We start from the raw sequence: 57,042 nt of genomic DNA on the forward strand, positions 1-57,042 counted from the left end.
ATGAGGGAGGCACACCCAATCACCCTTTCTACTTTCGACGAGCGCCGGCCAGTCACGGCTTCACCACGTCCAGCAAGGTAATAGGCAGCGCCGCACGCCAGGTGTCGAAGGCGCCCAGCGGCTGGGCCTGGGCTACCTGCAGGCGGGTCAGGTCGCCGCCGTGGCGTTCGCGAAAGGCTACCAGGGCGGCCTCGGTCTGCAGGGTCACGGCATTGGCGACCAGGCGACCGCCGGGACGCAAGGCGTCCCAGCAGGCGTCCAGCACCCCCGGCGCGGTGAGGCCGCCGCCGATGAAGATGGCGTCCGGGGTGGCCAGACCGGCCAGGGCCTCGGGCGCCTGGCCGGCCACCAGGTGCAGGGCCGGGGCGCCGAGGTGGTCGCGGTTGTGGAGGATATGGGCCTGGCGACCGGCGTCGGCCTCGATGGCCAGCACCCGGCAGCCGGGATGGCTGCGCGCCCATTCGATGCCGATGGAGCCGCAACCGGCGCCCACGTCCCACAGCAGTTCGCCGGGGCGCGGTGCCAGGCGGGCCAGGGTTACGGCGCGTACGTCTCGCTTGGTCAACTGGCCGTCGTGGCGATAGGCGCTGTCCGGCAGACCCGGGGTGAGCGGCAGACCCGTCTCCCCAGTCTCGCTCAGGACCTCGATGGCCACCAGGTTGAGCGCCGCCGCTTCCGCCAGCGGCCAGTCCCGGGCGCGACCGGCGATCTGGCGCTCCAGAGGGCCGCCCAGGTGCTCCAGCACCTGCAGCTGGCTGGCGCCGAAGCCCTGGTCCACCAGCAGCGCGGCCAGGGCCGCAGGGCTGTGGCCGTCGTTGCTCAATACCAGCAGGCGGGCGCCTGGGTGCAGATGGCGCACCACGGCGGCCAGGGGGCGGGCCACCACCGACAGCAGGGTGACGTCCTGCAGCGGCCAGCCGAGGCGAGCCGCGGCCAGGGAATAGGAGGAGGGCGCCGGTAGCACCTGCAGCTCGTCGGCCGACAGCTGGCGCGCCAGGCTCGCGCCGACGCCGAACAGCATGGGATCGCCGCTGGCCAGCACGCAGACCTGGGTGCCGCGCCGGTCCAGGACCGGGGCCAGGGCGAAGGGCTGCGGCCAGGGCTCGCGGCTGGCGCGGATGCAGGGTGGCAGCAGCGCCAGCTGGCGTGGACCGCCAATGACGACCGCCGCCTCCAGCAGGGCGCGGCGGGCCTGCTTGCCGAGGCCGGGGTAGCCGTCTTCGCCGATACCCACCACGGTCAGCCAGGGGATCATGAACACACCTCATCGAACGTCAGCCGACCGGGCGTTTTCAAGGGGTCGGGGTCGGGTGGCCCCGGAGTCATTATCTGACCCGGGGCCCCCTAAGAACCGTGCTTGCGACTTTCGCAGCACACGGCTCAAGCTTACGAAAAACCAGCCATAGGTTGGCCGGCAACTGTGACGTGCGATCCTAACATCATAGACCGCTATATCTCAGGGTTACCTGTTGCCGCTGGCTATGCACCAGCGAGTGGCAGTTAGGGTGTATGAGCACGCGATTTTTCAGGGTGTCCTTGCCGCCGTCCACCCGTCGAATGACGTGATGGTCGTCCCAGCCAGTTTCCTTATTTACCGCGTGACCACATAAGGCGCAGAGTCCTTTCTGCCGCGTGAAGAGATACAGGATTTGTTTTCTGAAATGCAGTTTGTGCTGCATTCGTCGAACTCTTAGTTTTTCCCATTTCTCTTCGTGTTTCGCATCGTATGGATGGTACCCACCCGATAGCCGCGGTTGTCGCCTTATCTCAGTGTCCGCTAGCTGGTATAGCTGGCAGAACTTGCGTTCACCCTTCTTACCTCTGTAGGGATGCGCAAAAACCCAATTTCGCTTGCCTATGGAGTGGAAGTATCTATTCCGGCACCAATTAGCTTGCTTCTTCGGATGACGGCGCTTCGCCCACCTTCGCAGCAACCAGACGATCAAGCTGTCTAACCGGCTGAAGGCTTTCTTTGCTACGGCTGGAGAGTGGTATTGAGCCCACCCTTTCAGCACCGGATTCAGGCGTCCGATTAGCTCTTCCTGAGTCAATGCCCCGCTGGTTTTTACTATTTCTCTAACCTTGCGATAGAACGTTGAGATGTTCTTTTTCGAGGGTTTGATGAATAGCTTGGTCCGGCGGTAAGGCGACTTCGGGACGTACTTCCTGAAATTCCACCCTAGGAAATCGAAGCCCTGAAGGATGTGGGTTATCTGCGTTTTCTCTTCGGACAAGCTCACCCCTCGTACTGACAGGAATTGCTCGACCCAAGGTATGACCTCGTCAGTCAACAGCTCTTTGGTAGCCGCTGTGATGATGAAGTCGTCCGCGTATCGCACCACATGCACTCTGGGCGTATCGGCGTCGGTACCCGCTAGCTTTCTGGCCAGATGGCCTTTGAGCTGCATCTCCAAGCCGTTAAGGGTGGCGTTAGCCAAACAGGGCGAAATAATCCCGCCTTGTGGCGTCCCGGCCTCCGTAGCCATGAAGTGTCGCCGGTCAATTACCCCGGCCTTCAACCACAGCCGCAGTACCTTCTTGTCCATAGGGACGTTCTGGCACAGCCACTCGTGATTGATGTTGTCGAAGAACCCCTTGATGTCACCTTCCAGAACCCACATAGGTGAGTCGTCTCTCGACATTAGCTGAAAGATTTCAACCATCGCATCAGCGGTCGAGCGATCCGGTCGGAAGCCGAAACTTTTCGGGTCGCTGGTGCTTTCGATGACGGGTTCCAGGGCTGACAGGTAGAGCGCTTGCATGGCCCGATCAAACATCGTCGGTATACCTAGCGGGCGCTTTTCCTTCTTCCCTGGCTTCGGTATCCAAACCCTCTTTAGCGGTTTGGGCCGATAGCCTCGTTTCTCCAATAGACGCTTCGCGGCGTAGAGCTTGGCTGGAGGCGTCCCCCAGGTTTCTCCATCAACGCCCGGAGTCTTGCGACCCCGGTTTTCAGTCACCCGTCTTACAGCCAAACAGCGACCATAAAACGAATGGGTCAGTAACCGTTGTAGGCGTTTAACCCTACGCCAGTCACCGGCCATTGTTGCCTGCGCAATCTTCAACTGCGTTTTCCGAACGGAGATTTGGATCTTGGCCCAATCGAGATCGTGCCAGCCCTTCACGCCGTCAGGAGACGCAGACGAAACCGATGTTGCTGGTTGCGTATTCATACAGTCCTCCTCAGGTCAGTAACCTTCGGGACGGACTTCTCCCCCTAGGGGTTGAAGTCACCCCTAGGGTCGTTTCGCTGGAAATCAGCACTAGATCATGCGCCCGTAAACCAGGTGCACGTCAGCCAGGGTTGCCCCTGTCGATGATGTTTCAACCGATATGCCGCCCATTACAGACAGCCATTCGCTTTTTGCACCCTCCCATTCCCCACACCCAACAGCTTTCCTTGCGGATTGCCTGCCTTCCGATGTTGCTGGTTAGGCGGGTGGTCGGGATTGCCACGTTCCCCGCTGTGCATCGATTCCCCGGTTAGGTTCCGTCTCTCCCCCGACAGTCGTAGTGGTACCGCGTCGTTAGCTTTGACAACGAGCGCCAGACTGCTTTGCCGATTTTGGCCAGGGCCTATTAACTGCCGTAGGCCCAGTTATGCTTACGAGGGGTCTAGCAACGGTTCACATGCGTTAACCATACGGGTTGGGTCACTAGCCCTAAGCTTCCGTGCAGTTCGGAAGCTTCACGAAGCTGTTGCCAGTCAAGCGTGTCCCTTACGGGATAGGACATTGTCGATCGGGCTTCACACCCCAGGGTTGGCCCCCGACGCATGCCGATGTAGTGAACTGGCAGGTACATGCCAGGCTCGGTACTTCCTATGTCAGCGAAGTTGAGCAATGCACAGCGGAGCGGTTGCTCCGTGCTTGGACGAGATACCCTAACGTCTCACGACGTTGGCATGGGCCAAATGAGACCAAGGCATCCCAAAGATGGATTGACCCCTTGCGGGGTCAAATCACCCGCAGGGAGTCTTGTTACATTTAGATACAATTTCCTTGGCGGAAACTGCTCTCTGTTACGTCTGATTGATCAATTTATAGCCAAAAATGGCCAAATTTGAGACGTACTTACCCTGGCAAGCAGGGATCGCATTGTCCCCACAAGTGGGTCGAATCAGGCGCGGCAGAGCCGGCTCTCGTGCTTTATTTAGGCTTCAAACCCCTGTAGAACAAGGGTTTCGGCGCCAAGACTAAGCTGGTCGACCAAGCACAACACGAGCATACGTGTCGCACCAAAGCGGGCATAATAACGTCTTTCCCCGTTCAGCCCGACCTTCCGCCGTGAATCCTCCGTCTCCTTCCGCCCTCGTCCCGCGGCCTTCGGCCTGTCCGGGGCTGCTGCGCATCGTGCCCGCGCGCGATGGCGGCCTGTGCCGGGTGAAGTTGCCGGGGGGCCGGCTGACGGCAGCCCAGGCGCGGGCCATCGCCGCCGCCAGCGCGCGCTGGGCGAGCGGGGTTCTGGAGCTGACCAACAGAGCCAACCTGCAATTGCGTGGTGTACGCGCGGACGGTGCCGCTGCCCTGGTGGCCGAGCTGCAGGCCGCCGGTCTGGGGCCGGCCGATCCCGCCGCCGATGACGTGCGCAATCTGCTGCTCAGCCCGTCTGCCGGCCGGGATCCGCAGCAGCTGCGCGACGTTCGTCCCCTGGCCGCCGAATTGCTCGCCCTGCTGGAAGGCGACCGCCGCCTGCATGGGCTGTCGGCCAAGTTTGCCCTGCAACTGGACGGTGGCGAAGCCCTGGCCCGGCTCGACCATCCCCATGATGTCTGGCTGTCGGCGCGCGCCGAGGGCTATGTCCTTGGGCTGGCTGGCACCCCAGCGGATGCGCCCCTGGGCCTGATCCCCGCGGGACGCGAGGTGGCCACGGTGGCGACCCTGCTGCATCGCTTCCTTGACCTGGCTGACCCTGAACAGAGCCGCATGAGACAGCTGCTTGCGCAACGGCCGGTCGAGGAGCTGCTGGCCGGTCTTGGTCTGCTGCCGACTAAGAGCCACCCACGTGCGCCAGCGGAAATCGCAGGACGCCTCGGTAGCCATCCTCAGCGGCAATCCGGCCTGTTTTGGGTCGGCGCCCAGCCCGCCCTGGGGCGACTGCCTGCGAAAAGCCTGGCCACCGTCGCCGATTTGGCCGAGCACCACGGCAATGGCGACCTGCACCTCACCCCCTGGCAGGGCCTGCTGCTGCCCGATGTACCGGTCGACCAGGCCGCCAAGCTGCTCGCCGCTCTGGCCACCCTGGAGCTGATCACCGATCCCGCCGCGCCCCTGGCCCGGCTGGTCGCCTGTACCGGCAGCCAGGGCTGCGCCAAGGGCCAGGCCGACACCAAGGGCGATGCCCTGCGCCTGGCCGAGCGGCTGCCGGCCGGCGTCGAGGTGCACCTCTCCGGTTGCCCGCGCAGCTGCGCCCTGGCCGGACAGGCACCCCACACCCTGCTGGCGATGGCCCCCGGTCGCTATGACCTCTTCGTGCGCGACGCCACCCAGCCCGGTCCGGGCCGGCGGCGCGCCACCCATTTGTCCCTCGACGAGGCCGCCGCCTGGCTGGCCCGGAGTCCCAGTGATGCTTGAATACGAACGCGACGGCCAGGCGATCTATCGCCAATCCTTCGCCACCATCCGCGCCGAGGCCGATCTCTCGGCCATCCCCGCCGACCTGGAAAAGCTCGCCGTGCGGGTGATCCATGCCTGCGGCATGGTCGACGTGGTCCAGGACCTGGCCTTTTCCCCGGGCGCCGGGGCGGCCGGTCGCGCGGCCCTGGCGGCCGGCGCGCCCATCCTCTGTGATGCACGCATGGTCGCCGAGGGCGTCACCCGTACCCGCTTGCCGGCCAACAATCAGGTGATCTGCACCCTGCACGACGAGGGCATCCGCGAGCTGGCCGTGGCCCAGGGCAACACCCGCTCGGCGGTGGCCCTGGAGCGCTGGCGGCCGCATCTGGCCGGCAGCGTGGTGGTGATCGGCAATGCCCCCACCGCGCTGTTCTATCTGCTGGAAATGCTCGACGCCGGGGCGCCCAGGCCGGCGCTGATCCTCGGCATGCCGGTGGGCTTCGTCGGGGCGATGGAGTCCAAGGACGCCCTGGCCGCCGACAGCCGCGGCGTGCCCTATGTCATCGTCCGCGGTCGGCGGGGCGGCAGTGCCATGGCCGCCGCGGCGGTCAACGCCCTGGCCACGGAGGTGGAGTGATGGCGGGCCGCCTGCTCGGCCTGGGCGTCGGCCCCGGCGATCCGGAACTCATCACCCTCAAGGCGCTGCGCCTGCTGCAGGGCGCGCCGGTGGTGGCCTATTTCGTCGCCAAGGCCAAGGCCAACGCGGGCCAGGGCGGCAATGCCTATGGCGTCATCGAGGGCTATCTGCTGGACGGCCAGCAGCGCCTGCCGCTGGTCTATCCGGTGACCACCGAGAAGCTGGCGCCGCCGCTGTCCTACGAGACGGTGATCGCCGACTTCTACGACACCGCCGCCGCCCAGGTGGCCGACCATCTGGACGCCGGCCGCGACGTGGCGGTGATCTGCGAGGGCGATCCCTTCTTCTACGGTTCCTACATGTACCTGCACGACCGCCTGGCCGAGCGCTACGAGGCCCAGGTGGTGCCGGGGGTCTGCTCCATGCTCGGCGGCGTGGCCATGCTCGGCCTGCCGCTGGTCTATCGCAACCAGACCCTCACGGTGCTCTCCGGGGTGCTCTCCGCGGAAGAGCTCAAGGCGCGCCTGGCCAGCGCCGACGCCGCCGTGGTGATGAAGCTCGGCCGCAATTTCGAGAAGGTGCGCCAGGTGCTGCGTGAGCTGGGTCTGGACGACCGCGCCCGCTACATCGAGCGCGCCACCATGGACAATCAGCGCATCGTCGCGCTGGACGCCGTCGACCCCATGGCCTCGCCGTATTTCTCGCTGGTGGTGGTGCCGGGGGTGAAATGGAAGGGTTGAGCCCGGCCATCGTCATCCTCGGTCCCGGCGCCCTGGCCACCGCCCGCCGCTTGCAGGCCGGCCTGCCGGGCAGTCTGGTGCACGGCCTGGCCGGGCGGGTCGAGGGCGACGTCAGCTACAGCGCCTTCGGCGATCACCTGCGCGAGCTCTATCGGCAGCAGCGGCCGCTGCTGGTGCTCTGCGCCGCCGGCATCGTCATCCGCAGCCTGGCGTCCTTGCTGGACGACAAGACCGCCGAGCCGCCGGTGCTGGCCGTGGCCGAAGACGGCAGCGCCGTGGTGCCGCTGCTGGGCGGCCTGGCCGGCGCCAATCGCCTGGCCCGTCAGCTCGGTACGCTGCTGAACGTGGCCCCGGCCATCACCACCAGTGGCGAACTGAGATTCGGCACCTGCCTGCTCGATCCGCCGGCCGGCTATGCCCTGGCCGATGTCGACGTGGCCAAGCATCGGGTGGCCGATCTGCTGGCCGGCGCCCCGGTACGCATCGAGGGCGAGGCGCCCTGGCTGGATGAGGTGCCCCTGGCCCGCGATCCCGCGGCGCGGCAGCGTATCCTGGTCTCGCCACTGGCCAGCGCTGACGATCACACCCTGCTGATCCATCCCCGCGCCGTGCTGGTGGCGGCACGCGCCGATGCCACCGCCGCCGCCGTCACCGCGCTGCTCGCCAGCGCCGGCTATGCGCCGGGCGCCGTGGCGCTGCTGCTGGCGCGGGCGGAAGACATGGCCGCGCCCGGCCTCGCCGAGCTGAGCCAGACGCTGGCCGTACCCCTGAGATTCGTCGACGCCCGCACCCCGGACTTCGCCCGGGCGTCGGTGGCGCGGGCCCAGGCCCAGGGTCTCGCCCTGCACCTGCATGACCGGCCGCTGGACGCCGATGACCTCGGCCAGCGCCGTGGGCGCCTCAGCGTGGTGGGTCTCGGCCCCGGCGCGGCGGAGCTCATGGCACCGGTGGTGCGCCGCGCCCTGGACCAGGCCCAGGACGTGCTCGGCTACGCCACCTACGTGCAGATGGCCGGTCCCTTGCGCCCGGATCAGTTGGCCCATGCCAGCGACAACCGCGAAGAATTGCAGCGCGCCCGCCACGCCTTCGAACTGGCCGCCAGCGGTCGCCAGGTGGTCATGGTGTCGTCCGGCGATCCGGGCGTCTTCGCCATGGCCGCCGCGGTGCTCGAGGTGCTGGAAGGCGCCGACGATCCGCGCTGGGCGGCGGTGGAGCTGGAGATCCTCCCGGGCATCACCGCGGCCATGGCCAGCGCCGCCCTGGCCGGCGCGCCCCTGGGCCACGACTTCTGCCTGATCTCCCTGTCCGACAACCTCAAGCCCTGGGCGGTGATCGAGCAGCGCCTGCGCCAGGCCGCCGCGGCGGACCTGGCCATGGCCTTCTACAACCCCATCTCCAAGGCCCGGCCGCATCAGCTGGAGCGGGCGCTGGACGTCCTGCGCAGCTGCCGTCCGGCGAACACCCCGGTGATCCTCGGCCGCGACGTCGGGCGTCCCGGTGGCGGTCTCGAATACACCAGCCTCGGCGCGCTGCGCAGCGACATGGTGGATTCACGCACCCTGGTGATCCTCGGCTCCAGCCATACCCGGCGTTTCCCGCGGGCCGATGGCGGCGAGTGGGTCTATACGCCACGCTGGTACGATCCGGAATTGTTATAAAGTAACATTTAGTGCTTGAATCCTGGTCGCCGCTGGCTCACCCTCGGCGACCTTCCTGTTCCCTGGCGGGAAGCCGGTGCAACTCCGGTGCGGTCGCGCCACTGTGAGCTTCGCGAGAAGCGAGCCAGACCTTGCCAGGGGCTACCCAACATCCACAAGGGACGCGTCATCCCAAGGAGAGTCCATGTTTCGCCGTCTTCTGCCGCTGCTCGCCGCCGGCCTGTTGTCCGTTGCCTCTCTCACCACCCAGGCGGCCACCGCCTATCCGCTGACCGTGCACAACTGCGGTCGTGAGCTGGTCTTCGAGCGCGCGCCCCAGCGGCTGGTCAGCCTCGGTCAGGCCAGCACCGAGTTGCTCTTGCGCCTGGGCGTGGGCGCGCGGCTGGTGGGCACCGGCGTCTGGTTCGGCGGCTTGCCCGCGGACCTGCAGGCGGCGGGCAAGGGCATTCCGCGGCTGGCCGACAACGCCCCCAGCTTCGAGGCCGTGGTCGGCACCCGGCCGGACCTGGTGGCGGCCCAGTACACCTATCACGTCGGCCCCGGTGGCGAGGTGGCGGACTTCCCGCGCTTCGCCAAGCTGGGCATCGCCGCCTATGTGGCGCCCAGCGATTGCGAGGGCAAGGCGGTGACCGCCGATTCCAACAGCGATGGCAGCCGCAGCGCGCCCTTCGACATGCAGCTGGTGACCCGCGAAGCCCGCGAGCTGGCGGCCATCCTCGATGTGCAGCCGGCCGGCGAGCGTCTGGTCGCCGACCTGGACCGCCGTATCGCCGTCGCGGGCGAGCAGGCCAAAGCCGCCGGGGTGCAGGGCCGCTCGGTGCTGTTCTGGTTTTCCAGTCCGCGGCTGGAAGGGGATCCCTGGGTCGCCGGCAACCTCGGTGCGCCGGCCTGGATCGCCCGGGCCCTGGGGCTGCGCAACGTGGTCGACAGCGCCGAGGAATGGCCGGCGGTGAGCTGGGAGCGCATCGCCAGCCTGGACCCTGACTATATCGTCGTGGCGCGCATGGACCGGCGTCTCTACCCGGCCGATGACGTGGACAAGAAGCTGGCCTTCCTGCGCAGCGATCCCCTGACCCGCGAATTGCGCGCGGTACGCGAGAATCATCTGCTGGTGGTGGATGCCCCGACCCTCAATCCCTCGCTGCGGGTGGTGGACAGCGTCGAGACCCTGGCCGCCGACCTGGCCAAGCCGCAACCATGAGTCTGCCCCTCGCGGCCGAAGGCGCCCGGCCCTGGCGCTGGCTGCTGGGCCTGGCCGCGGTGCTGGCGCTGGCGGCGAGCGTGGTGCTGGCGGCGTCCTTCGGCGAGATGCCCATCGCGCCCCTGACCAGTCTGCAGGCCATCGCCAACGGCCTCGGCCTGGGGCCCTATCCGGTGGAGCGCATCGTCCAGGGCATCGTCTGGGAATACCGCCTCAGTCGCGCCCTGGTGGCCGCCTGCTGCGGTGCGGGCCTGGCGGTCTCCGGCGCCATCCTTCAGGCGCTGCTGCGCAACGCCCTGGCCGAGCCCTATGTGCTCGGCCTATCGGCCGGCGCCTCCACCGGCGCGGTGCTGGTGATGCTGCTGGGCGTCGGTGGCGGGGTGCTCGGCGTGTCCCTGGGTGCCTTTCTCGGCGCGGTGCTGGCCTTCGCCGTGGTGCTGCCCTTTCTCGGCAGCGGCGGCAGTACCCGCATCATCCTCGCCGGGGTGGCGGCTTCCCAGCTGTTCAATGCTCTGACCGCCTATATCGTCGCCACCGCGGCCAATGCCGAGCAGGCGCGCAGCGTGATGTTCTGGCTGCTCGGCAGCCTGGCCGGGGTGCGCTGGCCGGATGTCTGGCTGGCCGCCGGGGTGGTGCTCGCCGGGCTGCTGGTGTGCCTGGCCTGCGCCCGGGCGCTGGACGCCTTCGCCTTTGGCGAAGACGCCGCTGCCAGCCTCGGGGTGGCGGTGGGACCGCTGCGCCTGCTGCTGCTGGCCGTCACCGGCCTGATCACCGCCTGCCTGGTCAGCCTGGTGGGCGCGGTGGGCTTCGTCGGCCTGGTGATCCCCCATGTGGCGCGTTTCCTGGTGGGTCCGGGGCATGGCCGGCTGCTGCCCACCTGCGCCCTGATCGGCGCGCTGTTCATGGTGCTGGCCGACATCGTCGCCCGCACCCTGGTGGCCAAGCAGACCCTGCCCATTGGCGTGGTCACCGCCCTGGTGGGCGCCCCGGCCTTTGCCTTCATCCTCTATCGCGCACGGGAGGTCCGATGAGCCTCGCTGCGCGCGACGTGGCCTGGAGCGCCGGCGGGCAGCCAATCCTCGCCGGGGTAACCCTCGCGGTGCCGCCGGGCGGGGTGCTCGGACTGCTCGGCCCCAATGGCTCGGGCAAGTCCAGTCTGCTGCGGCTGCTGGCCGGGCTGCGGCGGCCGGAGGAGGGTAGGGTCAGTCTCGACGGGACGCCGCTGGCCGAGTTGCGCCGGCGCGACCTGGCGCGCCGGGTCGCCCTGGTGGAGCAGCAGGCCGGTACCGAAGCCGATCTCTCGGTGGCCGAGGTGGTGCGCCTGGGGCGCACGCCCCATCGCGGCCTGCTCGATGCCTGGAGCGCGCGCGACGCCGAGGTTTGCCAGCGCGCCCTGGCCCAGGTCGGCCTGGTCGACAAGGCGGCACGGCGCTGGCACAGCCTCTCCGGCGGCGAGCGCCAGCGCGCCCAGATCGCCCGCGCCCTGGCCCAGGAGCCCAGCGAACTGCTGTTGGACGAACCCACCAACCACCTCGATATCCAGCACCAGCTCGAGATCCTCGACCTGGTCCGCCGCCTGCCGGCGACCTGCGTGCTGGCCATCCACGATCTCAACCTGGCCGCGCTGTTCTGCGATCGCCTGGCGGTGCTGCGCGACGGCCGTCTGGTCGCCGAAGGCGCCCCCGGCGAGGTGCTGACGGCCGCGCTGATCCAGCAGGTCTGGGGGGTGAGGGCGCAGGTGACGCTGGACGGTCCCGACGGTCGGCCGTCGATCCGCTATCGACTGGGCTGACGGCGCCGCACCGGGCCGGCCCGTTCTTCGATCGCCTGCCTGAGCTGCTGGCGGCCGCCCAGCCAGAAGACGGCTTCGGTGGCGATGAACAGCGGGCCGATGGCCAGGCCGGCCAGGTCGTCGAGAAAGGCCGGCTTGCGCCCCTCGTAGTGGTGGCCGACGAACTGGATGGCCCAGCCGATCAGGAACAGACCCAGCCCCCAGGCCAGCCAGACGCCGGTGGTCTGGGCCGCCAGCGCGGCACCTAGCCAGAGGGCGAGCGCGAGCAGGACGCTCATCAGCAGCCCCAACGGCCGATCCAGGCGCAGATAGAAGAGCGCCACCGTACCGGCCACCAGCACCGCGGGTGACAGCGGCCAGCCGGCCAGGCTGAAGACCGGTCGCGACAGCAGGATGGCCACCGCCAGCACGATCAGCAGGATGCCGGGGAAGTGGCTGGCGATATTGCGCGGATCGCGGTGGTAGCTCGCGTACTGGCTGAGATGATCTTCCAGGGTCTTCATCGACAGGCATCCAGGCGACTGGGCGGGAAGCCTCAGCATGCACCTGGAGGCCCCTGCGCGTCTGCGGGTGTCGGCAGAAATGCGATTGCGATAATCGCCCCCTCGCTCGATAATCGATCAAAAGCCTGCCGAGGATAGGGTCGATGGACGATAACCGCACCGCTCACGCCACCGGCCTGCCGCCACTGGCTGCGCCGCCCATCATCGCCTCGCCGGCCAAGCGCATCGAAGCCTTCACCGGCGACCCAAATTTCATGACCTCCCTGGCCCGCGGCCTGGCGGTCATCCACGCCTTCCAGGAGCGCAAGCGCCAGCTGACCATCGCCCAGATCAGCCATCGCACCGAGATCCCTCGCGCCGCGGTGCGTCGCTGCCTGCACACCCTGATGAAGCTGGGCTACGTCACCACCGACGGGCGCACCTATTCGCTGCTGCCCAAGGTGCTGACCCTGGGGCACGCCTATCTGTCGTCGACGCCGCTGGCGGTCACCGCCCAGCCGGTGCTCGATCGCCTGAGCGAACAACTGCACGAAGCCTGCTCCATGGCCACCCTGGAAGGCGACGAGATCCTCTACATCGCCCGCTCGGCCACGCCGCAGCGACTGATCTCGGTGGACCTCAGCGTCGGCAGCCGGCTGCCGGCCTATTGCACCTCCATGGGCCGCATCCTGCTCGCCGCCCTGGACGATGCCGCCCTGCACGACTACTTGGAACACGCCGACCTCCAGGCCAAGACCAGCCGTACCCTCTATCAGCCGCCGGCGCTCATCGAGTGCCTGGGCCAGGTGCGCCAGCAGGGGTACGTCATCGTCGACCAGGAGCTGGAAGTGGGGCTGAGATCCCTGGCGGTGCCCCTGAGAGACGCCGCCGGCCAGGTGCTGGCGTCGCTCAATGTCGGCACCCACGCCAGTCGGGTCAGTCGCCAGGAGCTGGAGACGCGCTTCCTGCCGGTGCTCCTGGCGGCCAGCCAGGAATTGAGCACCCGGTTGTTTCACTAGCGAATCCGGTCGATTATCGGCCATGTCGCCGATAATCGAATTGTCAGCTGTCTGGGGTTGGACTTAACGTCGGCGCAGTGGCGCAACACGCCGATAACAACAACACGAGCAGACCACCATGACGCACACCCTCGCGGGCGCCGTGCCCCTGGCCGATTCCTCGGCCACGGCGACAGCCGGCACCCTGGACGTCCAGCAGTTCATCAATCGCCAGGCGCTGTCCGCCTACCAGTGGCGCATCGTCGCCCTGTGCTTTCTCATCGTCTTTCTCGACGGCCTCGACACCGCGGCCATGGGCTTCATCGCCCCGGCGCTGTCGGTGGAATGGGGCATCCCGCGGGCCAGCCTGGGGCCGGTGATGAGCGCCGCGCTGGGCGGCATGGTCTTTGGCGCCCTGGGTTCCGGGCCGCTGGCCGATCGCTTCGGTCGCAAGGGCGTGCTGGTGGTCGCCACCTTCATCTTTGGCGGCTTCAGCCTGCTGTCGGCCTTCAGCAGCAACCTCGAACAGCTGGTGATCCTGAGATTCCTCACCGGGCTGGGCCTGGGCGCCGCCATGCCCAACGCCACCACGCTGCTCTCGGAATACACCCCCGAGCGCCTCAAGTCGCTGCTGGTGACCAGCATGTTCTGCGGCTTCAACCTGGGCATGGCCGGCGGCGGCTTCGTCTCGGCCTGGATGATCCCGGCCTATGGCTGGCACAGCCTGCTGGTGCTGGGCGGCGTGCTGCCCCTGGCGCTGGCCGTGGTGCTGCTGCTCTGGCTGCCGGAATCGGCGCGTTATCTGGTGGTGCACGGCAAGAGCGCCGAGCGCATCCGCCGGGTGCTGGCGCCCATCGGTCGCGAAGCCGCCGAGGCGCGGCACTTCGTGGTGCCCGAGCAGAAGTCGGTCAAGACCGGCAACGTCTTCGCGGTGATCTTCAACCGCAGCTACAGCGCCGGCACCCTGCTGCTGTGGCTGACCTATTTCATGGGCCTGGTGATCGTCTACCTGCTCACCAGCTGGCTGCCGACGCTGATGCGCGACGCCGGCGCCAGCCTGGAGCAGGCCGCCCTGATCGGCGCGCTGTTCCAGTTCGGCGGGGTGCTCAGCGCGGTGTTCGTCGGCTGGGCCATGGACAGATTCAACCCGCACAAGGTGATCGGCCTGTTCTATGTCCTGGCCGGCGTCTTCGCCTATTGCGTCGGCCAGAGCCTGGGCCAGGTCGCCCTGGTCGCCACCCTGGTACTGGTGGCCGGCATGTGCATCAACGGCGCCCAGTCGGCCATGCCCTCGCTGGCGGCGCGTTACTACCCGACCCACGGCCGCGCCACCGGGGTGTCTTGGATGCTCGGCATCGGCCGCTTCGGCGCCATCACCGGCGCCTGGATGGGCGCGACCCTGCTGGGCCTGGGCTGGACCTTCACCCAGGTGCTCACCGCGCTGCTCCTGCCGGCGGGTCTCGCGGCCTTGGCGGTGCTGATCAAGGGGGTGGTCAGTCACGCCGACGCGACCTGAGAGCCCGCTCCTAATCTGCTGCGCGTCGGCCAAACTGCGTTGAAAAGGCCCTGGGTCGCCAGCCCGGTCGGAATGCTCATTTACCGTGGCTAACTCCGTTTCCTAGGGCCTTCGCCTTGTTTAGCTCTAGCTCGCGAGATTATAAGCGGGCTCTGGGAGCGTGGCGGGCGCTAGGCGCAGGCGCTGCCACCGCGTAAAGTTGCACCCTTTGCATGCGCCGCAGTCACCCGTCTAGAGCGGGTGCAGACGTCCAAGGGGTTCCATGAAAGGTTTCGCTCGCAGCGGGCAGTGGGCTGTCCGGCTGGTAACGCTTATCGCTTGCTTTCTGATTGCACCGGCCTTTGCCGAGACCCGGCAGGTGACCGACGTCCTCGGGCGCACGGTGACCATCGAGGCGCCGGCCAAGCGGGTGGTGCTGGGCTTCCACTATGGCGACTACCTGGCGGTCGGTGGCGAGCAGGCCTTCGACGCCGTGGTCGGTGTCTCCCGTGGGGCCTGGGAGCGCAAGGTGCCGGCCAACTGGGCGCTCAATGTCGCTCACCGACCTTCCCTGGCCAGCCTTCCCGATGTGGGCGAGACGGAAAACAACAGCTTCTCCGTGGAAAAGGTGCTCGCCCTCAAGCCGGATCTGGTGGTCCTGGCCGCCTGGCAATTCCAGGCGCTGGAGAGCGAGGTCAAGCGCCTGGAACAGCTCGGCATCCCGGTGGTGGCGATCGACTACAACGCCCAGACCCTGGAGCGCCACCTGGCGTCCACCCGCCTGCTCGGGGTGATCACCGGCCAGGAGGCGCGCGCCACCGAGCTGGCCGACTTCTATGCCAAGGTGGTGCAGGACATCCAGACCCGCATCGCGGCGGCTCATCGCCCGAAACCACGGGTCTATGCCGAGTTCGGCAACAAGGGTCCGGCCGAATACTCCTTCACCTATGGCCGCAACATGTGGGGCGCCATGGTTACCCTGGCCGGTGGCGACAACATCGCCGCGCCCTTCATCCAGTGGTGGGGGGTGATGAATCCGGAGCAGGTGCTCCTGGCCCAGCCGGAGGTCATCTTCATCTCCGGGCGCGAGGACAACAGCAATCCCTCCGCCTTGCCCATGGGCCCCGGGGTCACCGCCGACGACGCCCGCAGCCACCTGCGCGCCTTCATGCAGCGACCGGGCTGGGCCAATCTGCCGGCGATCCGCGACGGGCGTCTCTATGGCGTCTACCAAGGCGCCTCGCGCAGCCTGGAAGACTTCGCCATGCTGCAATTCATCGCCAAGCAGCTCTATCCGGATCTGTTCCAGGACGTGGATCCGATGGCCAACTACCGCGAGTACTACCGCCGCTACATGCCGATCCAGCCCGAGGGCACCTTTGCCATAGGCCTGACGCCATGAGCGAGGCCGCGAACGCCAGCCACGGCAACGCCATCGCCGAGCAACGCGCCCGTGAGCGCCGCCGCTGGCGGGCCTGCGGGGTGTTTCTGCTGCTGACCCTGGCGGGTCTGGTGCTGGACATCGCCACCGGGCCGTCGCTGCTCTCGCCGCTGGAAGTGCTCAAGTCGCTGACCGGGCTCGGCGAGCGGCAGCCGATGACCGACGCCATCGTCCGCGACCTGCGCCTGCCGGTGGCGCTGATGGCCCTGGCGGTGGGCGCCGCCCTCGGTGCGGGCGGGGCGCAGATGCAGACGCTGCTCAACAACCCCATGGCCAGTCCCTACACCCTGGGCATGGCCGCCGCCGCCGGCTGCGGCGCCGCCCTCAGCCTGGCGCTGGGCAGCTTCGGCCTGGGCGCGCTGATCGGGGTGCCGCTGGGCGCCTTCGCCTTCGCCATGCTGGCGGCGCTGTTTCTCTTCGCCCTGGCCTCGCTCAAGCGCACCGGCAGCGACACCATCATCCTCGGCGGCATCGCCCTGCTGTTCCTCTTCCAGTCGCTGCTGTCCCTGGTGCAATTCCTCTCCTCGCCGGAGCTGTCGCAGCAGATCCTCTTCTGGCTGTTTGGCAGCCTCGGTCGCGCCACCTGGACCACCCTGGCCATCGTCGCCGGGGTGACCCTGCTGTGCTGCCTCCTGCTCCTGCGCGATGCCTGGAAGCTGGCTGCCCTGCGGCTGGGCGAGGCACGGGCCGAGAGCCTCGGCGTAAATATCCGCCGGCTGCGCCTCAAGGTGCTGATCCTGGTGGCGGTGATGACCGCCACGGCCACCAGCTTCGTCGGGGTGATCGGCTTCGTCGGCCTGGTCGCGCCCCATATCGCCCGCTGGCAGGTGGGCGAGGATCAGCGCTTCCTGCTGCCACTGTCGGCGATCTGCGGCGCCCTGATGCTGTCCTTCGCCTCGGTGCTGTCCAAGTCGATCCTGCCCGGGGCGCTGTTTCCGGTGGGCATCGTCACCGCCATCGTCGGGGTGCCCTTTCTGCTCTGGCTCATCTTCGCCCCCCGCAGGTCCAGCCCATGATCCGCCTCCAGGACCTCGCGCTGAAGCGCGGTGATCGTACCGTCATCTCCGGACTCTGCACCGAGCTGCACGCGGGGCAGGTGCATGTGATCCTCGGCCCCAACGGCACCGGCAAGACCACCCTGCTGCGCGCCCTGGCCGGTGACCTGCCGCTGGCGGCCGGCCGGATCGAGCGCGGCGCCAGGCGGCTGGTGGCGGGGGCTTCGCTGCGTGGTCAGCGGGACGGCTGGCGCCAGGGCGTGGCCTACATGCCCCAGGATTCCCATGCCGAGGCGGCGCTGTCGGTGCTGGAGACGGTGGCCATGGGCAGCCTGGAACGGCTGACCCTGCACCTGGACGATGAGCTGCTGGAACGCGCGTTGGGCAAGCTCGACGAGGTGGGCATCGGCCATCTGGCCTCGCGCCAGCTGGGCGCCCTGAGTGGCGGTCAGCGGCAACTGGTGTTCTTTGCCCAGGTGCTGATGCGCGAACCCGAGGTGATGCTGCTGGACGAACCGGTCAGCGCCCTGGATCTGCGGCACCAGATCAACCTGCTCGATCGCGTGCGCCACGAGACCCGCCTGCACCAGCGGGTGACCGTGGTGGTGCTGCACGACCTCAACCTGGCCTGCCAGTACGCCGATTCGCTGCTGGTGCTGGTCAACGGTGGCCTGCTGGCCGCCGGCCGACCCGCCGCCATCGTCACCGCCGACCTGCTGGAAGCCACCTACGGCGTGGCGGTGGACATCCTCCACGACCGCCAGGGCCGCCCGGTGGTGCAGCCGCTGACCGGTCAGGCCTTCAGCGAGGCCTGACTCTAGAGAGCCATAAAGCGGCTAACAAAACGTAGCGAGCGGCTGTCAGGCGGGTGCGCGCGGCGCGCAGGAGCCGCAGTGTACAAGCAGTACATGAGGACTCCGAGCACTGCACGCGCCCGCCTGGCGGACGCGCAGTAGTTTTGTTGGGTGCTTTTAGAAGGTGTAGGTGAAACCGGCCTGCACCGTACGCGGCTCGCCCGGATAGCTGTAGGCGTTCCAGGAGCTCTCGTCGTAGCCCTTGTTGAAGACGTTGCGCACGTCCAGGTTCAGCCGCAGGTGCTCGTCGACCTTGTAGAAGCTCAGCAGGTCGGTGACCGTGTAGCTGTCCATCGTGTAGTCGCTGACAGCGGTCTTCTGGCCTTCGCGTTCGCCCACGTACTTGAGGTTGGCGCCCAGCCCCAGGCCGCGTAGCACGCCGTCGTGGAATTCGTAGACGTTGAGCAGGTTGACGGCATTGCGCGGGATGTTGGTCAGGCGCGTGCCGCGGGCCAGGGTGTTGTCCTTGGTGACCTCGGCATCGGTGAAGGCGTAGCCGCCGAGGATGCGCCAGTTGGGCGTCAGGTCGCCAGTCACGTTGACTTCGAGGCCGCGGCTGCGTACCTCGCCGGTAGCGACGTTGAAGGTGGGTTCGACCGGATCCGGGGTCAGGACGTTTTCCTTGACCGTATGGAAGATCGCCGTGTCGACGCTGAGGCGGCCGTCCAGCGCCGCCCACTTCATGCCCACCTCGTAGGCCTTGCCTTCCTCGGGGTCGAAACCGCCGCCCAGGCGCGCCGCGCCGGTGTTGGGCTTGAACGACTTGGAGGCGCTGGCGTAGAGGGCCAGTTCCGGGGTGAGGTCATAACTGACGCCCAGGCGCGGGGTGACGGCGTTCGAGTCCTTGCTCCAGTCACCGGTGACAATCCGTCCGTTAGCGAGGACCTGGGGTGGCATCTTGTTATCGTAGTCGTGCTCGAAGCGCTCCAGGCGCACGCCACCCAGCACCTTGAGGCGCTCGGTGAGGGCGATCTGGTCCTGCACAAAGGCGGCCCAGGTCTTGAGCGTCTCATGGTCGTGGGTGGCAACGCGGGTCAGGGCGGGGCGCGGCTGACCCAGGACCGGATCGACCAGATTGACCGGATAGACGTTGGCGCCGCCGGGGGAGCGCTGGATGATGGAGCGGTAGTCATAGTCTTCCACCTCGATCCCGGTGATCAGGGTGTGGCCGAGGCCAAAGGTGTCGAAGCGACCGGTCAGGTTCAGCTGCAGGTCGCGATCGCTCCATTCCAGCTTGCGGTAGTTGAAGTTGCGACCCAGGGTCACGCCGTCGGCCTGCACGCCATTGGCTTCCACGGCATTGCCCTTGAGGCTGCCGTCGAGGTACTGGAAGCCGCCGGCCAGGGTCCAGGCGTCGTTCAACTGGTGCTCGAAGCGCAGCTGATAGGCCTCGCTGTCGCTGTGCAGCAGGTTGGTGGTGCCCTTTTCCCAGGCATTGGTGGAGCGACTGGCTTCGGCGCGCTGGGTCAGGTAGTTGGTGCGGCCGCGATCCAGCGGGGCGTTGCTGCGGATGATGTCGGCCTCGAAGGTGATGAGGGTGGCGTCGGTGGCCTGCCAGCTCAGCACCGGGGCCACTTCGTAGCGCTCGTGCTCGACATCGTCGCGGAAGCTGTCGCCGCCTTCGGCGATCAGGTTGAGGCGATAGGCCAGGCGGCCGTCTTCATCCACCGGGCCGGTGGTGTCCAGGGTGCCGCGCCGTAGGCCCTGGTCGGTGAACTGGCTGCCGAGGGTGGTCTTGCGCTCGCCCAGCGGCTGCTTGGTGACCACGTTGAAGGTGCCGCCCGGATCGCTGCGGCCATAGAGGGTCGCCGCCGGGCCGCGCAGGACCTCGACCCGCTCCAGGGTGGCGGCATCCGGCGCGCTGGGATAGCCGCGATTCATGGGGAAGCCGTTGCGGAAATATTCGGAGCTGGTGAAGCCGCGCACCGTGTAGCTGGTCAGGCCCTGACCGCCGAAGTTGTTGCCACGGCCGACGCCGCCGGCCTGGTCCAGCGCCTGCTGCAGGCGGGTGGCGGAGAGGTCGTCGAGGGCCTCGCGGGAGACCACGCTCACCGACTGGGGCGTCTCGTGCAGCGGGGTGTCGGTGCGGGTCGCACTGCTGGAACGCTCTGCCTTGTAGCCCTGTACCGGACCGGTGGGCGATTCGGCCGCGCCGACGATGGTGAGATCGGACAGCGCCTGGGGCGAGTCTTCCGTCTGCTCCTGGGCATGACCGGCGAGGGGGAGGGCACAGAGGGGCAGCAGATAGAGAGCAGGGACCAGCCGGCGCATTGTTATCGTCCTGGGGTTGGGGAGGCGGATTCTAGAGCGGGTTACAAAGTGGATACAACTGCGAGTCGTTACCGCCTGAGACATATTTTCATCGGGCTGGTCGGTTCGCTGGCGACGTCCGGCCCGGGTGTCCGCGCCGAGGCGCCGGCAGACGTCTACCGCACTCGCCGCGGGAGGCGGGGCCGGCGCTTTTGCCGTAGCATGCCGCTCCTTTGCCGTCGTGACCGCCCATGAATACCGCCACCCTTGCCCGCCTCTCCGAGCTCCTGCTTACCGCCCTCGCTTCGCCGCCCGCCGAGGCACGCCGACTGGTGCATGGACGTGGCCGGCTGCTGCCGGGGCTGGAGCAACTCACCGTCGACTGGCTGGAAGGCGTGGTGCGGGTGGGCCTGTTTCGCGAATTGCCCGCGGCCGAGCTGGACGCCCTGCGCGCCACCCTGACCGCCCTGGGCGAGGCTCCGGCGTGGCGCGCCAGCGGTGCCCGCAGTCTCCTGCTGCAGCATCGCTATCGCCTGGACGCCGCCAGCGAGGCGCTGATCGGCGCGCCGGTGGGCGAGCATGTCATCCACGAGGACGGCCTGAAGTTCGGCCTGGACCTCACCCGCCACCAGAACATGGGGCTGTTCCTCGACATGCGCCTGGGCCGCCGCTGGGTGCGCGAGCAGGCCGCCGGCCTGCGCATCCTCAATCTGTTCGCCTACACCTGCGGCTTCTCGGTGGCCGCCCTGGCCGGCGGCGCGGCCCAGGTGGTCAATCTGGACATGGCCCGCGGGCCCCTGACCCGCGGCCGCGAGAATCACCGACTCAATGGCCATGACCTGGGCCAGGTCAGCTTTCTCGGTCACGAACTGTTCAAGTCCTGGGGCAAGGTGCGCAAGCTGGGGCCCTATGACCTGGTGATCGTCGATCCGCCCAGCTTCCAGCAGGGCAGCTTCGCCCTGACCAAGGACTACGCCCGCATCCTGCGCCGCCTGCCCGAACTGCTCACCCCCGGCGGCCGGGTGCTGGCCTGCGTCAACGACCCCGGCGTGGGCGCGGATTTCCTCATCGCTGGCATGGCCAAGGAAGCCCCCGCACTGGCCTTCGTCGAGCGCCTGGCCAATCCGCCGGAATTCGCCGACGAGGATCCCGAGGGCGGACTCAAGGTGCTGGTGTTCCGGCAGGAACAGGCGTCGTAGTTTGGGTTGAGCGTAGCGAAGCCCAACGGTGCCCGGGTTCGGCTCTGGCTCGTTGGGCTTCGACGATGGAGCCGTCGCAACCCAACCTACACCGGGCTAGGCTCAACCCTGCTTGGGCAAGCGCCGATAGAGCTGTTCGACCTTTTCCCGTGCCCAGGGCGTGCGGCGCAGGAAGGTCAGGCTGGACTTGATGGAGGGCTCATGGGTGAAGCAGCGCAGCGGGATGCGCCGCCCGAGTTCTTCCCAGCCATGATGCTCCACCAGGCGGGTGAGCAGGGCTTCGAGGGTGATCCCTTCCAGGGAGGGGCGGGGCTTGTCGGACATCGGCAGGGCTCTGGGTGAGGGCAGGGCAGTGTAGCCGTTGCGACGTCGCGCTGCGCAGCGAAGCGGTCGCCCGCCTGCGGAACGATGCTGTTCGATAATCGAACTGTTAGTCGATTATCGGATTGTTTGCGCCGATGGGGCTTTGTAGTCTGACCCCAGACCGCCGCACCGGGCGGCGCCGACAACAAAGACGCGAGTCGACAATCCATGGCCCAGATCCTGTCCCTGAGCGAAGCCATCCAGCGCTTCGTCCACGATGGCGAGACCGTCGCCCTCGAAGGCTTCACCCATCTCATTCCGACCGCCGCCGCCCACGAGCTGATCCGCCAGAACCGGCGCGACCTGACCCTGGTGCGCATGACCCCCGATCTGGTCTACGACCTGCTGATCGGTGCCGGCTGCGCCAAGCGGCTGATCTTTTCCTGGGGTGGCAACCCCGGTGTCGGCTCCCTGCACCGGCTGCGCGATGCGGTGGAAAAGGGCTGGCCGCACCCGCTGGAGATTTCCGAGCACAGCCACGCGGCCCTGGCCAATGCCTATGTCGCCGGTGCCTCCAACCTGCCGTTCGCCGTCCTGCGCGGCTACCAGGGCTCGGACCTGGCCAAGGTCAATCCGGACATCAAGTTCATCGCCTGTCCCTTTACCGGCGAGCAGCTCGCCGCGGTGCCCAGCGTGCGCCCGGACGTCACCGTCATCCATGCGCAAAAGGCCGACCGCCAGGGCAACGTGCTGATCCAGGGCATCCTCGGCGTGCAGAAGGAAGCGGCCCTGGCCGCCCAGCGCTGCATCGTCACCGTGGAGGAAATCGTCGACGATCTCCAGGCGCCGATGAACGCCTGCGTGCTGCCGACCTGGGCGCTCAGCGCGGTCTGCGTGGTGCCGGGCGGGGCGCATCCGTCCTATGCCCACGGCTACTACGAACGGGACAACCGCTTCTACCAGGCCTGGGATCCGATCGCCCGCGATCGCGACACCTTTACCCAGTGGATCGACACCTACATCCGCGGTACCGCGGACTTCGCCGCCTTCCAGGCGAAGCTGGCTGCGGAGGCCTGAATCATGAGCGACTTCACCACCAATGAAATGATGACCGTGGCCGCCGCGCGCCGCCTCGGCAATGGCAGCGTCTGCTTTGTCGGCATCGGCTTGCCGTCCACCGCGGCGAACCTGGCACGCCTGACCCATGCGCCGGACGTGGTGCTGATCTACGAATCCGGCCCCATCGGCGCCAAGCCCTCGGTGCTGCCGCTGTCCATCGGCGATGGCGAACTGGCCGAAACCGCCGACACCGTGGTGCCCACCGGCGAGATCTTCCGCTACTGGCTGCAGGGCGGACGCATCGACGTCGGCTTCCTCGGCGCGGCCCAGGTCGACCGCTTCGGCAACATCAACACCACGGTGATCGGCGACTACCACCAGCCCAAGGTGCGCCTGCCGGGCGCCGGCGGCGCGCCGGAGATCGCCGGTTCGGCCAAGGAGGTGCTGATCATCCTCAAGCAGTCGCACCGCAGCTTCGTCGACAAGCTGGCCTTCATCACCTCGGTGGGCTTCGGCGAGGGCGGCGATCATCGCCAGCAGCTGGGCCTGCCGGGCAAGGGCCCGACTGCCATCATCACCGACCTCTGCATCATGGAACCGGAAGCCGGCACGAACGAATTCGTGGTGACTGCCCTGCATCCCGGGGTGACCCGCGAGCAGGTGGTGGCCGCCACCGGCTGGGCCCTCCGCTTCGCCGATCAGGTCGCCACCACCGAGGCGCCGACCGCCACCGAACTCGAGGCCCTGCGCGATCTGCAGGCCCGCACCACGGCGGCTCACGGCGGCCAGAAGGGAGGCGAGGAATGAGTCGCCCCGTCTATATCTGCGACGCCATCCGCACTCCCATCGGCCGGCTCAACGGCGGTCTCTCGGCGGTGCGCGCCGACGACCTGGCGGCCATTCCGCTCAAGGCGTTGCAGGAACGCAATCCCCAGGTGGACTGGTCCGCCGTGGACGAGGTGTTCATGGGCTGCGCCAACCAGGCCGGGGAAGACAATCGCAACGTGGCACGCATGGCGGTGCTGCTGTCGGGACTGCCGGAAACGGTGCCGGGCGTGACCCTCAATCGCCTCTGCGCCTCGGGCATGGAAGCGGTGGGCCAGGCCTACCGCGCCATCGCCCTGGGCGAGATGGACCTGGTGATCGCCGCCGGGGTGGAGTCCATGACCCGTGCGCCCTATGTCATGGGCAAGGCCGACAGCGCCTTCGGGCGCGGCCAGAAGCTGGAAGACACCACCCTCGGCTGGCGCTTCGTCAATCCGGCAATGAAAGAGGCCTATGGCGTCGACAGCATGCCGGTCACCGGCGACAACGTCGCCGCCGACTATGGCGTCAGCCGCGCCGACCAGGACGCCTTCGGCCTGCGCAGCCAGCAGCGCGCCGCCGCGGCCCAGGAATCCGGTTATTACGCCGAGGAAATCGTCCCGGTGACGATCAAGGGCAAGAAGGGTGACGTGGTGGTCGAGCGCGACGAGCATCCGCGTGCGGACACCACCACCGAAGGCCTGGCCAAATTGAAGCCGGTCAACGGCCCGGATAAGACCGTGACCGCCGGCAACGCCTCGGGCCTCAACGACGGCGCCTCGGCCATCATCCTGGCCTCGGCGGAGGCCGTTAAGAAGCACGGCCTGACGCCGCGGGCCAAGGTGCTGGGCATGGCCAGTGGCGGGGTGGCGCCGCGCATCATGGGCGTCGGCCCGACCCCGGCGGTGCGCAAGCTGCTCAAGCAACTGGACCTGACCATCGACGCCTTCGATGTCATCGAACTCAACGAAGCCTTCGCCGCCCAGGGCCTGGCCGTGCTGCGCGAGCTGGGCGTGGCCGACGACAGTCCCAAGGTCAATCCCAACGGCGGCGCCATCGCCCTGGGTCATCCCCTGGGCATGAGCGGCAACCGCCTGGTGCTCACCGCGGTGCACCACCTGCAGAAGACCGGCGGCCGCCTGGGTCTCGCCACCATGTGCGTGGGCGTCGGCCAGGGGTTGGCGCTGGCGGTGGAGCGGGTGGACGGAGCCTGAGGTTCCTAGGTTAATCGCGGCCATGGGCCGCTCCTACAAGAGCATGACCCTGTAGGAGCGGCCCATGGCCGCGATGGCCAGAGCTGATCGTAGAGCCATTGCTCAGCAAATGTCCCAAATCTCACCCATCCCCATGCCCACACCTCCTGTAACCGTGTGTGTCTCTCCTGGTCCGATGGCGGTAGGCTGTCCTCCGTCCATCCATACCTATAATTAAGGATCTCCATGAGCACTCACCCGCATTACAGCTTCGAGGAGCGCAAGAAGCGCATCTTCGCCATCGTCGGCGCCTCGTCCGGCAACCTGGTGGAATGGTTCGACTTCTACGTCTACGCCTTCTGCTCCATCTACTTCGCCGCCGCCTTCTTCCCCAAGAGCGATCCCACCGTGCAGTTGCTGAGCACCGCCGGCGTCTTCGCCGCGGGCTTCCTGATGCGGCCCCTGGGCGGCTGGATCTTCGGGCGCATCGCCGACAAGTACGGCCGGCGCACCTCCATGGTCATCTCCATCCTGATGATGGGCGCCGGCTCCCTGGCCATCGCCTGCCTGCCCACCTATGCCAGCATCGGCGTCGCGGCGCCGGCCCTGCTGCTGCTCGCGCGGCTGCTGCAAGGCATCTCGGTGGGCGGTGAATACGGCACCACCGCCACCTACATGAGCGAGGTGGCGCTGCGTGGCCAGCGCGGCTTCTTCGCCTCCTTCCAGTACGTCACCCTGATCGGCGGCCAGTTGCTGGCGGTGCTGGTGGTGGTGATCCTGCAGCAGGTGCTCAGCGACGCCGACCTGCGTGCCTGGGGCTGGCGGATTCCCTTCCTGGTCGGCGCCGCCGCGGCGGTGATCTCGCTGTTCCTGCGTCGCTCGCTGGAAGAGACCACCACCGCCGAGACCCGCGCCAACAAGGAAGCCGGCACCTTGAGCGGCCTGTTCAAGCACCACAAGGCGGCCTTCTTCACCGTGCTCGGCTACACCGCCGGCGGCTCGCTGATCTTCTATACCTTCACCACCTACATGCAGAAGTACCTGGTCAACACCAGCGGCATGGACGCCAAGACCGCCAGTGCCGTGATGACCTGCGCCCTGCTGGTGTTCATGCTGATGCAACCGCTGTTCGGCATGCTCTCCGACCGCATCGGCCGGCGCGCCTCCATGCTGCTGTTCGGCGGCCTGGGCACGGTCTGCACCTGGCCGATCCTCACCGCGCTGGCCAGCGTCCAGAGTCCCTTCGTGGCCTTCCTGCTGATCTGCCTGGCGATGGCCATCATCAGCCTCTACACCTCCATCAGCGGCCTGGTGAAGGCGGAGATGTTCCCGCCGGAAGTGCGCGCCCTGGGCGTGGGCCTGTCCTATGCGGTGGCCAATGCGGTCTTTGGCGGCTCGGCGGAATTCGTCGCCCTGAGCTTCAAGACCCAGGGGCATGAAGAAGTCTTCTACATCTACGTCTCGGTGATGCTGGCGGTGGCCTTCCTGGTCAGCCTGAGATTGCCGCGGCAGGCCACCTACCTGCATCACGACCACTGAGCCCCGAGGAATCCCCATGTCCAACCTGCTGTTCGACGCCTACTTCACCCAGGCCGCCATGCGTGCGGTGTTCTGTGACCAGGGGCGACTGCAGGGCATGCTGGACTTCGAAGCGGCCCTGGCGCGCGCCGAGGCGGCGGTGGGGGTAATCCCCCAGACGGCGGTAGCGCCCATCGCCGCCGCCTGCCGCGCCGAGCGCTATGACGCGGCCGAGCTGGCCCGGGCCGTGGTCAGCGCCGGCAATTCCGCCATACCGCTGGTCAAGGCCCTGGGCCGGCAGATCGCCGCCCAGGACCCCGAGGCCGAGCGCCATGTGCACCGCGGTGCCACCAGCCAGGACGCCATGGACAGCGGTCTGGTCCTGCAGATCCGCCAGGCGCTGGACCTGCTGGACGCCGACCTGGCACGGCTGGCCGAGGCCCTGGCCATCCAGGCCGAGCGCCATGCCGGCACCGTGCTGGCCGGCCGGACCTGGCTGCAACATGCGACGCCCGTGACCCTGGGCATGAAACTGGCCGGGGTGCTGGGCGCCATCACCCGGCACCGCCAGCGCCTGGCCGAGTTGCGGCCGCGGGTGCTGGTGCTGCAATTCGGCGGCGCCTCGGGCAGCTTGGCCGCCCTGGGCGCTGACGCCCTGCCGGTGGCCGAGGCCCTGGCCCGCGAGCTGGGGCTGAGCCTGCCGGAGCAACCCTGGCACACCCAGCGCGATCGCCTAGTCGAGGTCGGCGCCTGGCTGGGCCTGGTGGCCGGCAGCCTGGGCAAGCTCGGGCGCGATCTGTCGCTGCTGATGCAGACCGAGGCCGCCGAGGTGTTCGAGCCTTCGGCGCCGGGCAAGGGTGGCTCCTCCACCATGCCGCACAAACGCAATCCGGTCGGCGCCGCGGTGCTGATCGCCGCTGCCACCCGCGCGCCGGGTCTGGTCAGCACCCTGTTTTCCGCCATGCCCCAGGAGCACGAGCGCAGCCTGGGACTCTGGCATGCCGAATGGGAAACCCTGCCGGAGCTGTTCTGCCTGGTCTCCGGCGCCCTGCAGCAGGCCCAGGCCATCGTCGCCGGGCTGGAGGTGGATGCCGCGCGCATGCAGGCCAATCTGGAGTTGACCCACGGCCTGGTGCTGGCCGAGGCGGTCAGCATCGCCCTCGCCGGACGCCTGGGGCGCGAGGCCGCTCACCACCTGGTGGAGCAGAGCTGCAAGCGCGCCGTCCAGGAGGGTCGCCATCTGCGTCTGGTGCTCGGCGATACCCCCGAGGTCACCGCCGAACTCTCCAGCGCCGAGCTGGATCGCCTGCTGGACCCCGCCCATTACCAGGGCCAGGCCCGGGCCTGGGTGGCCCGCGCCCTGGCCGAACATCGCACCCTGCCTACCCATTCCTAAACCAGAGGACTGCCTGATGCCCAGCGTACGTCTCGCCGATGGCGACCTGAACTACCGGCTGGAGGGCCCCGAGGGCGCCCCCGTGCTGATCCTGTCCAATTCCCTGGGCACCAACCTGGCCATGTGGGACGACCAGGCCGCCGCCTTCAGCGAGCGCTTTCGCCTGCTGCGTTACGACACCCGTGGTCACGGCGCCTCCCTGGTGACGCCCGGCCCCTATCGCATGGATCAGAACGGCCGTGACGTCCTGGCCCTGGCCGACGCCCTGGGTATCGACCGCTTCGCCTTCTGTGGCCTGTCCATGGGCGGCTCCATCGGCCAGTGGCTGGGCATCAACGCCCCCGAGCGGGTCACCCGTCTAGTGCTGTGCAACACCGGCGCCAAGATCGGCACCCCGGAGGTTTGGAACACCCGCATCCAGACCGTCGAAGCCGGCGGCGAGCAGGCCATGCGCGACCTGCGCGATGCCTCCATCGGCCGCTGGTTCACCCCTGACTTCGCCAGCGCCGAACCGGAGAAGGTCGACCGCATCGTCGCCATGCTCGCCAGCACCCCGCCCCAGGGCTATGCCGCCAACTGCGCGGCGGTACGCGACGCCGACTTCCGCGAGGTGCTGGACGCCATCCAGGCCCCGACGCTGATCGTCGCCGGCACCCACGACGCCGTGACCACCCCGGCCGACGGGCGCTTCCTGCAGGAACGCATCCCCGGCGCCGAGTACGTCGAGTTTCCCGCCGCCCACCTGTCCAACGTGCAGATGGGCGCTGCCTTTACCCAGCGCGTGCTGGCCTTTCTCAGCGCCTGAAGGAGTCGATCTTGGACGAAAGAGAACGTTACGAAGCCGGCATGCAGGTCCGCCGGGCGGTGCTGGGCGACGCCCACGTCGATCGCAGCCTGGAAAAGCTGACCCCCTTCAACGAAGAATTCCAGGAGATGATCACCCGCCACGCCTGGGGCGACATCTGGACCCGCCCGGGCCTGCCGCGGCACACCCGCAGCCTGATCACCATCGCCATGCTGATCGGCATGAACCGCGAAGGCGAACTGCGCCTGCACCTGCGCGCCGCCCGCAGCAACGGGGTGACGCGGGAGGAGATCAAGGAGCTGATCATGCAGAGCGCCATCTACTGCGGCATCCCGGCGGCCAATGCCACCTTCCATCTGGCGGAGACGGTGTGGGATGAGTTGGGGGTGGAGTCGCTGGAGGGGTGAGTTTCCCCCCTTTGGCCCCTGTTTGGATGATGCCCGCCGGGTTGGATTTGGCGGGCGTTGGTTGTTGGGCGTAGGTTGGGTTGAGCGTTAGCGAAGCCCAACGCCTGTGCTATTGGGTGCCAGGGCTGGTTATCGAGCGCTTTGAAGGTTTTTGTTTCGCCCACCCGGGCGACTTACTTTTTTCAGTCGCGGCTGCGCGCCCCGCAAAAAAGTAAGCAAAAACGCTTGCCCCGACCATCCGGCCCTCCGCTTCGCTCCGGGTCCGCTCACGCCAGCGCCGTTCCGGGGTCGGTCCAGATGGGCCGTCCATGGCCCACTGGACCTCTCGCCGTATCCATGCGGCTCGCCCCACTTCACGACACTGGCGTTCGCCCTCCTGAACGGGGCGATTCGCTAGCCTGATGCCTTGGGTGCAAACCGGTAGGGTGGACAACGGCGCAGCCTTGTCCACGCGATAGGCCTTACTCCCTCAGTGGAAAACGCTGCGCGGTTTTCCACGCTACGAATCTTCTGAATACGGAAGCCTCAGGCTGGCGCTCCGTCCCCGTCAGTGAGGCCGAACTGTTGGGGTGTGCTTTCTTTTGCTTACTTTTCTTTGCACCGGGCGGCGATCCGCAAGCAAAGAAAAGTGAGTCGCCGGCCAGGCGAAACCAGGGGCATCAGCAGAACTCAATAAACAGCCAGGGCACCTGCACGGCGCGCAGTTCAAGGCTGAAATCATGCCCTTATCGCGGTCATGGACCGCTCCTACAGCAGGAGTTCGAAACTGTAGGAGCGGTCCATGACCGCGATAGGGCAGTCGCTCTGTACGAAGGCAGCCCTGCCCAGCCACAGGGCCTCAGGCCCCTTACTTGGTCACTACCCGCGTAATCCGATCCCCCTCGGCATCATCCTGCCCCTTGGCCTTGTTGACCGCGTAGACCACGCCCTTGCCATCCACCACCGCGTGGTTGGGGTAGGTGCCCAGTTCCAGGTTGGCCTTGATGGTGCCGTCCGGGTCGACCACGGTCAGGGTGCCAGCGCCGCGGTTGGTCACGTAGGCCAGGCGCTTGACCGGGTCGAAGGCCACGTTCAGCGCCCCGGCACCGGTGGTGACGTTGTGCAGGGTCTTGCCGGTCTTGGCGTCGACGATCAGCAGGTTGTCGCTGCCCTGGGCGGTGATGAACAGGCGATCGGTCTGGGGATCGTGGGCCACGGCCATGGGGGTCTTGGCGCCCTGGATCGGGAAGACCTTCTCGACCTGCTCGGTCTTGGCGTCGATCACCGCGGCTTCGTTGGTCTTCAGGCTGACGGCGTAGAGCTTGTGCACCGCCGGGTCCAGGTGCATGCCGACCACGGCGAACTGCTCGCCGCGCACGCCCGATTCGATGGCGATGTGCTTGCGCACGGCCGGGGTCTTGGCGTCGAAGCTGACGATGTCCGGGGTCATGGCCGCCGAGGCGAAGGCGCGGTCGAGTTTCTCGTCGACCACCACCGTGTGGGCATGGGGCACGAGGCCGGGTTCGAATTGCTTGACCAGGCCTAGGTCGCTCTGGCGATAGACCGCCACGGTGTTCTGCCGGGTATTGGTGGTCCAGACGGTGCCGTTACGATCGTCCACGCCCACGCCGTAGACCGCGTAGACGCCGGCGTCCTGGCCCGGGGCGGCGGCCGGGGTGATCTGGCGCTGGATGGACAGGTCCTTGGGATCGAGCTTGAGCAGCTGCGAGACCTTGACCGGCGGGCGGCCCACGGCCGAGGTGACGAAGAGGGCGCCGGTCTTGGCGCTGCTGTCCACCTGGTAGAGGCCGGGGACCAGTTTGACCGCGGTGAGGCTATAGGCCTCGGCGCCGGACAGCGGCACCACCGGCGAGACCTTGAGCGGGAAGACCGCGGCGCCCGAGGGCTGGGCGGTGCTGATGACGATGGGGTGCTGGCCGGGGGCGGCGTCTTCGGGGATGCGCAGGGTCGCCTTGAAGTTGCCCTGGGCGTCGGCCACGTAGGCGGCGTCGGGGTTGAGCGCCACGCCACCGCGCGACAGGGTGATCTGCTGACCGGGGGTGAAGCCACGGCCGTCCAGCGCGACCTCGCTGCCGGCCAGGATGGCGGTGCCGGTGACAGGACTGGCCTTGATCTCGCCGTGGTAGTCCGGATCGGGGGCTTCGAAGCTGGAGCGCGCCTGGGCGGCTTGCCCGCCCAGCGCCAGCAGGGCGGCCAGCAGGGTGACGGAAAAGACGCGCCGGCCCTTGGCCGAAGACGCTGGAGCGATGTTCATCAGGGATTCCTTGTAGCGGCGATCAAGATACCCGCGCCAGAGCGCCGGGCAGCGGAGGCCATCCTGGGCTAGGTCATGTTAAGGCGAAAGCGAAATACTTGCATTTAGATTTGCAGGTTTTACGCTTTGTCGCTGTCCGGGGTATCGAGGGTGCGCTGCATCAGGCAGGCGCCGGCGCCATAGCCGGCCAGCTTGGCCTCGAGCGCGGCGTCGGCCGGAACCGGGTGATAGTGATGGCGCTGCCAGTAGCCGATGGCGTTGGACAGCGACACCAGCCGCCCCTGGCGCAGGCGGGCGCGTCGGGCCTGGCCCTTGGCGTGGCGATAGAGCCGCCCGGCCACGCCCTGGCCCTGGGCGGCGGGATGCACGGCGCAGTCGTGCAGGAACCAGGTCGAGGCCGCGCCCGGCAGCTGCTCCAGGCGGGCGCCCAGCGCCGGTGGCAGGCCGTCGTCCCAGGGATAGGCGATCAGATAGCCCTGCAGCCGCGCCTCGGTGTCCAGGGCCGCCCAGCAGTGTTCCGGGGCGAGCTCCAGGCGATTGGCGTAGAAGGCGTGGTCTTCGAGCAGGTCGGCGGGGTAGTTGGCCGCCTGGATGGCGAGGACGGCCGGGAGGTCGGCGGGGCGCAGCGGGCGTATCGAAGGCATGACGAGGCGGGGGAAAAGGTCCGGCCGGGCAGTATGGTCACTGCCCGGCCGGGAGGCAAACGCCTCGGAGCCGTGGGTGGTGAGTCCCGCCGCTAGCCTGCGCCTTGGCGCGGGGGCCTGGATTCCAGCGGCGACCTTGGCGTGCCTGGCGCCGCCGCCGGCCTTAGAGCCTGTTCAGAATCTCGCGAGCTAGAGCCAAACAAGGCGAAAATGGCTGAGGAAGCGGAGTTTACGAGTGGTAAATGAGCATTCCGACGGGGCTGGCCTTCCAGGCCATTTTCAACGCCGTTTGGCCGACGCGCAGCAGATTTTGAGCAGGCTCTTAGGCCTTGGCGATCAGCCGCGAATTACGCTCGTTCCTGAAGTGCAGATCTTCGATCCGCTGGGTCGCGGTCTCGGCTTCCTGGCGGGCGGCGAGGATGAGGTCGTGGTGCGGGGACTTGGCGCAGACCGGATCGGCGTTGCGGGCATCGCCGGTGAGCATGAAGGCCTGGCAGCGGCAGCCGCCGTAGTCCTTTTCCTTCTCGTCGCAGGAACGGCAGGGCTCGGGCATCCAGTCGTAGCCGCGGTAGACGTTGAAGCCGAAGGAGTCGTACCAGATGTGCCTGAGGTCCTGCTCCTTCACGTTGGGGAAGGCGATGGGCATCTGCCGGGCGCCGTGGCAGGGCAGGGCGGTGCCGTCCGGCGTGATGGTCAGGAACAGCTTGCCCCAGCCGTCCATGCAGGCCTTGGGGCGCTCTTCGTAGTAGTCCGGGGTGACGAAGATCAGCTTGCAGGGGTGGTTCTCGGCCTTGAGGCGCGCACGGTACTCGTTGGTGATGCGCTCGGCGCGCTCCAGCTGGGCCTTGGTCGGCAACAGGCCGGCGCGATTGCGTTCCGCCCAGCCGTAGAACTGGCAGGTGGCGAGTTCGACGAAGTCGGCTTCCAGGGCCAGGCAGAGGTCGATGATCTGGTCGATGCGATCGATGTTGTGCCTGTGGGTGACGAAGTTGAGCACCATCGGATAGCCATGGGCCTTGACCGCCTTGGCCATGGCCAGCTTCTGGGCGAAGGCCTTCTTCGAGCCGGCCAGCAGGTTGTTCACCTGTTCGTCGCTGGCCTGGAAGCTGATCTGGATATGGTCCAGGCCGGCTTCCTTGAATTCGGCGATGCGCGCCTCGGTGAGGCCGATGCCGGAGGTGATGAGGTTGGTGTAGTAGCCCAGCCGGCGCGCCTCGCGGATCAGCTCGGCGAGGTCCTGGCGCACCAGGGGCTCGCCGCCGGAAAAGCCGATCTGGGCGGCGCCCATCTCCCGCGCCTCGGCCATCACCTTGAACCACTGTTCGGTGGTCAGCTCACGACCCTGGGCGGCGAAGTCCAGGGGATTGGAGCAATAGGGGCACTGCAGCGGACAGCGATAGGTGACCTCGGCCAGCAGCCACAGCGGCAGGCCGACGTTGTGCTTGCCTACCGCCGGCGGCTGCGGGAGTTGCATGGGCACTTCAGGCAGTTGAGAAGTGCCTGCGCTCGGTGATGCTGCGTTAGAAACCCGCTCGGAATGCTCATTTACCATTTGTAAACTCCGCTTCCTCGCGGGTTTCTGCCTTGCCTAACCTTCGCTCGGCGACTTCTCGAATAAGGCTTAGCCGAGCAGGAGCCAGTGCTCTGCACGAGCGACCTCCATGAATTGTTCGACGTCGGCGCCCAGCTCGGGCACGCCGGGGAAGCGTTCGTCGAGGACGGCGATGATGGCGGCCACGTCACGCTGGCCGTCGATCAGCCCGCCGATGGCGGCGGCGCTGTCGTTGAGCTTGATCATGCCCTCGGGATAGAGCAGCACATGGGCGTCCTGCGCCGGCTCGAACTGGAAGCGATAGCCGGGGCGCCAGCGCGGCACCTGGGTGCGGTCGAAGCTCATAGGTCGATTCCTCGGTGCCAGCGGCGCTCGGCGGTGACGCTGTGATAGGGCGGGCGGTGCAGTTCGTAGGCCATGCTCATGGCGTCGAGCATGGTCCAGAGGATGTCCAGCTTGAACTGCAGGATCTCCAGCATGCGCTGCTGGGACTCCCAGGTGGTGTAGTGCTGCAGGGTGATCTGCAGACCGTGCTCGACGTCGCGGCGGGCCTGGCCCAGGCGGGTGCGGAAGTACTCGTAGCCGGCCGGATCGATCCAGGGATAGTGGGTCGGCCAGGCGTCCAGGCGCGACTGGTGGATCTGCGGCGCGAACAGTTCGGTCAGGGAGCTGCTGGCGGCTTCCTGCCAGGAGGCGCGACGGGCGAAATTGACGTAGGCGTCCACCGCGAAGCGCACCCCGGGCAGCACCAGTTCCTGGGAGAGCACCTGCTCGCGGTCCAGGCCGGTGGCCTCGGCCAGGCGCAGCCAGGCCTCGATGCCACCTTCGCTGCCGGGCTCGCCGTCGTGGTCGAGGATGCGCTGCACCCATTCGCGACGGATCTCGCGATCCGGGCAGTTGGCCAGGATGGCGGCGTCCTTGAGCGGGATGTTGACCTGGTAGTAGAAGCGGTTAGCCACCCAGCCCTGGATCTGCTCGCGGCTGGCGCGGCCCTGGTACATGGCCACGTGATAGGGGTGGTGGATGTGGTAGAGGTCGCCCTTGGCGCGCAGGGCGGCTTCGAATTCGGCGGGCGTAAGGGCGTCGGGCATGGCGTTCACAACTCGATGGACATGCCGTCCCAGGCGACTTCCACGCCCTGGCGCGCGACGATGGCGCGCTCGGGGGAGTCTTCGTCCAGGATCGGATTGGTGTTGTTGATGTGGATCAGCACCTTGCGCTGGCGCTCGAAGCCGGCCAGCACCTCCAGCATGCCGCCGGGGCCGCTCTGCGGCAGGTGGCCCATCTCGGTGCCGGTCCGGGTGCCCACGCCGCGACGCTGCATCTCGTCATCGGTCCAGAGCGTGCCGTCCACCAGCAGGCAGTCGGCCTGGCCCATCAGCTCCAGCAGGGCGGCGTCCGGCTGGCCCAGGCCCGGGGCATAGAACAGCTTGCCGCCGGTGCGTCGGTCGTGGACCAGCAGCCCCAGGTTGTCGCCCGGGTGCGGATCGTGGCGATGGGGCGAATAGGGCGGTGCGGCGCTGCGCAGCGGGAAGGGCGTGAATTCCAGATTCGGACAGGCCGGGATGGTGAAGCTGCCGCTCAGGGCGATGGGCTGCCAACTGAGCCCGCCGTTCCAGTGTTCGAGCATGTTGAACAGCGGAAAGCCGGTGGTGAGGTCCTGGTGGACCATCTCGGTGCACCAGACCTCGTGGGGGCAGCCTTCGCGCAGGCTGAGCAGGCCGGTGGTGTGGTCGATCTGGCTGTCCAGCAGGACGATGGCGCGGATGCCGGTGTCACGCAGGGCCCGCGCCGGCTGCAGCGGGGCGAAGCCGGCCAGCTGGGCGCGGATGTCGGGCGAGGCGTTGCACAGGATCCAATTCACCCCGTCGTCGGACAGGGCGATGGAAGACTGGGTACGGGCCTGGGCCCTGAGGGTGCCCTTGCGGAAGCCGTCGCAATTGACGCAATTGCAGTTCCACTGGGGAAAGCCACCGCCGGCGGCGGAGCCGAGAATCTGGATATGCATGGGAAAGGCTAAACCTGGAAAAAGTACGCCCCGGCGAACCGGGGCGTGGGGCGCATCAACGGTTGGCGAAGTACATGGTGACTTCGAAGCCGATGCGCAGGTCAGTGTAAGCAGGCTTGGTCCACATGGGAGGTCTCCTCTTTTGACTGCGAAAGCCGGAAGGATCCGGTCGTTAAGTCTAACAAATGTTACCTAGCTAAGGGTTTTTGCCGCGACGAATCGCTGGCGGTCCGGCGGACATAACTGTCTTACCGATCCTGCAACAGATTGACCGCCAAGGCCGGCCGACGCTCCCGGGAAAGTGTTGAAAGCTATGACATCCAGCCGGATGGCGCGTGGGCATTGGCCAGGGCGAAGCGCGGCGCGTCGCTGGCGGTGAGTTGTTGCCAGGCCTGCTGCAGGGCCCCGTCATCCAGGGCGGCCAGGGCCTGCTGCAGGGGCGCGAGATCCAGCGCCCCACTGCGCTGGAAGCCCCACCAGAGCCGCTCGGCCAGGGCGGCGCGCTGAGGGGTGGCGGGGCTGAAGTCGCGCCCCAGCTGACCGATGTCTTCTGCCAGCGTCATGGCCTCGGCCTGCACCGCGTTGCGGCTGTCGGCCAGGCAGCCTTCGATTTCCGCGAGGATCTCCGCCGCCCGGGCTTGGGGCGACTGCACGCCGATCAGCAGGCCACCGTGATCGCCCAGCAGGCGATAGGCGGAAAACACCGCATAGCCCAGTTGCCGCTCGCTGCGCAGGCGCTGGAACAGCGGTCCTTGCAGGCGCGCCGCCAACAGCCGCCAGGCGGCTTCGGTGGCGGGGCGCGCATCGGGTTGCGGACAGAACAGCAGCAGCGCCTGCTGGGCATCGGCGCTGGGTTCGTGGTGCCAGTGGCGACCGGTGCAGCCCGGCGGTTCGCCCAGCGGCCCGGCCTGGGGCCGAGGCGGCGGCGTGAGGGCGGCCAGGGACGCCTGCGCCGCCTGGGGCAGGCCACAGGCCAGGGCCTGCCAGCGCGGGTCTGCTTCATTGACTGTCAGCGGCATGACCGCATTTAGTCGCTCGGGCAGGACCTTGAGCAACTGGCGGATCAGCATGGGCTCGATCGAGGCTGCGGGGAGCGGCTGGGAAAGGTCCAGCGCGTTCGTCAGGCGGCCGAGCGCCTGCTCCAGCACCGCCGGCAGCGCCATGGCCCAGCCCTGTAGCCGCAATTCCCAAGGTGCCCCGGGCGGACTCCAGCGCAGGGTGACGCCCGCTTCGGCGGCCAGCCGGGGTAGCGCGCCCAGCACCCGGACGTCGGGCGCGGCCGGTGCCGGTCCCGGCCATTGCCAGCGCAAAAACAGCAGGCCTTCGCGCTGCTGGGGGGCGAGGGCCTGGCTGATCGGCCAGGACTGCCTCGTCGGGGCGCTCGGCGTGACGGGGTCGGCGAGCAAAGGATTGATCGGAGGCAGGGCGAAGGGGACGGCGGCGGGAGCTGTTGTGCACGGGGAGTCGGCCAGGCCGGCGGCGAAACCGCTGAGGCGCTGCGGGACCAGTTGCGCGAGCAGCCGGGGCCAGGCGGCCTGGGCGGCCGGGGAGAGCGCCGGTTGTGGCCAGGCGTTTCCTCGCCGATCCAGCCAGAGGCGTTCACCCAGGCGCCTTGCCAGCGCCAGGGCGGGCAGGGTCGCCCAGAGGCGCTGGGTGCGTTCGGCGTGGCCCTGCTGCAATGCGGCGAGGGGCGTCTGGCGCAGGGTGTCCAGCCAGGGGCACAGGATGCCGGTCAGGTGGCTCGGGCTGGCCTGGGGGCCGGGCACGAGATCCAGCCGGAGCAGGCCCTGGCGGGCCTGGCGATAGGGCCAGGCGAGGCTCAGTCGTTCGGCCTGGCCGGCTTGGCGCAGGAGGGCCGGCAGGCCGCCGGGATGGTCGCCGAGCAGCAGGGTTTCCAGCAGCTCCGCCGCTTCCCAGCTGCCGGGTGGCAGGTCATCGAGGGCGAATTGCACGGCCAGCGTCGGGGGCGTTGTGGCGGTGGTCTGCCAGCGTTCGCCTGCAGCCGGGAGCGCTTGGGGCGTTACGGCGCTGGGCGCCGGGCCAGGGGGCAGCAGGGCGCCCTGTTCCCGGGCCAGGTCGACCAGTTCGGCCAGCGGTTGCGGCCCGGCCAGCACCAGTAGGGCATTTTCCGCCCGGTAGTGCTGGCGCTGGAAGTCGCGCAGGGCCGCCTGGAAGGTTGGGCTCTGCAGCGGCAGGCTGTAACGGTTGCCGGCATGGAAGCCGGCGGCCGGATGGTCGGCGGGCAGGCCGGCGGCCAGCGCCAGGTCGCGACGGGTATCGGCGCTGCGCGACCAGGCGATGAATTCGGCGTGCAGCACCTCGCGCTCGCGGCGCTGGGCGTCGGCTGCCAGCAGGGGCGCGGCGAGCATGTCCAGCAACCGGGCGAGCCCGGCGGCCAGGTGCTCGGGGGCCAGGGCGAAAAAGAAGTCGGTGGTGGTCTCGCGGGTGCTGGCGTTGAGTTCACCGCCGAGGCGCTGCACCAGCGGCATCAGGCCGTCCGCCGCCGGATAGCGCCGGCTGCCGAGAAAGAACAGGTGTTCGAGAAAGTGCGCCAGCCCCGGAAAGGCCCGCGGCGCCTGGTGACTGCCGGCGCCGATGCGCACCATGGCGGCGGCCTGGGGCAGCTCGGGGTCGTGCAGCAGGGCGATGGCCAGGCCATTGGCCAGGCGCAGCCGGCGATGGAAGGGGGCGGAGGTGGGCATGGGGGTAGCTTAACCGAGTCGGGTGGAGGGGATGGAGCGGGTTTGCCCTCACCCCGGCCCTCTCCCTGGGGGAGAGGGGGAAGAGCGGTTGGAGTGTCGAGGTTTGCCCTCACCCCGGCCCTCTCCCGGGGGGAGAAGGGGAAAAGCGAGAGCTGTGCTTGGTTTGCCCTCTCCCTGGGGCGAGGCATGGTCTCGATACCGTAGCGTGGAAAACGGCGCAGCCTTTTCCACTGGGGCCCCGGGTGCCAGGGGGCTCTCGTCCCCGCTCCCTTCCGGAAGGAGCAAAGCCCTTTTCATGGAAAGAAAAACCCAGGCGAAAAAAATCCCGGCTGGGCCGGGATTCTTGGGTGGGGCGAGGGGGGATTCCAACAGGATGTCAAAAATGCTCGAAGCATCCTCGCCCCGGACCCTCTCCCGGAGGAGAGGGGAGCTCGGGCGCGGGCGCCCTTACTTCTTCTCGGGCAGGGCGAAGGCCATCACGTAGTCACCCTGCTTGGTGCCCAGCGAGCCATGGCCGCCGGCATAGACCAGCACGTACTGGCGACCGTCCTTGCCGGTGTAGGTCATGGGGGTGGTCTGGCCACCGGCCGGCAGGCGGCCTTTCCACAGTTCCTTGCCGTTCTTCACGTCATAGGCGCGCAGGTACTGGTCCAGGGTGCCGCTCAGGAAGGCCACGCCACCAGCAGTGGTGACGGTGCCGCCCAGGCTGGGCACACCCATGGGCAGGGGCAGCGGAACCGGCGAGTTGTCGCGCACGGTGCCGTTCTTGTGCTTGTAGACCAGCTTGCCGGTGGTCAGGTCGAGACCCGCCACGTAGCCCCAGGCGGGTGCTTGGCAGGGCAGGCCCAGGGGCGACAGGAAGGCCGACAGGATCACGCCATAGGGCGCGCCCTTGTTGGGCTGAATGCCTTCGGTCTCGCTCTTGCGCGCCGGCTGGTTGGCGATCTCTTCACGCGGTACCAGCTTGGAGGTGAAGGCCATGTAGCTGGGGTTGAGGAAGGCGATCTGGCGTACCGGATCGACCGAGATGCCGCCCCAGTCGAACACGCCGAAGTTGCCCGGGTAGACGATCGAGCCCTGGGTGGACGGCGGGGTGTAGATGCCCTCGTAGCGGTGCTCGCGGAAGGCGATGCGGCACAGCGCCTGGTCGAAGGGCGTACCGCCCCACATGTCGCTTTCCTTGAGGGTCGGCGCGGCCAGGTTGATCGAGGAGACCGGCTGGGTCGGCGAGGTGTGGTCGCCTTCCACCGCGCCCTGGGGCACCGGGGTTTCGGTGATCGGGTAGATGGGCTGACCGTTGGTGCGGTCCAGCACATAGATGCTGCCTTGCTTGGTCGAGGCCATCAGCGCGGGGTTCACGCCGCCTTCGGTCTTGATGTCCACCAGGGTCGGCTGACCGCCCACGTCCATGTCCCAGAGGTCATGGTGGGTGAACTGATAGTTCCAGCGCACCTTGCCGGTGGCGATGTCGAGGGCGACCACGCCGGCGCTGTACTTCTCGGAGGCCGGGGTACGGTCACCGCCCCACTGGTCGGGCATCTGGTTGCCCATGGGCAGATAGACCATGCCGACCTTTTCGTCGACGGCCATCATCGACCACATGTTGGGCGAGTTGCGGGTGTAGATGCCGTCGGCGGCGATGGGCGCGGTGGCGTCCGGATTGCCGCTGTCCCAGTTCCACACCAGCTTGCCGGTGTGCACGTCGTAGGCGCGGATCACGCCGGACGGCTCGTCGGTGGAGACGTTGTCGGTGACGTGGCCACCGATGATCACCAGGTTGCGGGTCACCGCCGGCGGCGAGGTAGAGTAGTAGCCGCCGGGCGTGAAGCTGCCCATGTTGGCAGTCAGGTCGACCTGGCCGTTGTCGCCGAAGTCGCTGCACACCTTGCCGGTGTCGGCGTTGATGGCGATCAGGCGGGTGTCGGCGGTGGGCAGGAACAGGCGGCGCGGGCAACTGCTGGCGGCCGGGGTGCTCTGCTCGTCGACCGGGACGGCACTGCCGGTGGCCGGGCTCTGGCCCGCGGTAGTGGTGCCGGCATAGGTGGCGTCGTCGTGGTAGGCCACGCCGCGGCAGGTCATGTGCGCCCAGCCCTTGAAGCTGTCGGCGTGCTGGGTGCTCAGCTTGGGATCGAAGCGCCAGATTTCCTTGCCGCTGTCGGGATCCACGGCGATCACCTGGCTGTGCGGCGTGCAGACATAGAGCTTGCCGTTGACCTTGAGCGGGGTGTTTTCCGCGGTGGTCTCCTGGGGATCGTTCGGGCCGGGGATGTCGCCGGTACGGAAGGTCCAGGCCGGTTGCAGATCCTTCACGTTGTTGACGTCGATCTGCTTGAGCGGCGAGTAGCGATCACCGAAGGCGGTACGGCCATAGGACGGCCAGTCGCCATCGGCGGCGGTCGGCGCGGCGCTCTGGGTGCCGGCGGTGTCGCGGCCCAGGTCACCGTCCAGACGGTTGTAGTTGACGAACTGGGCGACCAGGGCGACGACCGCAGCGATCACCAGGGAGCCGACCAGCGGCAGGCCGCCGCTGCGGCTGTCCAGCGGACGGCGGAACACCGGGATCAGGAGCACCAGGCCAAGGACGAACCAGAGCGCCAGGCGCGGCACCAGCTGCCACCAGTCGAACTGGACTTCCAGCACGGCCCAGGCGGTGGACATCACCAGGAAGAAGGCATAGACCCAGACCCCGCTGGCCCGCCGGATGCACAGCAGGTAACCACTCAGGGCGAGCAGCACGCCGCCGCCGAGGTAGTACAGGGAGCCCCCGAGGGTGGCCAGTTTGATGCCCAGCCCCAAGAGGGCCAGGCCCAGGAGGATGAACAGGATGCCGAGTAACCTGGCAGGCAGGCCTCCCGGTCTCGCGTTGGAAGTGACAGTCATGGCAGCGCTCGCAATGCAATCGTGAAAAGAGACTTCGACTCGATCGACGACATCGCAAATCGGAACCGCATGCGGATCTGTCGTCTGCTACGTCTGAACCTGTTGTCTGTCTTATTGTTCCACCCCTTCGCCGGCTTCCCTGGCAGGAAGCTAGAGCGGTTGCGCTGAGGCGAAGCGGGGGATGGATCGGGGGCGTCGTCTGAATCGGGCGGGTAGATAGTAAGCTAAGCATTGACTGATGTCACTTCGCGATGACGGAAGGAAGGGCCCCGCGGAGCGTCGTGCCTGCTACCATCGCGAGCCGTTCCCGCGATGCCTTCCGCCATGTCCGCTGCGCTTGCCCTGGTCCAGGCGACCTTCGACGTCACCGCCCCGGTCTTCGCCCTGGTGCTGCTGGGCTGCGTGCTCAAGCGGCTGGGCTGGATCGACACCCCCTTCATCAACACCGCCTCGGCCCTGGTGTTTCGCGCCACCATGCCGACCCTGCTGTTTCTCGGCATCCTCAAGGCCGATCTCGGCGAGGCGCTGCAACCGCTGCTGCTGGGCTATTTCGCCCTGGCCACGGTGGTGAGTTTCCTGGCCGCCTGGGGCTGGGCGATCTGGCGCTGTCCCCATGCCGATCGCGGGGTCTATGTGCAGGGCGCCTTTCGCGGCAACTGCGGCATCGTCGGCCTGGCCCTGGCGGCGACCCAGTACGGCGACTATGGGCTGTCGGTGGGCGGGATCATGGCCGGCATGGTCATCCTCTTCTACAACGTGCTCTCGGCCATCGTCCTGGCGCTCTACAGTCCGCACCTGGAGGCCAACTGGCGCACCCTGCTGCGCAGCATCCTCGGCAACCCACTGATCATCGGCATCCTGCTGGCGATTCCCTTCGCCTATTTCCAATGGCAGCTGCCGCGCTGGCTGGACACCTCGGCGCGCTATTTCGCCGGGCTCACCCTGCCGCTGGCGCTGATGTGCATCGGCGCCACCCTGTCGCTGGCCTCGCTGCGCGAGAGCAGCGGTCTGGCGGTGGGCGCCAGCCTGTGGAAGATCGTCTGGATTCCGCTGCTGGGCGTGCTGGGCGCCCTGGCGCTGGGCATCCAGGGACCGGCGCTGGGCATTCTCTTTCTCTACCTCGGGTGCCCGACGGCGGCGTCGAGTTTCGTCATGGCCCGCGCCGCCGGCAGCAATGCCCAGCTGGCAGCGACCATCGTGGTGCTCAGTACCCTGGGCGGGATGCTGACCACCAATCTGGGGCTGCTCCTGCTGAAAGGTTTCAGCCTGCTGTAGGGCACGCCGCCCAGACATCGGCGTTGTGAGAACGTTTATCGGTTGGCGCCAGCTAAAAGTCGGATTTATGCGTAATAGTGCGGCCTCGACCGTCCCCGGTCGATTTGCCCTCTCGATGCCTATCGCAATAAGTATGTGCGAGGAGAGCGGCCGCCCACTCCCCAAGTCTTACGTGTGGTAACCATGAAACGCTCGCTCCAATTCAGCCACAAGATCCTGCTGGCGGCCGCCCTGGTGGTGACCCTGGCCCTGGCCGGCTTCGCCACCTTCAACGCCTATCTGCAGCGCCAGGCCATCACCCAGAGTCTCGAAGCCTCGCTGGGCGAGATCGGCCGCATCACCGCCGGCAACATCGCCTACTGGCTGGACGCGCGGGTCAAGCTGATCGACAGCCAGGCCCAGGCGCTCAGCCGCGACAGCAGCCCGGCCAACGTGGTGGGCCTGCTGGAAGAGAAGCTCTACACGAGCAACTTCGATTCCACCTACCTGGGAGAGGTCGACGGCACCTTCACCGACCGCCCCCATACCTCCATGGAGGCCGGTTACGATGCCCGCCAGCGCGACTGGTACAAGGCCGCGGTCAGCGCCGGCGCTCCCATCCTCACCGAGCCCTACCTGACCGCGCCGCCGCAGAGCTTTCTGTGCATCACCATCGCCGCGCCGGTCCTGCAGAACGGCAAGCTGATCGGCGTGGTGGCCGGCGACCTGGTGATGGACAGCCTGATGAAGATGATCACCTCGCTGGACGCCGGCGGTCTGGGCGAAGCCTTCCTGGTGGACGGCGACGGCAAGATCCTGGTCAGCAGCCACGCCGACCAGGTGCTGAAATCGCTTAAGGAGGTCTTCCCGGAGCAGACCCCGACCCTGGCCCCGGGCTTCCATCACGTCCTGCAGAACGGCAGCGAGCGGCTGGTGAGCTTTACCCCGGTCGCGGGCCTGCCCTCGGTCAAGTGGTACCTGGCCCTGTCCATCGACCAGGCCAAGGCCTATGCCCCGGTGACCCAGGCGCGCAACCTGGCCATCGTCGCCACCCTGGTGGCGGTGGTCGCCATCATCCTGCTGCTGGGCTTCCTCATCCGCGTCCTGCTGCGCCCGCTGCACGACCTGACCCGCGCCATGGACGACATCGCCGAAGGCGAGGGCGATCTGACCCGCCGCCTGCCGGTGCAGTCCCGCGATGAATTCGGCGCCCTGGCCGAGGCCTTCAACCACTTCGTGGCGCGCATCCACACCTCGATCCGCGACGTGGCCCAGAGCACCGGCGAACTCAACCAGGGCACCCGCCGGGTGCTGGAAGCCTCGCAGTCGTCCATGCAGCAGTCCGACATCCAGGCCCAGCGCACCACCAGCGTGGCCGCGGCGATCAACGAACTGGGCGCCGCCGCCCAGGAGATCGCCCGCAACGCCGCCCATGCCTCCGGCGAGGCCAGCACCGCGCGCGCCCAGGGCGAGGAAGGCCGCGAGGTGCTCGACGAAGCCCTGCACGCCATGCAGGCGCTGTCGGCCAAGATCGGCAGCAGTTGCGAACATATCGAGGCGCTCAACGGCAAGGCCGCCAACATCGGCCAGATCCTCGAGGTCATCCGCGGCATCTCCGAGCAGACCAACCTGCTGGCGCTCAACGCGGCCATCGAAGCGGCCCGCGCGGGGGAAGCCGGGCGTGGCTTCGCCGTGGTGGCCGACGAGGTGCGTTCCCTGGCCAGCCGTACCCAGAGTTCGGCGCAGCAGATCCAGCAGATGATCGAGGAGCTGCAGAGCGGCTCGCGCGACGCCGTGGCCCTGATGCAGGAGAGCCAGCGGCAGAGCGCCCACAGCATGCAGGTGGCCAAGCGCGCCGGCGAGCGGCTGGGCAGCGTGACCGAGCGCATCGGTGAGATCGACGGCCAGAACCAGTCCGTCGCGACGGCGACCGAGGAGCAGACCTCGGTGGTGGAGACTCTGAACATGGACATCAGCGAGATCAACCTGCTGAACCAGCAGGGCGTCGACAACCTCCAGGCCACCCTGGCGGCCTGCACCGCCCTGGAAGCCGAAGCCGGTCGTCTGCAGCGCCTGGTGGGTGGCTTCCGCATCTAGCGCGGGCCGGCGGACAAGAGCGTGCCGCTCCGCTCAAGTCGTAACGTGCGTGCCCGATAACGAAGGACCGCCATGCCCTGAATCCGGCATGGCTCCACCCTGGCTACGGACGCAGACCTGTATGAAGCGACACCTGAAATTCAGCCACAAGATCCTGCTGGTCGCGGCGCTGGTGATCACCACCGCGCTGGCCGCTTCCGCCGGTTTCAATGCCTATCTGCAACGCCAGGCCATCGACCAGAGCCTGAGTGCCAACCTCGCGGAAACCGGCCGGGTCACCGCCGGCAACATCGCCTACTGGCTGGACGCGCGGGTCAAGCTCATCGAAGGCGAAGCCCAGACCCTGGCGCGCGATCGCTCGCCCGCAGGCCTGGTCGGTCTGCTGGACCAGAAGATCTACACCGGCACCTTCGATTCCACCTACCTGGGCGAGGTCGACGGCACCTACACCACCCGTCCGCTGCGCAACCTGCCCGCCGGCTACGATCCGCGCAAGCGGCCCTGGTATGCGGCCGCCACCGCCGCCGGCGCCACGGTGCTGACCCCGCCCTATATCTTCGCCTCTTCCGGGCAGCTGGGCGTGACCATCGCCACCCCGCTGCAGCGTGACGGCCAATTGGCCGGCGTGGTGGCCGGCGATCTCAACCTCTCGGCGCTGGTGAATATCATCACCTCGCTCGACGTCGGCGGCCTTGGCGAAGCCTTCCTGGTCGACGGCGACGGCAAGGTGCTGGTCAGCAGCCATCCCGAGCAGGTGCTCAAGACCCTCAAGGACGTCTTCCCCGAGCAGACCCCCTCCCTGCAGCCCGGTCTGCACGCCGTCAGCCAGAATGGCAGCGAGCGGCTGGTGAGCTTTACCCCGGTCGAGGGCCTGCCCTCGGTCAAGTGGTACCTGGGCCTGTCCATCGACCAGGCCAAGGCCTATGCCCCGGTGACCCAGGCGCGCAATCTGGCCATCGTCGCCACGGTGATAGCGGTGATCGCCATCATCCTGCTGCTGGGCCTGCTGATCCGCGTCCTCTTGCGTCCGCTGCACGACCTGACCCGTGCCATGGCCGACATCGCCGAAGGCGAGGGCGACCTGACCCGCCGCCTGCCGGTGCAGGCCCGCGACGAATTCGGCGCCCTGGCCGAGGCCTTCAACAAGTTCGTGGCGCGCATCCACACCTCGATCCGCGACGTGGCCCAGAGCACTGGCGAACTCAACCAGGGCACCCGCCGGGTGCTGGAGTCGTCGCAGTCGTCCATGCAGCAGTCGGATCTGCAGGCGCAGCGCACCACCAGCGTGGCCGCGGCGATCAACGAGCTGGGCGCCGCCGCCCAGGAGATCGCCCGCAACGCCGCCCATGCCTCCGGTGAGGCCAGCACCGCCCGGGCCCAGGGCGAGGAAGGCCGCGAGGTGCTGGACGAAGCCCTGCACGCCATGCAGGCGCTGTCGAGCAAGATCGGCACCAGTTGCGAGCATATCGAAGCGCTCAACGGCAAGACCGCCAACATTGGCCAGATCCTCGAGGTCATCCGTGGCATCTCCGAACAGACCAACCTGCTGGCGCTCAACGCCGCCATCGAGGCCGCGCGGGCCGGTGAGGCCGGGCGTGGCTTCGCCGTGGTAGCAGATGAAGTACGTTCCCTGGCCAGCCGCACCCAGAGTTCGGCGCAGCAGATCCAGCAGATGATCGAAGAGCTGCAGACCGGCTCGCGCGACGCCGTGGCCCTGATGCAGGAAAGCCAGCGGCAGAGTGCCCACAGCATGCAGGTGGCCAAGAGCGCCGGCGAGCGGCTGGGCAGCGTGACCGAGCGCATCGGCGAAATCGACGGCCAGAATCAGTCGGTGGCCACCGCGACCGAGGAGCAGACCTCGGTGGTGGAGACCCTGAACATGGATATCAGCGAGATCAACCTGCTGAATCAGCAGGGCGTGGACAACCTCCAGGCCACCCTGGCGGCCTGTACCGCCCTGGAAGCCGAAGCCGGTCGCCTGCAGCGGCTGGTGGGTGGCTTCCGCATCTGATTCGCGCGAAAAGTCTGCGAAAAGGGAGCGTCGACCTGGGGTCGGCTCTCCCTTTTTGCTGTCCGGAAGGTCAGGAAGGCGTGCGTGAAGGCCGATCTTTCCTGAACCATTCGTCAGAAACAGTAAAACTAATTAGCGCGTGAACCTGCTCTGGCTTGCCGCTTTGCGCCTGGCGCCCGCTGCGCTTCAGCCCGGCGCACGATCCGCGGTATCAAGAAAGCCTTTTTTCCCGCCGATGGGTTAGCCGTTACCGCCAGGTCTGGTGGAGGCCCCGCTCCGTTCGCGCTTCCCGCTCCTGGCACCGCCTAACCTACGGCGTGGCACCTTTTGCCACCAGGGGCTCCATGTTCAGCAGGCTGTGCAAATCCTCTCGCGTACGCTGGGGTCTCGGCGTCTTTCTGTTCGGCGTCCTGCTGACCAGTCTGACCATGCGCCATCTGACCGAGCGCAACGATCAGCAGCTGCGCAGCGCCCTGGACGACGTCGCCGACGATGTTCGCGATCAGGTGCTGGATCGGCTGCGCATCTACGAATACAGCCTGATCGGCATGCGCGATGTGGTGGTGGTCGCCGGGGGCAGCCTGTCGCGTGAATTGCTCGGCGATTACGGGCGGGTCCACGACCTGGGCCAGGAATTTCGCGGTGCCCGCGGCGTCGGCTTCATCCGCCGCGTGCCTCAGGGCGAAGAGGCCGCCTTTCTCGCCAAGGCCCGTGCCGATGGCTCGCCCGACTTCACCATCCATCCCTTCGTCCCCCACGCAGGCGATCGCTACGTCGTCCAGTACCTGGAACCCGCCTGGCGCAATCTGAAGGCCATCGGCATGGATGCGGCGTCCGATCCCGTCCGCCGCGAGGCCGCCGTGTTGTCCATGCGGCATGCCGACATCCACCTGACCGGTCCGTTGCAGCTGCAGGCCTCCTCGCCGCCGGAGCCCGGCTTTCTGATGCTGCTGCCCATCTACCAGGGTGGCCGCCCACCGGCCGATCCGACCGCCCGCGAGGCGGCGACCCTGGGGTGGTCCTATGTGCCCCTGAGCATCGAGGAAATGATCGGCAGCCTGCGCCTGAACATTCCCGGCGTCATCATCCGCCTGAGCGACGTGACCGTTCCCGAGGCGCCCAGCCTGTTCTATCGCCAGGGCGGGGACGAGCAGGAGCCCGTGGAAGCACTGTCCGAGCGGCAGCTGGTGCAGGAGGTCTATGGCCGCCAATGGCAACTGGCGTTCACCGCCACCCCGACCTTCGTCGCCGCCCAGCACCTGGTCTCGGTGCCGCTGGTGCACCTGTTCGGCAAGCTGTTCAGCCTGCTGGCGGCCGGCCTGACCTTCGCCGTGATGACCACGCGCCAGCGTCGCCGCCAGTACCAGCAGGACCAGGCCAACCTCACCGCGGTGGTGGAAAGCTCGTCCGACGGCATCATCAGCAAGGACCTCCAGGGTGTGGTGCTGAGCTGGAACCACGCGGCGGAAGAGCTGTTCGGCTATACCGCCAGCGAGGCCGTGGGTCAGCGCCTGCTCGACCTGGTGGTGCCCACCGAGCTGGAGCACGAAGAGTGGTCGGTGCTCGAACGCATCGGCCGGGGCGAGCCGGTGCCGCACTTCGAGACCCGTCGCCAGCACCGCGATGGTCACCTTATCGATGTGCTGGTCAGCGTCTCGCCCATGCGCGGCCGTGATGGCCGGGTCACCGGCGCCTCCAAGACGGTGCGCGACATCTCGCTGCAGAAGGCCGCCCAGGCCGAGATCCTGGCGCTCAATGCCCGCCTGGAAGAGCAGGTGGCCCAGCGCACCGCCGAACTCAGCCAGACCAACCGCCTGCTCGGCGACGTGCTGCGCGCGGCGTCCGAGGTGGGCATCATCGCCACCGATCGCGACGGCCTGATCACCCTGTTCAACGAAGGCGCCGAGCGTCTGCTGGGCTATCGCGCCCAGGAGGTGGTGGGGCTCTGGCACGCCAGCGACTTCCATCTGCCGGGAGAACTGGCCACCCAGGGCGCCACCCTGGAAGCCGAGTACGGCCTGCCGGTCGCCGGGTTCCGCGTGCTGGTGGAGCGCTCCGAGCGCACCGGCGCCGATGCCCGTGAGTGGACCTTTGTCCGCCGCGACGGCGAGCACCGTGACGTCAGCCTGGTGGTGACCACCATGCGTGATGTCTCGGGCCAGGTCAGCGGCTACCTGGGCATCGCCTCGGACGTCACCGAACGCAAGGCCGCCGAGCAGGAACTGGCCGCCAGCCTGGCCCTGACCCGGGCGATCCTGGACACCGCGGTCAGCCCCATCGTCACCGTGGACAGCAGTGGCCTGGTGCGCTCCTTCAACCCGGCCGGCGAACGCATCTTCGGCTATCGCGCCGCCGAGGTGGTGGGGCAACCCATCCGCCGGCTGATTCCCGGCTACCTGGCCGGCTACGAGGCGCTGTTCAGCTGCCCGCAGGAGATCCCCGACGACCAGGCCGGCCCGCAGGGCCAGGAGATGGAAGGGCGCCGCGCGGACGGCAGCGTCTTCCCCCTCACCCTGAGCCTGGGGGTGATGTGGACCGACGGCGAGCGCCTGGCGGTGGCCATCATCGCCGACATCACCGAGCAGAGTCGCCAGCGTCAGGCGCTGCTGCAGGCCCGCGACCAGCTGACCATGGCCGCCGACGTCGCCCAGCTGGGCATCTGGTGCTGGCAGCCCGACACCGGCCAGGTGCAGTGCAACGAGCGGATGTTCGAACTCTACGAGTGGACCGAGACCCAGCGCACCGCCGGCATCACCTACAACGACTGGCGCTGCCGCGTGCACCCCGACGACCTGGCCAGCGCCGAAGAGCGCCTGGGCGCGGCCATGGCCGGACGCGGGGTGTTCGATCCGGTGTTCCGCGTGCGCCGCCAGGACGGCTCGCTGCGCCACATCATCGCCGGCGCCCGCACCGAGCGCGATTCGCGCGGCCGGGTATTGCGGGTGGTGGGCATCAACCGCGACATCACCGAACAGCTGGAGCTGGAAAACCGGCTGCGCGAGGAGCGCACCCGCGCCGACCTGGCCAGCCAGGCCAAGTCGTCCTTCCTGGCCAACATGAGCCACGAGATCCGCACGCCGATGAACGCCGTGCTGGGCATGCTGCAACTGCTGCAGCGTACCGCCCTCGACGCCCGCCAGGGCGACTACCTGACCAAGGCCCAGCAGGCGGCGCGTTCGCTGCTGGGGCTGCTCAACGACGTGCTCGACTACTCCAAGATCGAAGCCGGCAAGCTGCAGCTGGACGTCCATCCCTTCAGCCTGGAGCAGGTGCTGCGCAACCTGGGCGTGGTGCTCTCGGGCAACAGCGGCGAGAAGAACGTCGAGATCAACTACCACCTGGATGCCGGGCTGCCCACCGCCCTGATCGGCGACAGCCTGCGGCTGCAGCAGATCCTCATCAACCTGGCCGGCAACGCCCTCAAGTTCACCGAGGCCGGCCAGGTGCTGGTCAGCGTGCGCCAGCTGGCGCGGGCGGATGGTCAGTTGCGCCTGGAATTCTCGGTGCAGGACACCGGCATCGGCATCAGCCCGGCGCATCAGGAGCAGCTGTTCCAGGGCTTCACCCAGGCCGAGGCCTCGATCAGCCGGCGCTTTGGCGGGACCGGGCTGGGCCTGGCCATCTGCAAGCGCCTGGTGGAGCTGATGGATGGCCAGTTGCAGGTGGAAAGCGAGCTGGGCGTGGGTAGCCGCTTCTGGTTCGATGCCGCCCTGGCGGTGGACAGCCAGGGCGAAGCCCAGCTGGCGCCGGTGCGCCGGCGGGTGTTGCTGGCCGACGACAATACCCTGGTCGGCGAGGTGCTGGTGGAGACCCTGGCGGCCCTCGGCTGGCAGGTGGACCTGGTCACCAGCGGCGCCGCCGCCCTGGCGCGGGTCGCCCAGGCCCAGCAGCAGGCGCAGCCCTATGAGGCGGTGCTGATGGACTGGCGCATGCCCGACGGCGATGGCCTGCTGGCGGCCCGGCAGCTGCGCGAGCGGCAGGCCGACAACCGACCCAAGGTCATCATGCTCACCGGCTTCGGCCGCGACTTCCTTACCGAAGCCCAGCAGAGCGACGACGCGCTCTTCGACGACTACCTGACCAAGCCGGTGACCCCGGCGCAGATCGTCGAGGTGGTGGAGCGCGCCCTGGGCGCCGAGATCCCGGCCGGCGTGCACGCCGCCGCGGTGGTCGACGAAAGCCATCGCCTGGCCGGCCTGCGCCTGCTGGTGGTGGAAGACAATGCCCTCAACCGCCAGGTGGCCGCCGAGCTGCTGCTGGCCCAGGGTGCCCAGGTGGAGCTGGCCGAGGGTGGCCTGGAAGGCGTCGAGCGGGTGCTCTCGGGTGCGCCGCTGGACGTGGTCATCATGGACATGCAGATGCCCGACATCGACGGCCTGGAGGCGACCCGCCGCATCCGCGCCGACGGGCGCTTCCGCACCCTGCCGATCCTGGCGATGACCGCCAATGCCTCCCACACCGATCGCGACGCCTGCCTGGCCGCCGGCATGGATGACCATATCGGCAAGCCCATCGACCTGGAATTGCTGGTCGCCCGCCTGCAGCGCCTGACCGGCCAGGAGGTGAGCACGGTGCCCGCTGCCGCGCCGGTCGTCGAGGATCGCCAGGTGGAACCCCTGAGTCTCGTCCTGCGCCGCTTCGGCGGCGATGCCCGGCTGTTCGGTTCGCTGCTGGAACGCTTCGCCGAGGACTCCGTCAGCCTGCTGGACGGCCTCGCGAACGCCTGGCAGGCCGCCGACAGCGAGGCGGCGGTGGCCGTACTACACTCCCTCAAGGGCAGCGCCGGCACCATGGGTGCCCAGCGCCTGGCCGCGCGCGCCGCCGAGGGCGAACGCGCCGGCAAGGCCGGCGCGGGTGTCCCCACGGAGGTGGCGATGGAATTGACGACCCTGCGACAACTGCTCGACGAAGCCCTCGTCGAATTGCGCGGTGCCCTGGCCGAGGTCCTGCCGCCGCCCGTCATTGCCGAAACCACACGTACAACCGCAACCGACACCCAGGTCGACTGGCGTGCACGCCTGGACGAACTCGAAGCGTTGCTCAGCCAGGGCAATCTCGACGCCCTTGAGCTGATCGCCGAGCTGCCCGTGCACTGCCGGGCCGAAGCCCAGGTGCGCTACGACCTCTTGCGCGCCCAGGTCGAGACCCTCGACTTCGCCGCGGCGCTTGTTACCCTGCCCGATCTGAAGGAAGCTCTATGATTCCGCCGACTGCCGAGGCCGCCGGACGGCGCAGCAAGGCCAAACTGCTGATCGTCGACGACCAGCCGCTGAACATCCGCATCCTCCACGAACTCTTTCGCCAGGATTGCGAGACGCTGATGGCCACCAGTGGCGCCCAGGCCCTGCAACTGGCCCTGGCGCAGCAGCCGGACCTGATCCTGCTCGACGTGATGATGCCCCAGCTCGACGGCCACGAGGTGCTGCGCCGGTTGCAGGCCGATCCGGCCACCGCCGCCATTCCGGTGATCTTCGTCACCGGCCAGGAAGGCCCGGACGAAGAGGTGACCGGCCTGGAGCTGGGCGCGGTGGACTTCATCAGCAAGCCGATCAATCCGGTCATCGTCCGCGCCCGGGTGCGCACCCAGCTGACCCTCAAGGCGCAACGCGACGCCCTGCGCAGCATCGCCTTGGTCGACGGTCTCACCGGCGTCCCCAATCGCCGCCAGTTCGACGAGGCCTTGCTGCGCGGCTGGCGCCAGAGCCAACGCGAAGGCACGCCCTTTTCGCTGATCCTCATGGATATCGATCACTTCAAGGCCTACAACGACCACTATGGTCATCTCGCCGGCGACCAGTGCCTGCGTCAGGTGGCCCAGGCGCTGGGGCAGGGGCTGTTCCGCCCCTATGACCTGCTGGCGCGCTATGGTGGCGAGGAATTCGGCTGCCTGCTGCCGGGCACCGACCTGGAAGGCGCCACCCAGGTCGCCGAGCGACTGCTGCAGCAGGTGCGCGACCAGCGCCTGACCCATGGCTATTCCTCGGTGACCGGCTATGTCACCCTGAGTCTGGGGGTGGCCACGGCGCTGCCGCCCACCACCGTCGATCCGGCCGCCCTGATCACCGCCGCCGATGCCCAGCTCTATGCGGCCAAACACCAGGGCCGCGCCCGGGTCTGCGCCGCGGAACTGGGCGGCTGAGGCGAGGGCCGCCAAAGCGCCCGCTCGGGTAATGCCGGGTAACAGAGGTCCGCGCTTTCTTCGTTATCCAGGCTGGGCGGCGAGGCGGCAGACTGTCAGACTGCGGGCAGGGATTCTGCCGCCGGTAATCTATGTACGCCTTCACGCAACGCCAGGCCATCTTGGCCAGCTGGATCATCGTCTTCACCGCGCTCTATCTGGTTCTCCCGCTCAAGCTCCTGCCCAGCCTACTGGCCGGCCTGCTGGTGTACGAACTGGTCAACACCCTGGCCGGGCGCCTGCAGCGTCATCTGCCCGGCGGCGGCGCGCGCTGGCTCGCCGTGGCCCTGCTCGGCACCCTGGTGGTGAGCCTGCTGACGCTGTTCTTCGTCTGGTTCACCAGCTTCATCATCCAAGAGGTGCAGAACCCCGGACGACTGCTGGACAAGTTCATGGTGCTCACCGAGCGCGCCCGCGCCCAGTTGCCGCCCTCGCTGGACGCCTACCTGCCGGCCAACGCCGACAGCATGAAGCAGGAGCTGGTGGAATGGGTGCGCGCCCATGTGGCGCAACTGCAGCTGTTCGGTCGCGATGCGGCGCGGACCTTTGTCATCGTGCTGATCGGCATGATCCTCGGTGCCATCGTCGCGCTGCAGCCCACCCCCGATCCCGAGCGCCTGCGGCCGCTGTCCGGCGCGCTGCTGGTGCGTCTCGGCCTGGTGGCCCAGGCCTTTCGCAACATCGTCTTCGCCCAGATCAAGATCTCGCTGCTCAACACCACCCTGACCGGCATCTTCCTGCTCGGCGTGCTGCCGCTGTTCGATGTCCACCTGCCACTGGCCAAGACCCTGGTGATCCTCACCTTCATCCTGGGTCTGCTGCCGGTGATCGGCAACCTGATGTCCAACACCCTGATCTTCATCGCCGGCCTATCGCTATCGATCTGGGTCGCGGTGGCGGCGCTGGGCTACCTGATCGCCATCCACAAGCTGGAATACTTCCTCAACGCCCGCATCGTCGGCGGCCAGATCAGCGCCCGCTCCTGGGAATTGCTGGTGGCCATGCTGGTGTTCGAGGCGGCCTTCGGCCTGCCCGGGCTGGTGGCGGCGCCGGTGTACTACGCCTATCTGAAGAGCGAGTTGAAGGCGGAAGGGCTGGTCTAGCGATGACGCTCGTCTATCGGCCGGCCGGACTCGCCGACCTAAAGGTGCTGACCGACTTCAATGCCGGCCTGCAGTGCGATCAGGGCAGTCCGCAGCCCCTGGCCGAAGCAGCCTTGCGTCAGCGCCTGGCAGACTGGCTGAGCAATGGTGACTACCAAGCCATCCTGGCCGAAAGGGACGGCCGACCGGTGGGCTATGCGCTCTATCGCCTTGAAGACGAGCGCATCTTTCTGCGTCATCTCTATGTGGTGCCCGGAGCGCGCCGGCAGGGCTTGGGCCGGGCCTTTTACGATCATCTACGCGAACAACTCTGGCCGGCGGACCGGCCGGTGCAACTCAATGTCCTGGCTAGCAACGCCCGAGGTCAGGCCTTCTGGCATGCGCTAGGTTTCGAAGCCTTCAGCCTGACCCTGCAGCAGTCGCCAGCGGGCGCTCACTGACGATCCAGATTCGACCACATGCGCTGCCAGAAGGCGCCGGCCTCCTCGTTGCTGGTGCGCCAGGTCTGTTCCAGGCGTAGGCGTTCGGGTGCCTCGAGATCCTCCGGGCAGGCCAGGTAGCGATCCGCGGCGGCCTGGGCTTCGGCCTGCAGGCGGCGCCATTCGCGCACGTCATCCAGCCAGCAGCGGCCGGTGACGGTCTCGTAGTACTCGTGGGCGATTGCGTCTTTGCTCATGGGGCGTTCCAGGCAGGGGATACAGCCCTAGACCGCGGCTGACGGCGGGGGTGCCCGCCTCAGACGTCGAAGAAGTCCACGTGGCCGTTTTCCAGGGTGTAGTAGGCGCCCACCACCTTGACCTGGCCCTTCTGTTGCGGCGCGAGCAGGGTCGGCTCGGAGGCTGCGCGCAGCCGCCTGACCGTGCGCTGCACGTTGCTGCGCACCGCCGCTTCCAGCAGATCCGGCGGATTGCCGACCCGGGCGCTGAGCACCGCCGGCAGGATGGGTTCGATCATGGCGCCGATGGCACCGGGATAGAGGGCGTTCTGCTCCACCACCGCCACCGCGGCCTCCACCGCGCCGCACTTCTCGTGGCCCATCACCACGATCAGCGGCACCCCCAGCTGGCTGATGGCGTACTCCACCGAGCCCAGGGCGGTGGTGTCCAGGGTATTGCCGGCGTTGCGCACGATAAACAGCTCGCCCAGGCCGCGACCGAACAGCAGCTCCGGCGAGACCCGCGAATCAGAGCAGGACACCAGCACGCAGAAGGGCGTCTGGCCCTTGGCGATCGCCAGGCGCCGGTCGCGATTGGTTTCCCCGTGCAGCGGCTGGTCGTCCATGAAGCCCTGGTTGCCGTCGATCAGCCGTTGCAGGGCCTGCTCGGCGGTGAGGGTGGTGTGGGCCTTGGTCGGGGCCGCCAGGGCGGGCAGGGTCAGGGGTGCCAGGGCGGCAGCCAGCGGCAGGCAGCGGGCGCACTGGAGGACTTGGCGACGCGACAGGGTGGGCTTCATCGGGACACCTCTTGGCGTGGGGGCGTGCCGGTACTGCGGTCTCCAGCGCTTGAGACAACTATTGTCGTCCGCCGCCGATCCCGCCAGGCGCGGCGCCCGGTATCCGACCCGCGGAAAGGCGCCGGGCAAGAAAAAGCCGCGTCGAGACGCGGCTTCGGGACCTGCTCAGGCGGGCGTCACTGCCGCGCCAGCACCGTGCTGCGACCGGCCTTGGGCGCGCCCGGCAGAGGGCTCAGCGCGCCGGTTTCCAGCCAGCGGCGGACGCGGGTGGCGTCGGCCATGTGGGTGAACTTGCCAAAGGCGTCCATCACCACGAAGGCCACCGGACGACCGGCCATCACGGTGCGCATCACCAGGCAGTGACCGGCCTTGTCGGTGTAGCCGGTCTTGGTCAGCTGCACGCTCCAGTCGGCGTTGTAGACCAGGTGGTTGGTGTTGCGAAAGCCCAGCACATAGTTGGGATTGTGGAAGGCCTGGGTCTTTTCCGGGGTGGTGCTGAGCTGGCCGAGCAGCGGATAGTGCTCGGTGGCCTTGAGCAGGGTGACCAGGTCACGCGCGGTGGAGACGTTGAGCGGCGACAGGCCGGTGGGTTCGGCGTAGCGGGTGTTTCTCATGCCCAGGGCGCGAGCCTTGGCATTCATGGCGGCGACGAAGGCGCGCTGGCCACCCGGATAGTGGTGGGCGAGGCTGGTGGCGGCGCGGTTTTCCGAAGACATCAGTGCCAGTTGCAGCATGTCGCGGCGGGTCAGCTGGCTGCCCAGGCGCACCCGCGAGAAGATGCCGCGCATGGCCGGATTCTCGCTGATGTCGATGTCGATGGTCTGCTCCAGCGGCAGCCGGGCATCGAGCACCACCATGGCGGTCATCAGCTTGGTCACCGAAGCGATGGGGGCGACCTGGTCGGGATTCTGGGAAAACAGTACCTGGTTGGTCTTGAGGTCGACGACCAGGGCGTGGTTCGAGGCCAGGCGCTGGGCGGTGGCGGCGGCCGCGGCCTTGACCTTTGGTGGGGTCTGGGCCAGGACGGCCGGACTCAGCCCGACCAAGCCAGCCAGCAACAGGCCGGCAAGTTGATGACAGATCTTCACGGTGGCAGCTCTCGAAAAGGGGGCGGGGTTAGAACAACCGCGAACGGCAATGCCCCTTGCAGATCAAGGACATTGCTCAGAGATTTCACGTCTTTTATCACCCGGAATGTCGGCTGGGAATCCGACAAGGCAGCTTTTTACACAGCGCGCTGGCAAAAAGTCACAATTAGTTGCAGATGGGCGACGGACGGCAGGGATGGCGGAGCGAAAGGGCGCCCGAGAGGCCTCGGGCGCCTTGCCTTTCAGTCGTGGGCTTCCTGGGCGGCGGGGCCGAGCATGCTGCCGGTGACCAGGTAGCGCTCGTGCCAGGCCAGCGCCTCGGGCAGCAGGTGCGGGGTGTGCTTGCCATGGCTGCCGGCCAGGGCGCGCTCGAAGTAATCCGCCAGCGCCGGACGGAAACTCGGGTGCACGCAGTGCTCGAGGATGGCCCGGGCGCGCTGCTTGGGACTGAGCATGCGCAGGTCGGCCAGGCCCTGGTCGGTGACGATCACCGAGACATCGTGCTCGGTGTGGTCGACGTGGCTGACCATGGGCACCAGGGTCGAGATCAGCCCGTTCTTGGCGGTGCTCGGCGCCATGAACACCGACAGATAGGCGTTGCGGGCGAAGTCGCCGGAGCCGCCGATGCCGTTCATCATCCCCGTGCCCATCTGGTGAGTGGAGTTGACGTTGCCATAGAGGTCGGCTTCGAGCATGCCGTTGAGGGCGATGCAACCCAGCCGCCGCACCAGTTCCGGGTGATTGCTGACCCCCTGCTGGCGCAGGATGATGCGCTTGCGCAAGGACTCGGCATGCTCGACGAAGCGTTCGATGCCCGCCGGGCTCAGGGAGAAGGAGGTGGCCGAGGCCAGCTCCATCTTGCCGCTGATGAGCAGTTCCAGCATGCCGTCCTGGATCACCTCGGTGAAGGCGGTCAGCCCCTCGAACTCGCTCTCGGCCAGGCCCTGCATGAAGGCGTTGGCGATGTTGCCGACCCCCGACTGGATGGGCAGCAGATTGGCCGGGATGCGCCCCTGGCGGACTTCGAAGCGAAGGAA

The 57,042-nt window shown here is 67.8% G+C and carries 45 protein-coding genes, 1 other RNA gene, 2 pseudogenes and 1 riboswitch (1 of these 49 only partly in view); of the genes and pseudogenes, 29 read left to right on the top strand and 19 right to left on the bottom strand.

Annotated elements, in window-relative coordinates; genetic code table 11:
- Positions 1-52: 52 nt before the first annotated feature.
- Together POR01S_RS17985 and ltrA are read right to left on the bottom strand one after the other, a co-directional pair.
- Positions 53-1,255: a bifunctional cobalt-precorrin-7 (C(5))-methyltransferase/cobalt-precorrin-6B (C(15))-methyltransferase gene (locus POR01S_RS17985; protein ID WP_042137402.1), complete on the bottom strand. Its 1,203-nt coding sequence runs from the start codon at positions 1,253-1,255 to the stop codon at positions 53-55.
- Positions 1,256-1,439: 184 nt separating this feature from the next.
- A complete protein-coding gene (gene ltrA / locus POR01S_RS17990; protein WP_042137404.1) occupies positions 1,440-3,173 on the bottom strand; it encodes a group II intron reverse transcriptase/maturase in 1,734 nt (577 codons plus the stop codon).
- A gap of 1,113 nt (positions 3,174-4,286) precedes the next feature.
- Here ltrA and cobG point away from each other — a divergent pair.
- From cobG to POR01S_RS18025, 7 genes are all read left to right on the top strand, one after another.
- Positions 4,287-5,573, top strand: coding sequence for a precorrin-3B synthase (gene cobG / locus POR01S_RS17995; RefSeq protein ID WP_081875236.1), 1,287 nt, complete (start codon positions 4,287-4,289; stop codon positions 5,571-5,573).
- Positions 5,566-6,192, top strand: a complete 627-nt coding sequence (locus POR01S_RS18000) for a precorrin-8X methylmutase (RefSeq protein WP_017642945.1) — start codon at positions 5,566-5,568, stop codon at positions 6,190-6,192. The genes cobG and POR01S_RS18000 overlap by 8 nt, the downstream gene beginning before the upstream one ends.
- The gene (locus POR01S_RS18005; protein WP_042137407.1) at positions 6,192-6,932 is read left to right on the top strand and encodes a precorrin-2 C(20)-methyltransferase; all 741 of its coding nucleotides are present in this window, start codon (positions 6,192-6,194) and stop codon (positions 6,930-6,932) included. The genes POR01S_RS18000 and POR01S_RS18005 overlap by 1 nt, the downstream gene beginning before the upstream one ends.
- Positions 6,920-8,590: a precorrin-3B C(17)-methyltransferase gene (cobJ, locus tag POR01S_RS18010; RefSeq protein WP_042137409.1), complete on the top strand. Its 1,671-nt coding sequence runs from the start codon at positions 6,920-6,922 to the stop codon at positions 8,588-8,590. Before POR01S_RS18005 ends, cobJ begins: the two co-directional genes overlap by 13 nt.
- 6 nt (positions 8,591-8,596) lie before the next feature.
- A riboswitch (cobalamin riboswitch) is annotated at positions 8,597-8,743 on the top strand.
- Positions 8,744-8,774: 31 nt separating this feature from the next.
- On the top strand, positions 8,775-9,791 hold the full coding sequence (locus POR01S_RS18015) for an ABC transporter substrate-binding protein (protein WP_042137411.1): 1,017 nt from the start codon (positions 8,775-8,777) through the stop codon (positions 9,789-9,791).
- A complete protein-coding gene (locus tag POR01S_RS18020; protein WP_017642949.1) occupies positions 9,788-10,822 on the top strand; it encodes a FecCD family ABC transporter permease in 1,035 nt (344 codons plus the stop codon). The genes POR01S_RS18015 and POR01S_RS18020 overlap by 4 nt, the downstream gene beginning before the upstream one ends.
- Positions 10,819-11,583: an ABC transporter ATP-binding protein gene (locus POR01S_RS18025; protein ID WP_027598801.1), complete on the top strand. Its 765-nt coding sequence runs from the start codon at positions 10,819-10,821 to the stop codon at positions 11,581-11,583. Before POR01S_RS18020 ends, POR01S_RS18025 begins: the two co-directional genes overlap by 4 nt.
- On the opposite strand, the gene POR01S_RS18030 is transcribed toward POR01S_RS18025, so the two are convergent.
- On the bottom strand, positions 11,568-12,086 hold the full coding sequence (locus POR01S_RS18030; RefSeq protein ID WP_042137413.1) for an Mpo1 family 2-hydroxy fatty acid dioxygenase: 519 nt from the start codon (positions 12,084-12,086) through the stop codon (positions 11,568-11,570). The two genes, POR01S_RS18025 and POR01S_RS18030, sit on opposite strands and share 16 nt — an antisense overlap.
- 143 nt (positions 12,087-12,229) lie before the next feature.
- Here POR01S_RS18030 and POR01S_RS18035 point away from each other — a divergent pair, with 143 nt between their 5' ends.
- From POR01S_RS18035 to POR01S_RS18055, 5 genes are all read left to right on the top strand, one after another.
- Positions 12,230-13,084: an IclR family transcriptional regulator domain-containing protein gene (locus POR01S_RS18035; protein ID WP_017642952.1), complete on the top strand. Its 855-nt coding sequence runs from the start codon at positions 12,230-12,232 to the stop codon at positions 13,082-13,084.
- 118 nt (positions 13,085-13,202) lie between these two features.
- Positions 13,203-14,579, top strand: a complete 1,377-nt coding sequence (gene pcaK / locus POR01S_RS18040) for a 4-hydroxybenzoate transporter PcaK (RefSeq protein ID WP_244898757.1) — start codon at positions 13,203-13,205, stop codon at positions 14,577-14,579.
- Between the two features lie 358 nt (positions 14,580-14,937).
- The gene (locus tag POR01S_RS18045) at positions 14,938-15,960 is read left to right on the top strand and encodes an ABC transporter substrate-binding protein (protein ID WP_255211839.1); all 1,023 of its coding nucleotides are present in this window, start codon (positions 14,938-14,940) and stop codon (positions 15,958-15,960) included.
- Positions 15,957-17,015: a FecCD family ABC transporter permease gene (locus POR01S_RS18050; RefSeq protein WP_027598797.1), complete on the top strand. Its 1,059-nt coding sequence runs from the start codon at positions 15,957-15,959 to the stop codon at positions 17,013-17,015. The genes POR01S_RS18045 and POR01S_RS18050 overlap by 4 nt, the downstream gene beginning before the upstream one ends.
- Positions 17,012-17,809: an ABC transporter ATP-binding protein gene (locus POR01S_RS18055; protein WP_027598796.1), complete on the top strand. Its 798-nt coding sequence runs from the start codon at positions 17,012-17,014 to the stop codon at positions 17,807-17,809. The genes POR01S_RS18050 and POR01S_RS18055 overlap by 4 nt, the downstream gene beginning before the upstream one ends.
- Positions 17,810-17,828: 19 nt before the next feature.
- Here the strand turns inward: POR01S_RS18055 and POR01S_RS23500 are convergent.
- Positions 17,829-17,904: non-coding RNA, sX9 sRNA (locus POR01S_RS23500), on the bottom strand.
- 61 nt (positions 17,905-17,965) lie between these two features.
- On the bottom strand, positions 17,966-20,119 hold the full coding sequence (locus POR01S_RS18060; protein WP_042137418.1) for a TonB-dependent siderophore receptor: 2,154 nt from the start codon (positions 20,117-20,119) through the stop codon (positions 17,966-17,968).
- A 230-nt stretch (positions 20,120-20,349) separates the two neighbouring features.
- Between POR01S_RS18060 and POR01S_RS18065 the strand changes: the two genes are divergently transcribed.
- Positions 20,350-21,297 (top strand): class I SAM-dependent methyltransferase, encoded by a 948-nt coding sequence (locus tag POR01S_RS18065; protein ID WP_042137419.1) that lies wholly within the window; start codon positions 20,350-20,352, stop codon positions 21,295-21,297.
- A 102-nt stretch (positions 21,298-21,399) separates the two neighbouring features.
- On the opposite strand, the gene POR01S_RS18070 is transcribed toward POR01S_RS18065, so the two are convergent.
- The gene (locus POR01S_RS18070) at positions 21,400-21,621 is read right to left on the bottom strand and encodes a VF530 family protein (protein WP_042137422.1); all 222 of its coding nucleotides are present in this window, start codon (positions 21,619-21,621) and stop codon (positions 21,400-21,402) included.
- A gap of 207 nt (positions 21,622-21,828) precedes the next feature.
- Here POR01S_RS18070 and POR01S_RS18075 point away from each other — a divergent pair, with 207 nt between their 5' ends.
- The 7 genes from POR01S_RS18075 to pcaC all read left to right on the top strand — a co-directional run bounded on the left by POR01S_RS18075 (position 21,829) and on the right by pcaC (position 28,782).
- The gene (locus tag POR01S_RS18075; protein ID WP_042137423.1) at positions 21,829-22,677 is read left to right on the top strand and encodes a CoA transferase subunit A; all 849 of its coding nucleotides are present in this window, start codon (positions 21,829-21,831) and stop codon (positions 22,675-22,677) included.
- A 3-nt stretch (positions 22,678-22,680) separates the two neighbouring features.
- Positions 22,681-23,466 carry a CoA-transferase subunit beta gene (locus POR01S_RS18080; protein ID WP_027598791.1) on the top strand — a complete coding sequence of 262 codons (786 nt, stop codon included), beginning with the start codon at positions 22,681-22,683 and terminating at the stop codon, positions 23,464-23,466.
- Positions 23,463-24,677 carry a 3-oxoadipyl-CoA thiolase gene (gene pcaF / locus POR01S_RS18085; protein WP_042137425.1) on the top strand — a complete coding sequence of 405 codons (1,215 nt, stop codon included), beginning with the start codon at positions 23,463-23,465 and terminating at the stop codon, positions 24,675-24,677. The genes POR01S_RS18080 and pcaF overlap by 4 nt, the downstream gene beginning before the upstream one ends.
- Positions 24,678-24,902: 225 nt before the next feature.
- A complete protein-coding gene (locus POR01S_RS18090) occupies positions 24,903-26,195 on the top strand; it encodes an MFS family transporter (protein WP_027598789.1) in 1,293 nt (430 codons plus the stop codon).
- A 16-nt stretch (positions 26,196-26,211) separates the two neighbouring features.
- Complete coding sequence (locus tag POR01S_RS18095) at positions 26,212-27,570, top strand: 3-carboxy-cis,cis-muconate cycloisomerase (protein ID WP_042137427.1); 1,359 nt, start codon at positions 26,212-26,214, stop codon at positions 27,568-27,570.
- A 16-nt stretch (positions 27,571-27,586) separates the two neighbouring features.
- On the top strand, positions 27,587-28,375 hold the full coding sequence (gene pcaD, locus POR01S_RS18100) for a 3-oxoadipate enol-lactonase (protein ID WP_042137429.1): 789 nt from the start codon (positions 27,587-27,589) through the stop codon (positions 28,373-28,375).
- 11 nt (positions 28,376-28,386) lie between these two features.
- Positions 28,387-28,782 (top strand): 4-carboxymuconolactone decarboxylase, encoded by a 396-nt coding sequence (gene pcaC / locus POR01S_RS18105; RefSeq protein ID WP_042137431.1) that lies wholly within the window; start codon positions 28,387-28,389, stop codon positions 28,780-28,782.
- Positions 28,783-29,629: 847 nt separating this feature from the next.
- Here the strand turns inward: pcaC and POR01S_RS18110 are convergent.
- The 9 genes from POR01S_RS18110 to POR01S_RS18145 form a co-directional block, all read right to left on the bottom strand.
- On the bottom strand, positions 29,630-31,036 hold the full coding sequence (locus POR01S_RS18110) for a YncE family protein (protein ID WP_042137433.1): 1,407 nt from the start codon (positions 31,034-31,036) through the stop codon (positions 29,630-29,632).
- Between the two features lie 119 nt (positions 31,037-31,155).
- Positions 31,156-31,680 carry a GNAT family N-acetyltransferase gene (locus POR01S_RS18115; protein ID WP_042137435.1) on the bottom strand — a complete coding sequence of 175 codons (525 nt, stop codon included), beginning with the start codon at positions 31,678-31,680 and terminating at the stop codon, positions 31,156-31,158.
- Positions 31,681-32,002: 322 nt separating this feature from the next.
- Positions 32,003-33,154: a pyrroloquinoline quinone biosynthesis protein PqqE gene (gene pqqE / locus POR01S_RS18120; RefSeq protein ID WP_042137437.1), complete on the bottom strand. Its 1,152-nt coding sequence runs from the start codon at positions 33,152-33,154 to the stop codon at positions 32,003-32,005.
- A 147-nt stretch (positions 33,155-33,301) separates the two neighbouring features.
- Positions 33,302-33,577, bottom strand: coding sequence for a pyrroloquinoline quinone biosynthesis peptide chaperone PqqD (pqqD, locus tag POR01S_RS18125; protein WP_007161090.1), 276 nt, complete (start codon positions 33,575-33,577; stop codon positions 33,302-33,304).
- Positions 33,574-34,323 carry a pyrroloquinoline-quinone synthase PqqC gene (gene pqqC, locus POR01S_RS18130; RefSeq protein ID WP_027598782.1) on the bottom strand — a complete coding sequence of 250 codons (750 nt, stop codon included), beginning with the start codon at positions 34,321-34,323 and terminating at the stop codon, positions 33,574-33,576. Before pqqC ends, pqqD begins: the two co-directional genes overlap by 4 nt.
- Positions 34,324-34,328: 5 nt before the next feature.
- Positions 34,329-35,240 (bottom strand): pyrroloquinoline quinone biosynthesis protein PqqB, encoded by a 912-nt coding sequence (pqqB, locus tag POR01S_RS18135; RefSeq protein WP_027601037.1) that lies wholly within the window; start codon positions 35,238-35,240, stop codon positions 34,329-34,331.
- A gap of 55 nt (positions 35,241-35,295) precedes the next feature.
- The gene (gene pqqA, locus POR01S_RS23505; RefSeq protein ID WP_003243383.1) at positions 35,296-35,367 is read right to left on the bottom strand and encodes a pyrroloquinoline quinone precursor peptide PqqA; all 72 of its coding nucleotides are present in this window, start codon (positions 35,365-35,367) and stop codon (positions 35,296-35,298) included.
- Positions 35,368-35,551: 184 nt separating this feature from the next.
- Positions 35,552-37,942 (bottom strand): pyrroloquinoline quinone biosynthesis protein PqqF, encoded by a 2,391-nt coding sequence (pqqF, locus tag POR01S_RS18140; protein ID WP_042137439.1) that lies wholly within the window; start codon positions 37,940-37,942, stop codon positions 35,552-35,554.
- A 447-nt stretch (positions 37,943-38,389) separates the two neighbouring features.
- Entirely contained in the window at positions 38,390-40,822 is a 2,433-nt protein-coding gene (locus tag POR01S_RS18145) for a glucose/quinate/shikimate family membrane-bound PQQ-dependent dehydrogenase (RefSeq protein WP_042137441.1), read from the bottom strand.
- A gap of 324 nt (positions 40,823-41,146) precedes the next feature.
- On the opposite strand from POR01S_RS18145, the gene POR01S_RS18150 reads away from it, so the two are divergent.
- The 9 genes and pseudogenes from POR01S_RS18150 to POR01S_RS18180 all read left to right on the top strand — a co-directional run bounded on the left by POR01S_RS18150 (position 41,147) and on the right by POR01S_RS18180 (position 53,905).
- A complete protein-coding gene (locus tag POR01S_RS18150; protein WP_042137443.1) occupies positions 41,147-42,097 on the top strand; it encodes an AEC family transporter in 951 nt (316 codons plus the stop codon).
- A gap of 183 nt (positions 42,098-42,280) precedes the next feature.
- Positions 42,281-43,315: pseudogene (locus POR01S_RS24380) on the top strand (HAMP domain-containing protein); the annotation flags it as partial.
- A gap of 93 nt (positions 43,316-43,408) precedes the next feature.
- Entirely contained in the window at positions 43,409-44,173 is a 765-nt protein-coding gene (locus POR01S_RS24385) for a methyl-accepting chemotaxis protein (RefSeq protein WP_420893614.1), read from the top strand.
- Between the two features lie 121 nt (positions 44,174-44,294).
- Positions 44,295-45,326 (top strand): annotated as a pseudogene (locus tag POR01S_RS24390) (HAMP domain-containing protein); the annotation flags it as partial.
- Between the two features lie 93 nt (positions 45,327-45,419).
- Entirely contained in the window at positions 45,420-46,184 is a 765-nt protein-coding gene (locus POR01S_RS24395; protein WP_371099681.1) for a methyl-accepting chemotaxis protein, read from the top strand.
- Between the two features lie 344 nt (positions 46,185-46,528).
- The gene (locus POR01S_RS18165) at positions 46,529-51,385 is read left to right on the top strand and encodes a PAS domain S-box protein (protein WP_042137449.1); all 4,857 of its coding nucleotides are present in this window, start codon (positions 46,529-46,531) and stop codon (positions 51,383-51,385) included.
- Positions 51,382-52,323 carry a diguanylate cyclase domain-containing protein gene (locus POR01S_RS18170; protein ID WP_042137451.1) on the top strand — a complete coding sequence of 314 codons (942 nt, stop codon included), beginning with the start codon at positions 51,382-51,384 and terminating at the stop codon, positions 52,321-52,323. The genes POR01S_RS18165 and POR01S_RS18170 overlap by 4 nt, the downstream gene beginning before the upstream one ends.
- Before the next feature lie 131 nt (positions 52,324-52,454).
- The gene (locus POR01S_RS18175) at positions 52,455-53,465 is read left to right on the top strand and encodes an AI-2E family transporter (protein WP_007161081.1); all 1,011 of its coding nucleotides are present in this window, start codon (positions 52,455-52,457) and stop codon (positions 53,463-53,465) included.
- A 2-nt stretch (positions 53,466-53,467) separates the two neighbouring features.
- Positions 53,468-53,905 carry a GNAT family N-acetyltransferase gene (locus POR01S_RS18180; protein ID WP_042137453.1) on the top strand — a complete coding sequence of 146 codons (438 nt, stop codon included), beginning with the start codon at positions 53,468-53,470 and terminating at the stop codon, positions 53,903-53,905.
- Here POR01S_RS18180 and POR01S_RS18185 read toward each other — a convergent pair.
- From POR01S_RS18185 to scpC, 4 genes are all read right to left on the bottom strand, one after another.
- Positions 53,899-54,141, bottom strand: a complete 243-nt coding sequence (locus tag POR01S_RS18185; RefSeq protein WP_042137455.1) for a hypothetical protein — start codon at positions 54,139-54,141, stop codon at positions 53,899-53,901. The two genes, POR01S_RS18180 and POR01S_RS18185, sit on opposite strands and share 7 nt — an antisense overlap.
- Positions 54,142-54,200: 59 nt before the next feature.
- On the bottom strand, positions 54,201-54,917 hold the full coding sequence (locus tag POR01S_RS18190) for a carbonic anhydrase (protein ID WP_042137457.1): 717 nt from the start codon (positions 54,915-54,917) through the stop codon (positions 54,201-54,203).
- A 176-nt stretch (positions 54,918-55,093) separates the two neighbouring features.
- On the bottom strand, positions 55,094-56,005 hold the full coding sequence (gene pbpG / locus POR01S_RS18195; RefSeq protein WP_037006760.1) for a D-alanyl-D-alanine endopeptidase: 912 nt from the start codon (positions 56,003-56,005) through the stop codon (positions 55,094-55,096).
- 242 nt (positions 56,006-56,247) lie between these two features.
- Positions 56,248-57,042 carry the 3' portion of a succinyl-CoA:acetate CoA-transferase ScpC gene (gene scpC / locus POR01S_RS18200; RefSeq protein WP_042137459.1) on the bottom strand. It continues 741 nt past the right edge of the window, so only the last 795 of its 1,536 coding nucleotides appear in the window; the start codon falls outside the window, past its right edge; it ends in the stop codon at positions 56,248-56,250.

Source organism: Pseudomonas oryzihabitans NBRC 102199 (genome assembly GCF_000730625.1).
GTDB classification, from domain to species: Bacteria; Pseudomonadota; Gammaproteobacteria; order Pseudomonadales; family Pseudomonadaceae; genus Chryseomonas; species Chryseomonas oryzihabitans.

What these genes read in the sequence shown, in the direction of transcription:
- POR01S_RS17985 (WP_042137402.1), bottom strand. Translation starts at nt 1,255, where the DNA reads ATGATCCCCTGGCTGACCGTGGTGGGTATCGGCGAAGACGGCTACCCC.
- ltrA (WP_042137404.1), bottom strand. Translation starts at nt 3,173, where the DNA reads ATGAATACGCAACCAGCAACATCGGTTTCGTCTGCGTCTCCTGACGGC.
- POR01S_RS18000 (WP_017642945.1), top strand. Translation starts at nt 5,566, where the DNA reads ATGCTTGAATACGAACGCGACGGCCAGGCGATCTATCGCCAATCCTTC.
- POR01S_RS18005 (WP_042137407.1), top strand. Translation starts at nt 6,192, where the DNA reads ATGGCGGGCCGCCTGCTCGGCCTGGGCGTCGGCCCCGGCGATCCGGAA.
- cobJ (WP_042137409.1), top strand. Translation starts at nt 6,920, where the DNA reads ATGGAAGGGTTGAGCCCGGCCATCGTCATCCTCGGTCCCGGCGCCCTG.
- POR01S_RS18015 (WP_042137411.1), top strand. Translation starts at nt 8,775, where the DNA reads ATGTTTCGCCGTCTTCTGCCGCTGCTCGCCGCCGGCCTGTTGTCCGTT.
- POR01S_RS18020 (WP_017642949.1), top strand. Translation starts at nt 9,788, where the DNA reads ATGAGTCTGCCCCTCGCGGCCGAAGGCGCCCGGCCCTGGCGCTGGCTG.
- POR01S_RS18025 (WP_027598801.1), top strand. Translation starts at nt 10,819, where the DNA reads ATGAGCCTCGCTGCGCGCGACGTGGCCTGGAGCGCCGGCGGGCAGCCA.
- POR01S_RS18030 (WP_042137413.1), bottom strand. Translation starts at nt 12,086, where the DNA reads ATGAAGACCCTGGAAGATCATCTCAGCCAGTACGCGAGCTACCACCGC.
- POR01S_RS18035 (WP_017642952.1), top strand. Translation starts at nt 12,230, where the DNA reads ATGGACGATAACCGCACCGCTCACGCCACCGGCCTGCCGCCACTGGCT.
- pcaK (WP_244898757.1), top strand. Translation starts at nt 13,203, where the DNA reads ATGACGCACACCCTCGCGGGCGCCGTGCCCCTGGCCGATTCCTCGGCC.
- POR01S_RS18050 (WP_027598797.1), top strand. Translation starts at nt 15,957, where the DNA reads ATGAGCGAGGCCGCGAACGCCAGCCACGGCAACGCCATCGCCGAGCAA.
- POR01S_RS18055 (WP_027598796.1), top strand. Translation starts at nt 17,012, where the DNA reads ATGATCCGCCTCCAGGACCTCGCGCTGAAGCGCGGTGATCGTACCGTC.
- POR01S_RS18060 (WP_042137418.1), bottom strand. Translation starts at nt 20,119, where the DNA reads ATGCGCCGGCTGGTCCCTGCTCTCTATCTGCTGCCCCTCTGTGCCCTC.
- POR01S_RS18065 (WP_042137419.1), top strand. Translation starts at nt 20,350, where the DNA reads ATGAATACCGCCACCCTTGCCCGCCTCTCCGAGCTCCTGCTTACCGCC.
- POR01S_RS18070 (WP_042137422.1), bottom strand. Translation starts at nt 21,621, where the DNA reads ATGTCCGACAAGCCCCGCCCCTCCCTGGAAGGGATCACCCTCGAAGCC.
- POR01S_RS18075 (WP_042137423.1), top strand. Translation starts at nt 21,829, where the DNA reads ATGGCCCAGATCCTGTCCCTGAGCGAAGCCATCCAGCGCTTCGTCCAC.
- POR01S_RS18080 (WP_027598791.1), top strand. Translation starts at nt 22,681, where the DNA reads ATGAGCGACTTCACCACCAATGAAATGATGACCGTGGCCGCCGCGCGC.
- pcaF (WP_042137425.1), top strand. Translation starts at nt 23,463, where the DNA reads ATGAGTCGCCCCGTCTATATCTGCGACGCCATCCGCACTCCCATCGGC.
- POR01S_RS18090 (WP_027598789.1), top strand. Translation starts at nt 24,903, where the DNA reads ATGAGCACTCACCCGCATTACAGCTTCGAGGAGCGCAAGAAGCGCATC.
- POR01S_RS18095 (WP_042137427.1), top strand. Translation starts at nt 26,212, where the DNA reads ATGTCCAACCTGCTGTTCGACGCCTACTTCACCCAGGCCGCCATGCGT.
- pcaD (WP_042137429.1), top strand. Translation starts at nt 27,587, where the DNA reads ATGCCCAGCGTACGTCTCGCCGATGGCGACCTGAACTACCGGCTGGAG.
- POR01S_RS18110 (WP_042137433.1), bottom strand. Translation starts at nt 31,036, where the DNA reads ATGAACATCGCTCCAGCGTCTTCGGCCAAGGGCCGGCGCGTCTTTTCC.
- POR01S_RS18115 (WP_042137435.1), bottom strand. Translation starts at nt 31,680, where the DNA reads ATGCCTTCGATACGCCCGCTGCGCCCCGCCGACCTCCCGGCCGTCCTC.
- pqqE (WP_042137437.1), bottom strand. Translation starts at nt 33,154, where the DNA reads ATGCAACTCCCGCAGCCGCCGGCGGTAGGCAAGCACAACGTCGGCCTG.
- pqqD (WP_007161090.1), bottom strand. Translation starts at nt 33,577, where the DNA reads ATGAGCTTCGACCGCACCCAGGTGCCGCGCTGGCGCCCCGGCTATCGC.
- pqqC (WP_027598782.1), bottom strand. Translation starts at nt 34,323, where the DNA reads ATGCCCGACGCCCTTACGCCCGCCGAATTCGAAGCCGCCCTGCGCGCC.
- pqqB (WP_027601037.1), bottom strand. Translation starts at nt 35,240, where the DNA reads ATGCATATCCAGATTCTCGGCTCCGCCGCCGGCGGTGGCTTTCCCCAG.
- pqqF (WP_042137439.1), bottom strand. Translation starts at nt 37,942, where the DNA reads ATGCCCACCTCCGCCCCCTTCCATCGCCGGCTGCGCCTGGCCAATGGC.
- POR01S_RS18145 (WP_042137441.1), bottom strand. Translation starts at nt 40,822, where the DNA reads ATGACTGTCACTTCCAACGCGAGACCGGGAGGCCTGCCTGCCAGGTTA.
- POR01S_RS18150 (WP_042137443.1), top strand. Translation starts at nt 41,147, where the DNA reads ATGTCCGCTGCGCTTGCCCTGGTCCAGGCGACCTTCGACGTCACCGCC.
- POR01S_RS24385 (WP_420893614.1), top strand. Translation starts at nt 43,409, where the DNA reads ATGCAGCAGTCCGACATCCAGGCCCAGCGCACCACCAGCGTGGCCGCG.
- POR01S_RS24395 (WP_371099681.1), top strand. Translation starts at nt 45,420, where the DNA reads ATGCAGCAGTCGGATCTGCAGGCGCAGCGCACCACCAGCGTGGCCGCG.
- POR01S_RS18165 (WP_042137449.1), top strand. Translation starts at nt 46,529, where the DNA reads ATGTTCAGCAGGCTGTGCAAATCCTCTCGCGTACGCTGGGGTCTCGGC.
- POR01S_RS18170 (WP_042137451.1), top strand. Translation starts at nt 51,382, where the DNA reads ATGATTCCGCCGACTGCCGAGGCCGCCGGACGGCGCAGCAAGGCCAAA.
- POR01S_RS18175 (WP_007161081.1), top strand. Translation starts at nt 52,455, where the DNA reads ATGTACGCCTTCACGCAACGCCAGGCCATCTTGGCCAGCTGGATCATC.
- POR01S_RS18180 (WP_042137453.1), top strand. Translation starts at nt 53,468, where the DNA reads ATGACGCTCGTCTATCGGCCGGCCGGACTCGCCGACCTAAAGGTGCTG.
- POR01S_RS18185 (WP_042137455.1), bottom strand. Translation starts at nt 54,141, where the DNA reads ATGAGCAAAGACGCAATCGCCCACGAGTACTACGAGACCGTCACCGGC.
- POR01S_RS18190 (WP_042137457.1), bottom strand. Translation starts at nt 54,917, where the DNA reads ATGAAGCCCACCCTGTCGCGTCGCCAAGTCCTCCAGTGCGCCCGCTGC.